The sequence below is a fragment of the Halorubrum vacuolatum genome (genome assembly GCF_900188065.1).
GTDB lineage: Archaea > Halobacteriota > Halobacteria > Halobacteriales > Haloferacaceae > Halorubrum > Halorubrum vacuolatum.
Map to the genome: position 1 here is coordinate 54,941 of NZ_FZNQ01000009.1, position 57,671 is coordinate 112,611.

Annotated in this window: 53 protein-coding genes and 2 pseudogenes (2 of these 55 running past the window's edge); 25 read left to right on the forward strand and 30 right to left on the reverse strand. The window is 64.1% G+C overall.

Going from position 1 to position 57,671, the window contains the following annotated elements:
- The 4 genes and pseudogenes from CHB65_RS09805 to CHB65_RS09820 form a co-directional block, all read right to left on the reverse strand.
- On the reverse strand, positions 1–141 hold the 5' portion of the coding sequence (locus CHB65_RS09805) for a hypothetical protein (RefSeq protein WP_179213637.1). It extends 495 nt beyond the left edge of the window; only the first 141 of its 636 coding nucleotides appear in the window; it begins with the start codon at positions 139–141; the stop codon falls past the left edge of the window.
- On the reverse strand, positions 138–827 hold the full coding sequence (locus CHB65_RS09810; protein WP_089384889.1) for a hypothetical protein: 690 nt from the start codon (positions 825–827) through the stop codon (positions 138–140). Before CHB65_RS09810 ends, CHB65_RS09805 begins: the two co-directional genes overlap by 4 nt.
- A 109-nt stretch (positions 828–936) precedes the next feature.
- Positions 937–1,539 carry a hypothetical protein gene (locus CHB65_RS09815; RefSeq protein WP_089384890.1) on the reverse strand — a complete coding sequence of 201 codons (603 nt, stop codon included), beginning with the start codon at positions 1,537–1,539 and terminating at the stop codon, positions 937–939.
- Between the two features lie 156 nt (positions 1,540–1,695).
- Positions 1,696–1,929: pseudogene (locus tag CHB65_RS09820) on the reverse strand (DUF5822 domain-containing protein); the annotation flags it as partial.
- Positions 1,930–2,077: 148 nt separating this feature from the next.
- Between CHB65_RS09820 and panB the strand changes: the two are divergent.
- Positions 2,078–2,884 carry a 3-methyl-2-oxobutanoate hydroxymethyltransferase gene (gene panB, locus CHB65_RS09825; RefSeq protein ID WP_089384891.1) on the forward strand — a complete coding sequence of 269 codons (807 nt, stop codon included), beginning with the start codon at positions 2,078–2,080 and terminating at the stop codon, positions 2,882–2,884.
- A gap of 84 nt (positions 2,885–2,968) precedes the next feature.
- Here the strand turns inward: panB and CHB65_RS09830 are convergent, their stop codons facing one another.
- From CHB65_RS09830 to CHB65_RS09845, 4 genes are all read right to left on the reverse strand, one after another.
- The gene (locus CHB65_RS09830; protein WP_089384957.1) at positions 2,969–3,160 is read right to left on the reverse strand and encodes a hypothetical protein; all 192 of its coding nucleotides are present in this window, start codon (positions 3,158–3,160) and stop codon (positions 2,969–2,971) included.
- A gap of 118 nt (positions 3,161–3,278) precedes the next feature.
- The gene (rpl12p, locus tag CHB65_RS09835; protein ID WP_089384892.1) at positions 3,279–3,605 is read right to left on the reverse strand and encodes a 50S ribosomal protein P1; all 327 of its coding nucleotides are present in this window, start codon (positions 3,603–3,605) and stop codon (positions 3,279–3,281) included.
- Positions 3,606–3,623: 18 nt separating this feature from the next.
- Complete coding sequence (locus tag CHB65_RS09840) at positions 3,624–4,652, reverse strand: 50S ribosomal protein L10 (RefSeq protein ID WP_089384893.1); 1,029 nt, start codon at positions 4,650–4,652, stop codon at positions 3,624–3,626.
- Positions 4,649–5,287: a 50S ribosomal protein L1 gene (locus CHB65_RS09845; RefSeq protein ID WP_089384894.1), complete on the reverse strand. Its 639-nt coding sequence runs from the start codon at positions 5,285–5,287 to the stop codon at positions 4,649–4,651. The genes CHB65_RS09840 and CHB65_RS09845 overlap by 4 nt, the downstream gene beginning before the upstream one ends.
- A gap of 115 nt (positions 5,288–5,402) precedes the next feature.
- On the opposite strand from CHB65_RS09845, the gene CHB65_RS17440 reads away from it, so the two are divergent.
- The 5 genes from CHB65_RS17440 (at position 5,403) to CHB65_RS09865 (ending at position 9,406) form a co-directional block, all read left to right on the forward strand.
- Positions 5,403–5,579, forward strand: coding sequence for a hypothetical protein (locus CHB65_RS17440; RefSeq protein WP_179213638.1), 177 nt, complete (start codon positions 5,403–5,405; stop codon positions 5,577–5,579).
- A gap of 2 nt (positions 5,580–5,581) precedes the next feature.
- Positions 5,582–7,126, forward strand: coding sequence for an acyl-CoA carboxylase subunit beta (locus CHB65_RS09850; RefSeq protein WP_089384895.1), 1,545 nt, complete (start codon positions 5,582–5,584; stop codon positions 7,124–7,126).
- Positions 7,126–7,416 (forward strand): acc operon protein, encoded by a 291-nt coding sequence (locus CHB65_RS09855; RefSeq protein WP_089384896.1) that lies wholly within the window; start codon positions 7,126–7,128, stop codon positions 7,414–7,416. Before CHB65_RS09850 ends, CHB65_RS09855 begins: the two co-directional genes overlap by 1 nt.
- A 205-nt stretch (positions 7,417–7,621) precedes the next feature.
- Positions 7,622–8,353: an archaeal proteasome endopeptidase complex subunit beta gene (gene psmB / locus CHB65_RS09860; protein WP_089384897.1), complete on the forward strand. Its 732-nt coding sequence runs from the start codon at positions 7,622–7,624 to the stop codon at positions 8,351–8,353.
- Positions 8,354–8,464: 111 nt separating this feature from the next.
- Entirely contained in the window at positions 8,465–9,406 is a 942-nt protein-coding gene (locus tag CHB65_RS09865; RefSeq protein WP_089384958.1) for a DNA adenine methylase, read from the forward strand.
- Positions 9,407–9,488: 82 nt separating this feature from the next.
- Here CHB65_RS09865 and CHB65_RS09870 read toward each other — a convergent pair whose 3' ends face one another.
- Entirely contained in the window at positions 9,489–10,220 is a 732-nt protein-coding gene (locus CHB65_RS09870; RefSeq protein WP_089384898.1) for a protein sorting system archaetidylserine synthase, read from the reverse strand.
- Between the two features lie 142 nt (positions 10,221–10,362).
- Here CHB65_RS09870 and CHB65_RS09875 point away from each other — a divergent pair, with 142 nt between their 5' ends.
- Positions 10,363–10,779 (forward strand): plastocyanin/azurin family copper-binding protein, encoded by a 417-nt coding sequence (locus CHB65_RS09875; protein WP_089384899.1) that lies wholly within the window; start codon positions 10,363–10,365, stop codon positions 10,777–10,779.
- A gap of 37 nt (positions 10,780–10,816) precedes the next feature.
- On the opposite strand, the gene CHB65_RS09880 is transcribed toward CHB65_RS09875, so the two are convergent.
- Entirely contained in the window at positions 10,817–11,311 is a 495-nt protein-coding gene (locus CHB65_RS09880) for a hypothetical protein (RefSeq protein WP_089384900.1), read from the reverse strand.
- A gap of 238 nt (positions 11,312–11,549) precedes the next feature.
- Between CHB65_RS09880 and CHB65_RS09885 the strand changes: the two genes are divergently transcribed.
- Positions 11,550–11,744, forward strand: a complete 195-nt coding sequence (locus tag CHB65_RS09885; RefSeq protein WP_089384901.1) for a cold-shock protein — start codon at positions 11,550–11,552, stop codon at positions 11,742–11,744.
- Positions 11,745–11,953: 209 nt separating this feature from the next.
- On the opposite strand, the gene CHB65_RS09890 is transcribed toward CHB65_RS09885, so the two are convergent.
- The gene (locus CHB65_RS09890; protein ID WP_089384902.1) at positions 11,954–12,268 is read right to left on the reverse strand and encodes a 2Fe-2S iron-sulfur cluster-binding protein; all 315 of its coding nucleotides are present in this window, start codon (positions 12,266–12,268) and stop codon (positions 11,954–11,956) included.
- Positions 12,269–12,407: 139 nt separating this feature from the next.
- Here CHB65_RS09890 and CHB65_RS09895 point away from each other — a divergent pair, with 139 nt between their 5' ends.
- Positions 12,408–13,532 (forward strand): DUF7093 family protein, encoded by a 1,125-nt coding sequence (locus CHB65_RS09895; RefSeq protein ID WP_089384903.1) that lies wholly within the window; start codon positions 12,408–12,410, stop codon positions 13,530–13,532.
- A 96-nt stretch (positions 13,533–13,628) separates the two neighbouring features.
- Entirely contained in the window at positions 13,629–14,012 is a 384-nt protein-coding gene (locus tag CHB65_RS09900) for a DUF5611 family protein (RefSeq protein WP_089384904.1), read from the forward strand.
- A gap of 50 nt (positions 14,013–14,062) precedes the next feature.
- Here the strand turns inward: CHB65_RS09900 and CHB65_RS09905 are convergent, their stop codons facing one another.
- The 11 genes from CHB65_RS09905 to thsA form a co-directional block, all read right to left on the reverse strand.
- Positions 14,063–16,114, reverse strand: a complete 2,052-nt coding sequence (locus tag CHB65_RS09905; protein ID WP_089384905.1) for a DEAD/DEAH box helicase — start codon at positions 16,112–16,114, stop codon at positions 14,063–14,065.
- 78 nt (positions 16,115–16,192) lie between these two features.
- Complete coding sequence (locus tag CHB65_RS09910) at positions 16,193–16,699, reverse strand: DedA family protein (protein WP_089384906.1); 507 nt, start codon at positions 16,697–16,699, stop codon at positions 16,193–16,195.
- A gap of 99 nt (positions 16,700–16,798) precedes the next feature.
- A complete protein-coding gene (locus CHB65_RS09915; RefSeq protein ID WP_089384907.1) occupies positions 16,799–17,329 on the reverse strand; it encodes a 50S ribosomal protein L16 in 531 nt (176 codons plus the stop codon).
- A 106-nt stretch (positions 17,330–17,435) separates the two neighbouring features.
- Positions 17,436–18,302 carry an endonuclease NucS gene (nucS, locus tag CHB65_RS09920; protein ID WP_089384908.1) on the reverse strand — a complete coding sequence of 289 codons (867 nt, stop codon included), beginning with the start codon at positions 18,300–18,302 and terminating at the stop codon, positions 17,436–17,438.
- 264 nt (positions 18,303–18,566) lie between these two features.
- On the reverse strand, positions 18,567–19,856 hold the full coding sequence (locus CHB65_RS09925; RefSeq protein WP_089384909.1) for an adenosylhomocysteinase: 1,290 nt from the start codon (positions 19,854–19,856) through the stop codon (positions 18,567–18,569).
- Between the two features lie 116 nt (positions 19,857–19,972).
- On the reverse strand, positions 19,973–20,743 hold the full coding sequence (locus tag CHB65_RS09930; RefSeq protein WP_089384910.1) for a hypothetical protein: 771 nt from the start codon (positions 20,741–20,743) through the stop codon (positions 19,973–19,975).
- A gap of 62 nt (positions 20,744–20,805) precedes the next feature.
- Positions 20,806–22,035, reverse strand: coding sequence for an RNA-guided endonuclease InsQ/TnpB family protein (locus CHB65_RS09935; protein ID WP_089384911.1), 1,230 nt, complete (start codon positions 22,033–22,035; stop codon positions 20,806–20,808).
- Between the two features lie 3 nt (positions 22,036–22,038).
- The gene (locus tag CHB65_RS16910) at positions 22,039–22,185 is read right to left on the reverse strand and encodes a DUF2080 family transposase-associated protein (protein WP_158059631.1); all 147 of its coding nucleotides are present in this window, start codon (positions 22,183–22,185) and stop codon (positions 22,039–22,041) included.
- A gap of 346 nt (positions 22,186–22,531) precedes the next feature.
- Positions 22,532–23,842, reverse strand: coding sequence for an amidohydrolase (locus CHB65_RS09940; RefSeq protein WP_089384912.1), 1,311 nt, complete (start codon positions 23,840–23,842; stop codon positions 22,532–22,534).
- Positions 23,843–23,936: 94 nt separating this feature from the next.
- Complete coding sequence (locus tag CHB65_RS09945; protein WP_089384913.1) at positions 23,937–24,593, reverse strand: lactate utilization protein; 657 nt, start codon at positions 24,591–24,593, stop codon at positions 23,937–23,939.
- Positions 24,594–24,895: 302 nt separating this feature from the next.
- A complete protein-coding gene (gene thsA, locus CHB65_RS09950; protein WP_089384914.1) occupies positions 24,896–26,542 on the reverse strand; it encodes a thermosome subunit alpha in 1,647 nt (548 codons plus the stop codon).
- 506 nt (positions 26,543–27,048) lie between these two features.
- On the opposite strand from thsA, the gene CHB65_RS09955 reads away from it, so the two are divergent.
- The 4 genes from CHB65_RS09955 to CHB65_RS09970 are packed head-to-tail and all read left to right on the forward strand — an operon-like array spanning position 27,049 to position 35,807.
- Positions 27,049–30,078, forward strand: a complete 3,030-nt coding sequence (locus tag CHB65_RS09955) for a tubulin-like doman-containing protein (protein WP_449404568.1) — start codon at positions 27,049–27,051, stop codon at positions 30,076–30,078.
- Positions 30,079–31,518, forward strand: a complete 1,440-nt coding sequence (locus CHB65_RS09960; RefSeq protein ID WP_089384916.1) for a P-loop NTPase family protein — start codon at positions 30,079–30,081, stop codon at positions 31,516–31,518.
- 6 nt (positions 31,519–31,524) lie between these two features.
- Positions 31,525–33,453 carry an MSCRAMM family protein gene (locus CHB65_RS09965; protein ID WP_089384917.1) on the forward strand — a complete coding sequence of 643 codons (1,929 nt, stop codon included), beginning with the start codon at positions 31,525–31,527 and terminating at the stop codon, positions 33,451–33,453.
- 5 nt (positions 33,454–33,458) lie between these two features.
- Entirely contained in the window at positions 33,459–35,807 is a 2,349-nt protein-coding gene (locus CHB65_RS09970; RefSeq protein WP_089384918.1) for a carboxypeptidase regulatory-like domain-containing protein, read from the forward strand.
- 71 nt (positions 35,808–35,878) lie between these two features.
- Here the strand turns inward: CHB65_RS09970 and CHB65_RS09975 are convergent, their stop codons facing one another.
- The 4 genes from CHB65_RS09975 to CHB65_RS09990 form a co-directional block, all read right to left on the reverse strand.
- A complete protein-coding gene (locus CHB65_RS09975; protein WP_089384919.1) occupies positions 35,879–36,421 on the reverse strand; it encodes a KH domain-containing protein in 543 nt (180 codons plus the stop codon).
- A gap of 65 nt (positions 36,422–36,486) precedes the next feature.
- A complete protein-coding gene (locus tag CHB65_RS09980; protein WP_089384920.1) occupies positions 36,487–37,185 on the reverse strand; it encodes a phosphoglycerol geranylgeranyltransferase in 699 nt (232 codons plus the stop codon).
- An 86-nt stretch (positions 37,186–37,271) separates the two neighbouring features.
- Positions 37,272–38,798: a PAS domain S-box protein gene (locus tag CHB65_RS09985; protein ID WP_089384921.1), complete on the reverse strand. Its 1,527-nt coding sequence runs from the start codon at positions 38,796–38,798 to the stop codon at positions 37,272–37,274.
- A gap of 155 nt (positions 38,799–38,953) precedes the next feature.
- The gene (locus CHB65_RS09990; protein ID WP_089384922.1) at positions 38,954–41,566 is read right to left on the reverse strand and encodes a DNA topoisomerase I; all 2,613 of its coding nucleotides are present in this window, start codon (positions 41,564–41,566) and stop codon (positions 38,954–38,956) included.
- A 170-nt stretch (positions 41,567–41,736) separates the two neighbouring features.
- On the opposite strand from CHB65_RS09990, the gene CHB65_RS09995 reads away from it, so the two are divergent.
- Positions 41,737–42,096, forward strand: a complete 360-nt coding sequence (locus tag CHB65_RS09995; protein WP_089384923.1) for a DUF192 domain-containing protein — start codon at positions 41,737–41,739, stop codon at positions 42,094–42,096.
- Between the two features lie 86 nt (positions 42,097–42,182).
- Positions 42,183–43,478: an MFS transporter gene (locus tag CHB65_RS10000; protein WP_089384924.1), complete on the forward strand. Its 1,296-nt coding sequence runs from the start codon at positions 42,183–42,185 to the stop codon at positions 43,476–43,478.
- A 53-nt stretch (positions 43,479–43,531) separates the two neighbouring features.
- Here CHB65_RS10000 and CHB65_RS10005 read toward each other — a convergent pair whose 3' ends face one another.
- Together CHB65_RS10005 and CHB65_RS10010 are read right to left on the reverse strand one after the other, a co-directional pair.
- Positions 43,532–43,921, reverse strand: coding sequence for a type II toxin-antitoxin system VapC family toxin (locus CHB65_RS10005; RefSeq protein WP_089384925.1), 390 nt, complete (start codon positions 43,919–43,921; stop codon positions 43,532–43,534).
- A gap of 1 nt (position 43,922) precedes the next feature.
- Positions 43,923–44,159 (reverse strand): DUF7557 family protein, encoded by a 237-nt coding sequence (locus CHB65_RS10010; RefSeq protein WP_089384926.1) that lies wholly within the window; start codon positions 44,157–44,159, stop codon positions 43,923–43,925.
- 102 nt (positions 44,160–44,261) lie between these two features.
- Here CHB65_RS10010 and CHB65_RS10015 point away from each other — a divergent pair, with 102 nt between their 5' ends.
- The 6 genes from CHB65_RS10015 (at position 44,262) to CHB65_RS10040 (ending at position 52,730) form a co-directional block, all read left to right on the forward strand.
- Positions 44,262–49,706: an LAGLIDADG family homing endonuclease gene (locus CHB65_RS10015; protein ID WP_089384927.1), complete on the forward strand. Its 5,445-nt coding sequence runs from the start codon at positions 44,262–44,264 to the stop codon at positions 49,704–49,706.
- A 3-nt stretch (positions 49,707–49,709) separates the two neighbouring features.
- Positions 49,710–50,000, forward strand: coding sequence for a DUF7854 family protein (locus CHB65_RS10020; RefSeq protein WP_089384928.1), 291 nt, complete (start codon positions 49,710–49,712; stop codon positions 49,998–50,000).
- A 114-nt stretch (positions 50,001–50,114) separates the two neighbouring features.
- Entirely contained in the window at positions 50,115–50,453 is a 339-nt protein-coding gene (locus tag CHB65_RS10025) for a DUF7855 family protein (protein WP_089384929.1), read from the forward strand.
- A complete protein-coding gene (locus CHB65_RS10030) occupies positions 50,453–51,280 on the forward strand; it encodes a DUF7856 family protein (RefSeq protein ID WP_089384930.1) in 828 nt (275 codons plus the stop codon). The genes CHB65_RS10025 and CHB65_RS10030 overlap by 1 nt, the downstream gene beginning before the upstream one ends.
- Before the next feature lie 23 nt (positions 51,281–51,303).
- Positions 51,304–52,080 (forward strand): DUF7857 domain-containing protein, encoded by a 777-nt coding sequence (locus CHB65_RS10035; protein ID WP_089384931.1) that lies wholly within the window; start codon positions 51,304–51,306, stop codon positions 52,078–52,080.
- Complete coding sequence (locus tag CHB65_RS10040; RefSeq protein WP_089384932.1) at positions 52,077–52,730, forward strand: MinD/ParA family ATP-binding protein; 654 nt, start codon at positions 52,077–52,079, stop codon at positions 52,728–52,730. Before CHB65_RS10035 ends, CHB65_RS10040 begins: the two co-directional genes overlap by 4 nt.
- 37 nt (positions 52,731–52,767) lie before the next feature.
- Here CHB65_RS10040 and CHB65_RS10045 read toward each other — a convergent pair whose 3' ends face one another.
- Positions 52,768–53,136: a hypothetical protein gene (locus CHB65_RS10045; protein ID WP_089384933.1), complete on the reverse strand. Its 369-nt coding sequence runs from the start codon at positions 53,134–53,136 to the stop codon at positions 52,768–52,770.
- A gap of 125 nt (positions 53,137–53,261) precedes the next feature.
- Complete coding sequence (gene uvrA / locus CHB65_RS10050) at positions 53,262–56,222, reverse strand: excinuclease ABC subunit UvrA (RefSeq protein WP_089384934.1); 2,961 nt, start codon at positions 56,220–56,222, stop codon at positions 53,262–53,264.
- Between the two features lie 118 nt (positions 56,223–56,340).
- Here uvrA and CHB65_RS10055 point away from each other — a divergent pair, with 118 nt between their 5' ends.
- From CHB65_RS10055 to CHB65_RS10065, 3 genes and pseudogenes are all read left to right on the forward strand, one after another.
- Complete coding sequence (locus CHB65_RS10055) at positions 56,341–56,910, forward strand: cadmium resistance transporter (RefSeq protein WP_089384935.1); 570 nt, start codon at positions 56,341–56,343, stop codon at positions 56,908–56,910.
- A 56-nt stretch (positions 56,911–56,966) separates the two neighbouring features.
- Positions 56,967–57,311 carry a dihydroneopterin aldolase family protein gene (locus tag CHB65_RS10060; RefSeq protein ID WP_089384936.1) on the forward strand — a complete coding sequence of 115 codons (345 nt, stop codon included), beginning with the start codon at positions 56,967–56,969 and terminating at the stop codon, positions 57,309–57,311.
- A gap of 111 nt (positions 57,312–57,422) precedes the next feature.
- Positions 57,423–57,671 (forward strand): annotated as a pseudogene (locus CHB65_RS10065) (DUF7533 family protein) (its annotated part continues 27 nt past the right edge of the window); the annotation flags it as partial.

Consider the following 57,671-nt stretch of genomic DNA (forward strand, 5'->3'; position numbering starts at 1 on the left):
CACCAGCGCGAGCGTCCCGTTCGTGATCGCCTTCGGCTCCGCGAAGACGATCCCGAACGTGATGATCCCGACGAGCGTGAGTTGCATCCCCCGCGTGAGCCGACGCTGGGTGCGGACGGACGGCCGTGGCAGCAGCGTCATCGGGCGATCACCCGCCGGAGATGGCGACGGAGGCGTCGACCACGACGTCTGAAGTACGCATCGAAGAGGAGGCCGGCCGCGAGCCCGGCGAGCGTGACGTAGCCGAACTCGACCATCAACGCGGCGTTCGCGGCGTCCTGTGACTGTCCCGGCTCGATGAGGAAGGTCGTGCCGAGCAGCCGGTCGGCGTTCCAGCGGACGATCGACCACGCCGCGACCGATGCGAGGGTCGTGAGCGTCACGAAGAACACCGCGAACCAGTGGGTGAGCCGGAGCTCGGTCATCATGTGCAGCTCGACGGTGATGATGAGCGCCAGCGCCGCGACCGAGAGGTAGTAGCCGAACGTCCCGAGCTCGCCGCCGAAAAGCGCCCGGACGAGGATCGGAAGCAGCGCCAGGACGAGCAGCTCCCACGGGAGCATCATCCGCCAGTCGCGGCGGCTTATGGGCGGTGCGAGAACGACGAGCCCGACGCAGGCCACAAAGAGCGTCCAGAGCCAGTCGGCATCAAGCACGCTCTCGATGAACACGCCGACGAGGACGGCGACGAGGAGCCAGGAGATCAGCGCGTTGTATCGACCGTTTCGAAACAACCGCGCGAGGGTGTCATCACGCTCGCCGGAGCCGGCCGTGGAGTCGTCTGCAGCCTTCTCGCTAACATCACCCGCCGCGCTCCTATCGCCCATCGTAGTCACCGCAGACCGTCGTGCGTAATAAGAATGGCTCACCACGCTCGCGGCGACAGCATACGTTCGCGTGGCCGCGTCACCGCGGCAGCCACGAGCGTCCCGACCGTCAGGGCCGATATCGCTCGGGGACGTATCGAGCCAGCCGGTCCGGAACGTATGCGAAGACCGTGGGGGCGATCGCGGCGAGGCGGCGGCGCAGAACGACATAGATCGTTCCGACGGCGAGACAGACGACGACGACGAGCCGGAAGGGGCCCTCGAGGACGAACAAAAGCGGAACGCCGAGCGAGGCGAGCAGCAGGAGGTCGCCGGGCGAGCCGTCGTATTCGATCCAGCGTTTCGGTCGTCGCCATCGCCCCCGGACGTGGTCGTACACCGCCTTCTCGGAGGTGCCCTCCCACGGACGGAGTTCGAGCCCGCCGCCGTAGCGGTCCATTCGGCAGTGGACGGCCGCGCCGACCAGAAACGCGGCGATACCGACGACGAGCGGGCTCGCGATGACGAACGCGGCGACGGCCGCGGGCACCGCCAGCGCCGTGTAGATGACTGGATAGTGGAGCGTCCGGCGATGGCCGGCGTACAGATCGAGGTCGGGAAAGACGCTACCGAGAAGCGCCCCCGTGAGCGCGGCCGTCGAGAGGTCCGGCGCGAGGACGAGAAGCGGCGCTGCGAGCGCCAGACCGACGACGGCGTGTGTTGGAAGCATCATGGACGGACCGTTCTCACCGGTGGAAGAGGCCGCCCGCTTTTATAAGGATCGAGGATGCTCGGCCGCCGATGCGACGGATAACCGGCCGTATCCGGTAACGGTCGGCTACGGGTTGTCAACGGGCGGCTACGGGTTGTCAACGGGCGGCTACGGGTCGTCGCCGGCGTCTGTTCGCTTCGCATAGAGCGCGACGGCGATGGCCGTGAGGAACCAGATCGGCGCGCCGACGCGGATCGCGAATCCCGCGCGGGCGCCCCACGTATCGAGCGTCACGAACGTCGAGAGGACCGCGACGATCGGCGCGCCGACGACGATCGTCACCACGAACGTCGTCTGCATCACCCAGCCGTAGTCGATCCCCTCGACCTCGGTTCGCTCGACGGGTTGCACGGGTCGCCCTCGGCGGGCGAGCGACAAATCGGTGCCGGTCCGGTGTCGGCGGCGGTCCAGCGCCGCGGGCGACGGTCCGCCCACCCGGACGCCATGGACGCCGCCGATCCCATCGAGTTTAACCGAGTGCGGCGGCGACCTGTCGCGCATGACCACGACGCGCGGACTGCGGGACCGCGACGAGCCGTTCACCATGCTGACCGCCTACGACGCGCCCACCGCGGCCATCGTCGACGAGGCCGGGATCGACGTGATCCTCGTCGGCGACAGCATGGGGAACGCGACGCTCGGCTACGAGTCGACGCTCCCGGTGACGATGGCCGACGTGAAGAGCCGGACCGCGGCGGTCGCCCGGGCGGTCGAGGACGCGCTCGTCGTCGCCGACCTCCCGTTCCTCGCGTTCGGCGTCGACGAGGCCGAATCGATCCACAACGCCGGGACGTTGTTGAAGGAAGCCGACGCCGACGCGGTGAAGATCGAAAGCGGCCCGCACACCGTCGAGACCACCCGCCGGATGACGGAACTCGGCATTCCGGTGATGGCACATCTGGGGCTCACCCCGCAGCACCTCAACCGGCTTGGCGGCTACACGCGGCAGGGAACCGATCGGGAGGCCGCCGAGGAGATCCGCGAGCTCGCACGCGCCCACGAGGAGGCGGGCGCGTTCGCGCTCGTGCTGGAACACGTCCCCGCAAATCTGGCGGCGGCCGTCACCGACGACCTCGAGATCCCGACGGTCGGGATCGGTGCCGGCGGCGACTGCGACGGCCAAGTGCTCGTGATCACCGACGTGGTCGGCCTCGGCGACTGGTCGCCGCCGTTCGCGGAGCGGTTCGGCGACGTCCGCGGGGAGATGCGCCGGGCGGTCGATGAGTATAAAAAGGCCGTCGAGAGTGGCGCCTTTCCGGCCGAGGAACACCAACACGTCGAGGAGGACTTGGAAGAACGGTACTGAACCCGCCGGAAGCGACGGTCGAGCGGTTCGCCCGCGGTCGGTTCGGCCGTGATCGATTCGGCCGTGATCGGTTACCCGCCCGGCCTACCGCGAAAGATAGGTGATGTCCCGGCGCAGTTTGTAGCCACGCGGGACGCCGACGGCGCCGAGACACTCCCCGCAGAGCACCTTCTCGTACGCCCTGTTCGTGTGTTTTTCTAAAAGCGAGACGTCCTCCAGCGCGAATATCTCCTCACATCGGTCGCACTCGGCCTTGTCGCCATCGACGATCTTCATCTCGGTCACCCGAGATTGCTCGGCACCCTATATAATCCTCCGCACAGCGTTATCACTCGGGATAGTTGGAATAAAAATCAGAGTTCAGTCCGCTGGTCGTGAAGGGGACGCGCCGGGATTACCCGAACAGCTCGCCGAGGCCCTCGCCACCGGCGCTGTCGTCCTCGTCGTCCTCCTCCTCTTCGGCGGCCTCTTCCTCCTCGTCGTCGTCATCGTCGTCGTCGTCGTCGGCCGCGGCGGCGCCGGCGGCGGCACCCGCGGCGGGCGCGGCGGCGGCGGTCTCGATGGCTTCCTCGATGTCGACGTCCTCCAGCGCGGCGACGAGCGCCTTCACGCGGGATTCCTCGACATCGACGCCGGCGGCCTCGAGCACGGCCGTGACGTTGTCTTCGTTGATCTCTTCGCCAGTCTCGTTCAGGATGAGCGCAGCGTAAACGTATTCCATTGGTGTATCCTCGTTGTATTATCCGAACATCGCGCCGAGGCCTGCCCCACCGTCGTCATCGTCATCGTCGTCATCGTCGTCGGCGGCCTCCGCGGCTTCGTCTTCAGTTGCCTGTTCCTCCTCGTCCTCGGTCGACGCCTCCGGTGCCGCGGGGGCTTCGACCCCACGCAGCTCCTCGGGCAGCGCCTCGTCGTCGTCGATCGCGGCGGCGAGCGCGCGAAGCTGGGCGTCGGCCCGACCGATGAGGTCGGGGATGACGTCCGGGCTCTCGATCTCCGCGTGTAACGCGACGGATTTGGCCTCGCCGGACGCCTTCGCGAGAAGGGTGCCGGCGGTGCGGGCCGTCGGGTACGCGGCGTTGACCGAGAGGTTGCGCGCGGCGGCGGCGGCGGACCGGACGTCCGCCGCGTACTCGTCGACGTCGATGGCGAGTTCGTCGGGCTCGAAGAGGATGCCCTCGGAGTGGACACCCTTCAGGTCGAGACCGACCTCCTTCGGCTCGATGCCGAGTTCGGAGAGCACGCCGGCGAGGTCGTCGTCGACGACGCCACCCTCCTCGAGCACGGTCGAGTCCTCGGTGACCTTGATCGACCCGTCCATGATCCGCGCGGACGCGCCGACGGTCTGGAGTTCGCCGACGAACGGGCCGGGATCGACGCCGGTGTCACCCTCGGGGATGACGATGTCGTTCGGGGCGACCTCGCCCGCGTTGATCGGGGCGGGGGTCTTCGAGGCTTCGAGCTGTTTGTACAGGCCGAACGGGTTGTCGTTCGTCCCGATGAGCGCGACCTGTCCGTCGACGTAGTCGACGAGCTCCTCCAAGCCGTCGTCGACCGACTCCAACGCCCGGGTCGTGAGCGTGTTGCGGCTCATCCGGACCTCCGCGGAGCCGTGCAGCTCGCGGCGCATGGCCTGCAGCTGGCGGCTCGGGATGCCGGTGACGCCGACGATCCCGACCGAAGTGTACGACTCGAGGAAGTCGACGAGTTCGTCGACCTCCTCGCGTTTCCACTGCGGGATCGTCTCGGTCTTTCGGACGGAGCTCATACGGGCACCTCCTGTGCGGGACCCATCGTGGTCTTCACGTAGATCCCGTCGATGTTGAGCGGGCCCTTCTCGAGGTCGGCCTCGAGTCGGCGGATGATAACGTCGATGTTGTCCGCGATCTCCTCGGCGGACATATCGTCCGCGCCGACGCGCGTGTGGAACGTGCGGCGGTCACGGGAGCGGAGTTGCACCGTGTTTTTCATCCGGTTGACGGTCTCGACGACGTCGTCGTCCGGCTGGAGTGGGGTAGGCATCTTCCCGCGCGGACCGAGGACGGTACCGAGGTACCGACCGATGTCCTGCATGAGGTTGGCCTCGGCGACGAAGAAATCGGTCTCGCCGGCGAGGTCCTTTGCGCGGTCGTTGTCGTCTCCTAAGTCCTCGAGGTCGTCGCTGTCGAACACTTCGTCAGCGACGTCCCGGGCGCGGACGGCGGTTTCACCCTCCGCGAAGACGACGATTCGGGTATCCTGCCCCGTTCCAGCCGGCAGCACGACGGACTCGTCGACACGATTCGACGGATCGTTGAGGTCGAGGTCTCGCAGGTTGATCGCGAGGTCCACCGTCTCACGGAAATTCCGTTCGGGGGCCTCATCGAGCGCGAGCGTCACGGCCTCTTCTATTGTGTCTGCCATTTTTCACCTCCGTAGTACGCAGGTATGCTCCTACGGGTCAGTGAAACAGGCGAAGCCTGTCTCACCGGAGAGTGGCCCATGAACCGTTTAAACCCGTCGAAGGACGCTTGCGCGTGTGAACGGCCGACAGGGCGGCACCGGGTTTCGCCGCGGTGAGGGAGAAACCGCGCTCGTGGCGACCGATCCGACCCCGGAGTACGACGTTCGTCGAACCGCGTATCGTCGGATAGGGGAACCCTTTTGCCGTCGCTTGCCGACCCACGAGATAATGATGCAGGGTGGTCCGGCGTGACGATGGAGGATCGCATCGAGGACCTCCGGAACCGGCGCGAACGAGCCGCGAAGGGCGGCGGCGAGGACCGTATCGAGTCACAACACGAGAAGGGGAAGATGACCGCACGCGAGCGGATCGACTACTTCCTCGATGACGGGACGTTCCACGAGTTCGACCGGTTCCGGACCCACCGAAACCATCGGTTCGGGATGGAGGAGCGGCAGATCCCGGGCGACGGCGTGGTGACGGGATACGGCGAGGTGAATGGGAGAAAAACGTTCGTCTTCGCACACGACTTCACCGTCTTCGGCGGCTCGCTCGGGGAGGTGTTCGCCGAGAAGGTCTGTAAGATGATGGATAAAGCGATGGACGTCGGCGCGCCGGTCGTCGGGCTCAACGACTCGGCGGGCGCGCGCATCCAGGAGGGGGTCGCCTCCCTCGGCGGCTTCGCGGAGATCTTCCGGCGCAACACCGAGGCCTCCGGCGTGATCCCACAGATCTCGGCGATCATGGGCCCGTGTGCCGGCGGCGCGGTCTACTCGCCGGCCATCACGGACTTCACGTTCATGGTGAAAGATACCTCCCACATGTTCATCACCGGCCCGGACGTCATCGAGACGGTGACGGGCGAGCAGGTGAGCTTCGAGGAACTCGGCGGCGCGGTAACGCACTCGGCGACCTCCGGGGTCGCCCACTTCGCCGCTGATTCCGAGGAGCAAGCCCTCGATGACATCGCGCGGCTGCTCTCGTATCTGCCAGCGAACAACGTCGAGGACCCGCCGCGGGTCGATCCGTGGGACGACCCCGAACGCGAAGCCGACGAGCTGGAGGAGATCGTCCCCAACGCGCCGCGAAAGCCCTACGACATGCACGACGTCATCGGCGGCGTCGTCGACGAGGGCTCCTTTTTCGAGGTCCACGAGCGCTTCGCGAAGAACGTGATCGTCGGCTTCGCGCGACTCGACGGCCACGCGATCGGCGTCGTCGCCAACAACCCCCGGGTGAACGCCGGCACCCTCGACATCGAGGCGAGCCAGAAAGGGGCCCGATTCGTGCGGTTCTGTGATGCGTTCAACATCCCGATCCTCACCTTCGAGGACGTGCCCGGGTTCATGCCCGGCACCGATCAGGAACACGGCGGGATCATCCGCCACGGCGCGAAGCTACTCTACGCCTTCTCGGAGGCGACCGTGCCGCTTCTCACCGTCATCACCCGAAAGGCGTACGGCGGGGCCTACTGCGTGATGTCCTCGAAACATATCGGCGGCGACGTGAACTACGCGTGGCCGACCGCCGAGATCGCCGTCATGGGTCCGAAGGGGGCGGTCAACGTCCTCTATCGCGAGGAGCTGTCCGAGGCGGAGGATCCGGACGCCCGCAGACAGGAGCTCATCGACGAGTACCGCGAGGAGTTCGCGAACCCGTACATCGCCGCCGACCGCGGCTTCGTCGACGACGTGATCGAACCGGCCGAGACCCGCGCCCGGCTCGTCGACGACCTCCACATGCTGAAGGGGAAACGGACGGACCAGCCGCCGAAGAAACACGGCAACATCCCGATCTGATGGCCGAGAACACGGAGACCGAAGGGGGTGCGCATCGGCTCCCCACCGGACTCGTCATCCCCGACGACGCCGACGACGCGGAGGCCGCCGCCATCGCGGTCGCGGTCGCCGCACACCTCCGGGATCGGGAGGCTGCAGCGGCCGCCGCGCGCGACACGGAGCCCACGTGGAACGGGAAGCGGTGGGCGTTCGCGGGGCGGGTGGAGTCGCTCACGCGCCGTCGCGTTCGCGTGTCCGAGGGAACGCCGACGGACGCGTGGGCGGCGGCTGGCAGGACCGATCGGTTATAATCGACCCCCCGCTTGGTCCTGCGACCTCACCCTTCGGGTCCGAGGCGTCGCCTGGAAGCCGTCGACTTTTTCGATCGCTCGTTCGTGCTCGCAGCGATCGCGTCCTCGCACGTCCGAGGGACGATGGAGCGAGTGGCGCCTGAAGACAGCGACGATCGGCACGTGAAGGGTTGCCTTTATCAACGCGCCGGGCCACTATTCGGTAATGCGAACACCGACAGGCGATCTCTCGGGAGGGCTGGCCGGCGAACTGGGTCACGACCGACCCATCTTCGGGCCCGAACTCGGCGAGTTCGATGCCGCCGAACGTCGAAACGCGGCCGCGGACGATGACAAAGGCGTCAAGACGGGAACGACGACCGTCGGGCTCAAGACCGACGACGGCGTCGTGCTCGCGACCGACATGCGCGCCTCGCTCGGCCGGATGGTCTCCTCGAAGGACGTCCAGAAGGTCGAACAGATCCACCCGACCGGCGCGTTGACCATCGCCGGCGGCGTCTCGGCCGCACAGAACCTCATCTCGACGCTGCGTGCGGAGACGAACCTCTACGAGGCCCGCCGCGGTAAGGACATGTCGATGCAGGCGCTCTCGACGCTCACGGGCAACCTGCTTCGGACCGGCGCGTTCTTCATCGTCCAGCCGATCCTCGGCGGCGTCGACGAGACGGGCGCGTACATCTACTCCATCGACCCGCTCGGCTCCGTCATCGAGGAGGAGTACACCGTCACCGGCTCCGGAAGCCAGTACGCACTCGGTGTGCTCGAACAGGAGTACCGCGACGACCTCACCGTCGAGGAGGCGAAGACGGCCGCCGCGAGGGCGATCAAATCCGCCGTCGAGCGCGACGTCGCCTCCGGGAACGGGATCAACGTCGCCGTCGTCACCGAAGACGGCGTCGAGATCACCCGTCACAAGGAGTTCGACGACCTCCTCTGAGGGGTCCGGAAACGCGCCGGACCGATCGGGCAGCCGCCGGGAGCGGTCTGCCGGCCCGCCGGGAGCGACCCTTTTTAAGTCCCGCCACGCTCGTGAATGACGTACCGACCGATGGCGACGCCGATACTCAAATGGGCGGGCGGAAAGCGACAGCTCCTCGATGAGCTGTACGCGCGGTTTCCAGCCGCCTACGACCCCGGTGAACACGCCTATCACGAACCGTTTCTCGGCAGCGGCGCGCTCTGTTTCGACCACGAACCACGGCGGGGGACGGTCAACGACCGAAACCCGCGGCTCGTCAACTTCTATCGGCAGGTCCGCGACCGTCCCGAGGAGCTGATCGAGCGCTGCCGGACGTTTCCGGACCCGAACGACGAGCCCGATCCGGCACTGGCGTTCACGGAGACGGACCGGAAGGGCCGATCGATCGACGCCGCCTACTACCAGCAACGCGCGCTGTTCAACCGCCGGCCGAACGGCGAGTCCTTCGACCCCCTCGATGAGGCCGCCCGGCTGCTGTATTTAAACCGGACGGGGTTCAACGGCCTCTATCGCGAGAACGCCGACGGCGAGTTCAACGTCCCGATCGGCCGCTACGTCGACCCCGACTGGGTCCGTGCCGAACAGGTCCGCGGGGTGAGTCGGGTGCTCCGCGGGCTCGGCGAGGGCGCGGTTCACCACGGCGAGTACGACTACGTTCTCGACGTCGCGGAACCGGGCGACCTCGTCTATTTCGATCCGCCATACGAGCCGATGAGCCCGACGGCGGACTTCGCGGAGTACAGCGCGGGCGGGTTCGACCGCGAGGACCAACTCGCGCTGCTTTCGGTCGTCGAGACGCTGGCCGATCGCGACATCCACGTGGTCCTCTCGAACTCCGGGGTGATGTACGACCCCTACGTCGATGCCGGACTCTTCGTTGATCGCGTGGGGGCGACCCGGGCGATCAACAGCGACCCCGACGCCCGCGGGGAGGTAAACGAGGTGATCGCGACGACGGTGCCGCCCGAGCAGCGTCGTGGGGAGGATCAGCGATCGCTTACGGATTTTTAAGTGTCCACAGGAGTCGCCCTCGGGGTGTCCCTCCTAAGTCGCCCTCGGAGTGCTTCCCAAGTCGCTTTCGGAGTGCTCCCGTTCACTTGGGGACCCCGAGGCCATCCTCGCCCCAGTAGAACCGTGGACCGAGCAGGAGATAGCCGCAGGCCAAAAACAGCAGCGCGAACGCGAACCCCTCCCCGATCCACGCGGGCAACGCCGGAACGGCGGCGCGGGCGAGCGGGGCGAGGATCACCGCGGCCTGCACGATCCCCATCACGACCGCGTCCTGTGCGTGGAGGTCGGGATAGGTGATCGTCGTCCCCATAAGCACCGCGAACGCGACCGTCGCCGCCGTGAGGACGACCGGATCCGTATAGCCAGCCAGCACCGCGGCCGCGAGGACCGTCGCCGCGAGCGTCGTGGGGACGCCCACCGTCTCACGGCTGCCGGTGTCATAGGCCGTGTAGAGTCCGAGCCTGGCGACCGCCATCGCGACGAAGAGCGCGCCCGCGAGGACGCCGACGGCGGCGAGGCCGGGGTCGGTCGCGAACGAATGCGTATCGAGGACGACGGCGGCGACGATGGCGGCGGGCGCGACCCCGAAGGAGGCGACGTCGGCGAGCGAGTCGAGATACGGGCCCGCGGGCGTCGAACCACGGTGACGGGCGACGACGCCGTCGAGCCCGTCGGCGATGGCGGCGAGCAGGATCAGCCGGGCGGCAAGCTCGACATCGATCGTCGCCGCGACGACCGCGAGGAAGCCGACGGCGGCGTTCGCCACCGTCACCGCGTCGGCGAGCCCGAGTCGGCCGATCACCCGCAGGTGCATACCGATCGGTCGCCGAGCCCGGTTTTAGGGTTTATCATCGGGCGACCGGGATGGCGTTCGTTGTCGGCGGGCTTGGCCATCGTCGTTCCCACCCGACGGAATCGATCGCGACGTTCAAACGACCGCGGCCCCGAGGGAAGATATGAAGCGGAGACGGTTCCTCGGGCGGCTCGGTGCCGCGAGCGTCGCGGTCGGAGCGCCCGCCGCGCTCGCCGGCTGTCTAACCGACGATCACGACATCGCGATGACGGCAGACGGGTTCGTCCCCGAGGAGCTGACCGTCACGCCGGGGACGACGGTGGTTTGGGAGAACACCTCCAGCCGGCGCCACACCGTCACGGCCTACGAGGGCGGCATCCCGGAGGACGCCGAGTATTTCGCCTCGGGCGGCTTCGAGGACGAGGGGACCGCGCGCGCCGCGTTCTGGGACGATTTCGGCGGGGAGATCGACAACGGGGAGCGATATTCACACACCTTCGAGGTCCCCGGACGATACGACTACGTCTGTATCCCCCACGAGGACGGTGGGATGTACGCGACCGTATTCGTCGAGGAGTGAACGACGCGGAGTGACCGACCCGTCTCGCGCCTCGCCGCTAATATCGAAGCGTCGCATCGAGGATCCCCGCCGTCTGTCCGACGCCGATGAGCGCGATCCCGGCGACCACCACGGTCGTCGACGGCGCGAGCGCGACAACGAGCGCGCCGACCGGGCAACAGGCCGCGCCGGCGAGATAGATCCACCGGCCGACATCGACGCGGCCGGCGGTGTATATAAAGCCGGCCGCGGGCAGCAGCGCCCACCCGTAGAGCGCGACCGCGAGCAACGCGTCCGTCGTGAGCGACAGCCCGGCGACGCCGGCGAGCGTGATCGGCACCCCGGCGAGGATCACCGCCCGCCAGCCCGCGAGGACACCCGTCGACATCTCGCGCCAGCCCGTGAGGACGAACGCGACGAGAAAGAGACTCATCACCACGTGCATGATGAACAGGGCCTGCGTGGAGACGAGGCCGGCGACCGCGGCGGCGGCGACCGTCCAGGCGGCGGGAACGAGCAGGGCGGGGCCGTGTTCGCGGATCGATCGAAACACGACACCCGTTCACACCGCACAAACTTAAACGTCAACCAAGCCGCGGTCGGCGGATCGACGATTCGACCGAAACCGGCCATGAAACCGACCGATCCGTCGGTTCCGACGGCGAATGGATGCCTACGTGTCGAAGGATCGTGGTTTGCGTACCCGATCCGGCTGACGAACGTCCACACAAATCCGTGGTAACTGTACACTCGCAAGTCTTATCTTATAACCACCCGTGTGTCTATTTGCAATGGCAGAAGGGAAGGTTGATTTCTTCAACGACACTGGCGGCTACGGTTTCATTTCGACGGACGATGCGGACGATGACGTGTTCTTCCACATGGAAGACGTCGGCGGCCCGGACCTTGAGGAGGGACAGGAGCTCGAGTTCGAGATCCAGTCCTCGCCCAAGGGCCCGCGCGCAGCGAACGTCGTTCGGCAGTAAACCCGTACCGGTACCGGGTCGGACCCGAACACGGTCTGCGGCCCACACACACTACTACAACTTCTTCTTCCGCGTCGGGGCGACCCGTGCGGCGGGAATTTTTATCCTCGTGAGCGACGGCGATGGGTCGTCGAACGACGTATAGCGACGACGCTCACGCAGTGGGATAGGAGGGACGCCGCTCGATCCGAGTCACCGATCCGCTTCGTTCACACGTGCTGTCCCCAGAGCCCGCGGCCTTTCGTCACCTCGACGTCGCCCATCACGCGCGTTTGACACGAGAGGCGGACGTCGTGGCTCGGATGGTGCGGTGGGAACCAGAGCCGTGCCTTCTCCTTTTTGCCCGGCTCGCTCACCTCGCCTTCAACCTTGACCGCACAGGTCCCACAGGACCCCATTCCGCGGCAGTTGAGCTGTTCCGATCGGCCATTATAAACAGAGAGCCCCGCCTTCCGGAGCACATCGCGCAGCACGGCACCCTCCTCACACTCGATCTCCTCGCCCTCGTAGTAGACGGTCGGCATGTAACGACCGATCATATGTGACCGAGCATTATAGCTACTGGTGTCGGGACGATCCCACCGCGCCGACGTCGGTAACCGTACGCCGAGCGTCCGACGCCGACGGGTCGTTTTTTACGTCAGGACGCCGGAGGTGGTGATAATGGGACTCAGGTGTCTGCTCGGGCACGATTTCAACGAACCCGAGGTGGAACGTGAACGCGAGGAGGACGGCAACGAGGTCGTCACCACCGTCCGGGAGGTGAAGACCTGCACACGATGCGGCGAGACACAGATCGTGAGCGAGAACACGGAGGTGACAACCATGGAGCGGCTCACCGAGGCGGCGACGTCCGCGCCGACCCCGGAGGAACCGGCCGAGCCCGAAGGTGGCGTCCATCCGGGCGGCGTCGGAGCCGCGGAGATCGACGAGGAGCCATATGAGCCGCCCGTCGACGGCGACGATGCGGTGATCATCGACGCGGAGGACGACGGCCCGGAATCGACCACGGCAGGGGCGTCGACCGACAGCGTGGAGCCGGCAGCCGACATGGAGGGAACCGCCGTGGACGGCGAGGAGGTCGCCGAAAAGACGGACGACGTGGACGTCGACGCCGAGGAACCGGACGGCGTGGTCGACGACGATGCGGAGTTCATCGAGTCGGGCCCGGGTGAGGCGGAGTTGGGACCGGACACGGCGGAGGGGCCGGCGGACTGGCCGGATCCCGGCACCGATCCGGACGGGAGCGAGGACGTGCCCGACGACGGCGAGATACTCGATGACGACGCCGGCGGCTCCTCGCCGGACCGCGAGCGGGGCGCCTGGCCGGAGCTGGATCAGGAGGAGAAAGCCGATCACGAACCGACACCGTGGCCCGACCAGCGGGGGGAAGACGAGGGGTGGAGCGCGACGGTCGACGACGGGGACGACGCGGGGCCGGGCGTCGAGTTCGGGGGCGGGCTCACGCCGGAAGCCACCGTGGACGGCGCGGACGTGGACGAGGACGTCGAGTTCATCGACGCCCCCGAAACGTCGGCGTCGGCCGGGGACAAGGCGACGAGTGGGGGGATCGGAACGGAGACCGACGATGCCGCCGATGGCGACGTGGTGGGAAGCGGGATCGCCCGTGAGGATCCCCCAAGCCTTCAAACGTCGGCCGATGACATCGACATGGAGTACTACTGTCCGGCGTGTGAGATGACATGGGACGCCGCCGGCAACTCGATGCGCGCCGGCGACATCTGTCCGGAGTGTAAACGCGGCTACGTCAACGAGCGACCGCGCTAGATCGGGCCGATCGACGCCGGCCGGATAGCCGCCGATCGATCCGTGTGGACGGCCGTGACGAAAGGGGTTTACCCCACCCTGTCAAACGGACCCGACATGAAGGAGTACAAGATGCGCCGCGGCGAGCATCTGGAGGACCGAATGCCGGACCTGAAAGGCTCGATAGAGGAGTACTTCGGCGAGGTGACCGGCACCGAGGAGTGGAACGGTCATGAGCTCTACGTCGTCGAGGAGCCGAAAAACCCCGTCTTCGAGCGCATCGTCGCGGGCGCGGCGAGCTATAGCGGCAAGAAGGACAAACTCGCCGTCCACTTCGAGGAGCGACCCGCCGAGGAGCTCATCGCCGAGGGCAAGGTCGACGCGGCCGCCGACGCCGTCGACGTCAAGAACGCCTTCCTGTTGGAGGCGACCGGCCGCGATGCGAAGTCGCGCCGCGATTCGCTGAAACGCGAAGTCGAGGACGACGCGCCCGATTACTGATCCGGCTCGTCTCGTCATCGACCGAGTATCGGCGTATCGACGGCGACGGATCAGTCTTGCTCACGCAACTCGAGGTCGGCGACGATCCCGTACGGATCACGGCCCTGTCGGACCAACTCGAGGATCCGGAACGCCTCATCGGGTGCGAGAAAGTGTCGACAGATCGCCCGCCCGAGCGGCGTCGGCGAGAGCCCATCGATGAACGACCACTCCAGGAGCTTGCCGACCGCGTGGGTGGTCGGCACCTCCCCGACCATCCGGTCGTTGAGCCGCTTGGCGCCCGACCCGGCGACGACGACGTTCGCGAGCGTCTCCTCGACCGCCGCCGTCTCGTCATACCGCGGGGTGACGTCCTCCATCTCGCCTTTGAGGAGCGTGAACGCGACCTCGTCTTCGGTACGATCCATCGAGTTGTGATAGACCCCGTCGGGCTCGACGAGGAGATAGACCCGTCCGCGGTCGTGATAGTCGGGGCGACCCGCTCGTCCGAGCATCTGGGAGAACTCCTGGACCGACAGCCACTCGATCCCCATCGCCAGCGAGTCGAAGATCACCTGTGAGGCGGGGAAGTCGACCCCGGCGGCGAGCGCGGCCGTCGTGACCACCGCCGAGAGATCCTGGTTGCCGAAGCGTCGTTCGACCTGCTTGCGGCGGCCATAATCGAGGCCAGCGTGATACGGCGCGGAGTCGTATCGGAGCTTCCGGCTGATCTCGTGGCATCGCCGCCGGGAGTTCGTGAAGATGATCGTCTGGCCGCGGTAGCCCTTCGAGGATTTCGTGTCGAACTCGCGTTTCACGAGGGTATCGGCGATCCGCGCCTTCTCACGGCCGTCCGCGAAGGTTACGTGTCGCTCGATGGGAACGGGTCGCTCCTCGAATTCGATGAGCGTCGCTCGAAGCCTCTCGGCAAGCCATTCGGGATTGCCGACGGTCGCCGAGAGGTAGACGAACTGGATCCCGCCGTGTTCCCCGCGGTCGGCAAAGTGCTCCTCGCCGTAGTGTTTCAGCCGGGAGATGAGCCCGTCGAGACGATGGCCCCGCTCGCCCTCTTTGAGCGTATGCACCTCGTCGATAACGACCGTCCCGATCTCGCCGAGGTCCTTGCCCGTCCGGAGGGCGTGGTCGATTCCCTCATACGTGCCGACGATGACGTCCGCGCTCGGGTCGAACCGGTTCCCGTCGTCGGTGATCCGCGAGGAGCCGACGCGAATGGAGACGTCGAGGAGGTCGCCGTAGCGGTCCTCGAAATCCTCGTGTTTCTGGTTGGCGAGCGCGACGAGCGGCACCAAAAAGAGCAGTTTGCCCTCCCCACGGAGCGCGCGGTCGATCCCGGTGAGCTCGCCGACGAGCGTCTTGCCGGTCGCCGTCGCGCTCACCACGAGCTGGTCGTCGCCGTCGAGCAACCCGTTGCGGACCGCGAGGCTCTGGACGGGTAACAGCTCCTCGAAGCGGCCTTCGAGGTGGGCGGCGAGATCCGGGTGAAGGTCGAGGTCCGCGGTACGGACCGGCGTCACGTCGTCGACGTTCGCGGAGACCTCGTCATATTTCGTCAGGTCCGGGTCGAGTCCGCCCGAGAGCAGGTTGATGATCCGATCGAGGTCGCGTGAGTCGTACAACAGCTCCTCCAAGCGCTCCTCTGCGGCCCCGGTGAACGAGCCCGCATACGAGAGTTCACGCTCCAGTTCCCGACGGGCGCAATCGCGACAGATGTGTTCACCGTTGTGTTCGATCGCCGTGTCGGCCGTGATCGGCCCGTATCGGCCGGCGTTCGAGCAGCGGCGACACGTGCGGACGGTGATCGCTTCCAATTGGTAGCCGTCGAGCATCGCCGTGAGCCGCTCACGGGCGGTCGGGGAGGTCTGTTGGGAGATCCGGATCCGGTCGGCGGCCCGCGCGAGGTCGACAAACTCGTCGGGCGGACGTGGGTGTTCCTCACCATCCCGGGTAACGCGGAACTTCCCCGGTCGCGGCCCCGCCGACGTCTCCTTCAATTCGAGACGGCCCTGGAGAACACGGCTCCCTTCACGGGTGACGACGACGGTGTAGTCGCTGCGTGCCTCGTGAAGAAACAGCGTCTCGACCTCGGCCAACTGCTGTGACACTATATAAACGATAGACCCGCGAGGGTATATCAGGGATTCGGCTCTGCGATGAGATCTGCAGCCGGTGACGGTCCCCGCTTATACGATCGCCCTGAACGCACCGACTGTGACGGCGACGAGCGCGGCGTGATAGATGATCGTCGAGGTGAACGCATAGACGATGAGCGGCGGGATCGGATACCGCGCGATGCCGGCCGGAATAAAAATGAGTCCACGGAGGTAGGGGACGAAGTTCGTGATGAAGACGGCCGGGCCGCCGTATCGCTCGAAGAGCGCCTCGACCTGATCGAGCCGTTCAGCGGAGATCGAGACCCGTGGTGCCGATTCGATGGCCGACCGACCACCGCGGCGTGCCATCGAGTAGACGATCAACTGACCCGTGACGTACCCCGATGCGGAGACGGTGACGATACCCGCCATCTCGATCCGGTCCGCGCCGATGGCGAGGATGTAGCCGGGAAGGAAAATGGACGTCGGCAGCGGCTTCCCGATGAGTGCGCCTTTAAGAATGAAGAAGATGAAAAGTGCCGGGAGCCCGACGTATAATAACAGGGCAAACGCGGCGTCGATGGTCGCATCGAGCATCCGTGGGGTCGCTTCGGGGGCGACACCGATAAAGCACCGATATCGACGACGGAAAAAGCGGGGAGCGCCGACCGATCGAGAGCGGCCGTGTGGCCCCGATCAGGCGACGAGCAGGTCCTCGCCGCGCTCGACGGTGATCCGGCACGGCGGCGAGAGCTTGTTGTACGCGCGACGGAACGCCTCCTTCACGACGGGCGCCTGATCGACATCACAGTAGGCCGTGAAGATGACGTCGTTCGCTTGGATCCGGGCGGCCGTACCGACGGGCTTGCCGAACGCCTGTCGCATCCCGTCGGAGACACGGTCCGCACCCGCGCCGGTCGCCTGTTTGTTCTCGCGGAGGACCTGATGGGGGAACTTCCGGAGGACCATCTTGTAGTTGCCCTCGCCGAGCGTTTTGATCAGGTGGCGGTTGGCCGACAGCCGTGCGCTCTCCAGCGACCCGTGGCGGATCTGCAGCTCCTCTTCGACACGGAGGCTGATCTCGACCGGGTAGTCGTCCGGCTCCGCGGCGAGATCCCCCATGTTGTACTGGGCGATCTTCGAGCCCGGGATCCCCGTGATGTACTCTCGTCGTGTATACGACGGCTTATCGATCGTCCGATACATTGAGGCCGGTTTTTCAGACATGGTTACTTGTGCGAAGTAGCCCGTGCTGCGGCCATAAGCCCTTCGATACGGTGACGTCTCGGGCGTGTGCATCGATCACTTGTCACCCGAATCGCACGAGCCGTGTTCACGCCGATTCATCGGGGCGGGAACCGGACCCAGCGGTCGTGTTCGAGTCGTCCAAGTCGTCCGAGTCGTCCGAGTCGTCTGCGAGGGCGTCAACGCTCTCCCCGGCGTCGGCTGGAGGTCCGAGCGCGACATGGTCGAATCCACGGTCCGCGAGCAGGTCGGCCGCCCGATCGGTGAGGGAGGGTGCAACGAGGACGCCACGAACCGAGTCGTCCGCCGTTGCCGCCTCGTGGTCCGCGAGGAATTCCCCGTCGCCGGTCAATTCGTCACGGACCGCCGCGACGTAGCGGGCGAGCTGGCCGACCGCATCCGGCCCGACGCGCCGCCGTTTCAACTCCACGACGACCGGGTCGCCCGCGTCATCGACCCCGAAGACGTCCACGGGCCCCGCGGCGGTCTCCCGCTCGGTCGATACGGGCTCGAAGCCGGGAGCGATCAGTTCGGGTCGTTCGAGCACCCGCGTGCGGAGGTCCTCCTCGCTGCCGTGAAGCTCCAGGTCACGCCCGCCGGTGACGGACATCGCCGAGAGCTGATGGACCCGTTCGAACCGAACGAGGAGCGTCTCGGCCGGATTCGTTCGCTTCGAGCGGACCCGAAGGCGTCCCTCGCGTACCGCGGCGTGATGTGTCGACCCCGGTGGCTGCCAGTTGACGGGCGTCCGTCCCTCATCGGTGTGGACGAGCGCCGCCCCGTCCGGCTTCAGGATGAGCAGCCGATCACCCACCCCGAGTTCCGAGGCCGCACGGCCCGCGTACGAGACCGTACATCGGCCGAAGACGGTGATGAGGTCCCCACGCTCGAAGGCCGACTCCAGCTCCCAGAGCGCCTCGCGATGGCTCGGAGCGTGGACGCTGATGACGGTCACAGCCGTGGTAGGGCACAGATAGCAAAAAAGGCGCTGACGGACGCATCGAGCGTATATTCCATCCGGAGGAGGATGTGGGTGCCCCGATCCCGACCCTTATATCCGAAGACGCGGCCAGACCGCCCGTGACGTGACGATCAGTCCACGTCGGTCGAGGCGGGTGTGCGGCGCGCCGTCGTGGGAGGGAGGAGCCGCCTGTTCGCCAAACGTCGGATCACACCGCAAGCACGAGCGGGGCCGCTCGAACGGGGCCCGCTGGCCGCCCTACGTCCCGTGTTCCCAGCTGTCCATGTACTCGCGCTGCGTGTCACTCAGCGTGTCGTGTGCGACGCCCTCCGCGGCGAGTTTGATCTCGGCGACCTCGCGATCGAGGTCGTCCGGGACGTCGTGGACGCCGGGTCCGTAGGTCGCCCCGTTCGTCGCGAGTTCGCGGACACAAACTGCCTGCACGCCGAAGCTCTGGTCCATCACCTCAACTGGATGGCCGAGCGAGATGGGTGCCGCGAGGTTGACGAGCCGACCCTCGGCGAGGACGTTGAGCACACGGCCGTCCGGCAGTTCGAATCCCTCGACGCCATCACGGGCTTCGAACCGGTCGACCGCGAGGTCCACGAGGTCATCCAAGTTGACCTCGACGTCGAAGTGGCCGGCGTTCGCCAGCAGGACGCCGTCTTTCATCACCTCGAAGTGCTCGCGGGTGATCACGTCGCGGTTGCCCGTCGTCGTGATGAAAACGTCGCCCTTCTCGGCCGCCTCGATCATCGGGAGCACCTCGTAGCCCTCCATGTGTGCCTCGAGCGCACGTCGAGGGTCGACCTCACAGACGATCACGTTCGCGTTCTGCCCGGCGGCTTTCTTCGCGACGCCCTTGCCGCACTTGCCGTAGCCGCCGACGACGACGTTCTTGCCGGCCCACGAGAGGTTCGTCGTCATCGCGATGGTCGCGAGCGAGGACTCACCGGTCCCGTGGACGTTGTCGAAGAGCTGTTTCATCGGGGTGTCGTTGACGGCGAACACCGGATATTTCAACTCGCCGTCGGCGTCCATCGCCCGCAGCCGATGCACGCCGGTCGTCGTCTCCTCGGCCCCGCCGACGATGGAGTCGAGCAGTTCCGGGTACTCCTCGTGGACGAGTTTCACCATGTCCATCCCGTCGTCGACGGTGATCGTCGGGTCGTGGGCGATAACGGCATGCATCGCGTCGTAATAGCCCGCGTCGTCGACCCCGCGCACCGCATAGGAGGTGATCGAGTCGTGAGCGTCCAGCGCCGCGGAGACGTCATCATGTGTCGAGAGCGGGTTACAGCCCGTGATCGCCACCTCAGCGCCGCCGTCAGCGAGGAGTTCGACGAGGTTCGCGGTCTTCGCTTCGACGTGCATCGCCATCGCGATCGTCTCCCCCTCAAGCGGCCGCTCCGCCGTGAACTCCTCGCGGAGCGCCTCCAGGATGGGCATGTGCTGGAGCGCCCAGTCCATCTTTCGGCGGCCCTCCTCGCGGGCCGTCTCCGGGTCGGAGAGATGCTGTGTCACCGGTGGGTACGCGGCTTCGCTCATGGACAGTCGTTCGCCGACCGGCCACAAAACGCTGCCGACACTGGGCGTGGGAAGCGGAACGGGGAAACCGCGATCAACAGGCGGTCACGGGCCAACCAAAGGGGAATTGCGGTCCGTTAGTTCCCGGAGCCGCCGCTGTTTCCGGGTGCGCCATCACTATTGCCCGGCCCGTCGTCGCTACTGTTTCCGTCGTCGGAGTCGTCCGCATCGGTGTCGTTCGAGTCGGCGTTGTCAGCGTGAGCGTGGCCGTTCGAACCGCTACCGGCGTGCTCTTGCGGGCCGACGTCGCTATGATTGCCCGCATGGCTCGGCGGACCGGTGCGGTCGTCGGAGGCGTTCGCGGAGTCGTTGCCGGTAGCATCGCTCACGTTGTGGGGTCCGCCCGCATGGTCGGGAGCGTTACCGGGGTTGTTGTCCGTCGCGAAGTCCGAGACGGCAGGGCCGATCCCGCCACTGCGGTCTCGGAGTCCGCTGATGAACTCACGAAGCTCCTGACCGAACGGATCGGAGGCCATCTCCGAGTCGTCCGCGTCCTCAACGGCGACGAGGTCTTCGGTCGTCGATGTCGTCCGATTGTCCGCGGACGCCGTCACGTTGACCGTGACGTTCTCCTCGGCCGCCGGAAGCGTCACCGTACCGTTCGTATCGGTTTCATACTCGTCCTCACCGACGTAGGTGACGTTCTGGTCCGTCGCCGTCGTGACGTTCACCGACGCGTTCTCGACGTCGGTTTCGTTCGCCGTCACCGTCACCACCGGCTCCGCATCCGTCTCCGTCACGTTGATCGCGAGATCGCTCTCCTCGGCGGCGACATCGGCCGCGCCGGCCGCGGCGAGCCCGATAGTCACCACGGCGAGGAGGAGGATCGTTTTCGTCGTTGTGTGCATGCTACGTTCGACCGCTGGCGGGGCATCCATCTAAAAAGGGAACTCCGGTGAACTACCCCACCCTACTCGCTCACGGCTTTCGCCGTTCGCTCCTTGAGGGTGGGGCTTCCTGTTTCCACGACGCGCTTTGCAGATACCGAGGTATCCACAGGGAGCGCAGTCTCCACAGGCGTTGATTCGGAGTATCCCACTCCTAGTTTCGAGAGTCCGCGAGAAAGAATATTCCACGCCGCATTTGCATCCCTGTCCGCCTCAAACCCACACGAACGACACGAGTGTTCGCGCACCCACAGCGGTTTGTCCGTCGAAACGCCGCACGCCGCGCACTCTTTGGTCGTCCCTCTCGGGTTGACCGCGACGAAGTGCGTCCCTTCTCGCTCACACTTGTATTCGAGCAACGAGAGGAACGTTCCCCACGCTGCTCCTGCGCGGTTCCGCGAGTTCCCCGGGAGCTCGACCAACCCCTTCGCGTCGAGGTCTTCGACTGCTACGAGGTCGTACTCCCGAGCGTAGTAGTTCGAGAGCTTGTGGAGGAAGTCGCGGCGCTTTCGCTTGAGGTCAGCATGACGCTCGGCCACGACGCGGCGCTGTTTCTCCCAATTCGCGGAACCGTGTTCTTTCCGCGAGAGATCGCGTTGTGCGCGTTCGAGCCGTTCTCGTTCGTCGCTGAAGTCGGGGCTTTCGATGGCGTACCCACCGGTGTCGTGAGCGTACTTGAGAATCCCTACGTCGATACCAACGACCTTCTCGGGCGTGTCTGGTTTTTCCGGCGTGTCTTCCTCCACGTCGACCCCAAACGTGGCGAACCACTCGCCCGTGGATTCCCGTTTGACCGTGACCTGTTTGATCGTCGCGTTCTCGGGAATGTCTCGGTGGAGGTGGATCGAGATTTCACCGATCTTGCTCAACCACAGGACAGGCCGACCACTCGTATTCTTGAGTTTGAAGCCGGACTGGTTGTAGGTGAGCGACCGATACTCCCGAGGCGGTTTCCACTTGAGCATCCCCACGGCGCGTCCGTTCTCCTTCTGTGCTTTGAGTGTAGAGAGGTTGTCGTAGACGCGCTTGACGACCATCTGCAACACTTTCGAGTGAACATCTCCGAGGTCATCCCACCACGTCTTGAGATCGGGGAGTTGGCCCTGCACCTCGTAGCGGGCGGGAATGTCGTCTGCCTCGTTGAGCAGGTAGAGGACGTGGTTGTAGAGTTGCCTACAAGTATCGACGTGGTGCAGAAGCGTCTCGGTGAGGGCTTCTGGCGGGTCGAGTCGATACTTGTAGTTGTATTGCATGGGCTATTCGTCTGGGTCGGGTTCGGAAACCCGGACGACTTTCACATCAGCTCCACGCCACCGTTTCGGAACGATAACGTGGGCGCTATTACCTGACGGTTTTGCGGTTCCGTCGAGGACTTCTTCGCCTTCGATTTCAAATCTATCCATCATTTGTGTATATACCATGGATAGACATAAAAGTATCGGTGGGCCTGCGGGCCGAGCGGTGGACATGTTTGAGAACCGTGCGGCGTTGACGAGACTCCGCGTCTCGTTCGCACACCAGAACGCGGAGCGTTCTGGGGACGCTGTATCCCCCCTACTGCACTACTCGGTCGCTTCGCTCCCAGCGTTATCGTCCGAAAATCGGAGATTTTCGGGATCACGAGAATCTTCTATTCTCGAACGACTCCTTGAGGAAGGGGACTTAGCGCCTAACCACAGTTAAACCGAGTTCGGCCCGAATTGTGCCCGACTTTGGGGCCGTTTGTGCCGATCGCCGCGACGGTCGGAATCAGGTGTCGCCCTCGGCGCGCGCGATGAGGTCGGCGGCGGCCGCGGAGGCGCGTTCCATCACACGATCGGGGTCCAGCGTGGTAAGTTCGCGATCGCGCATGAGCACCCGACCGTTACAGATCGTGTCCCGGACGTCGCTCCCGCGGACCGCGTAGACGAGATGGGAGATCACGTCGTGGGCGGGGGTGAGGTGTGGCGCATCGAGGTCGACGACGGCGAGGTCCGCCGCCTCCCCTTCGGCGATCCGACCACCGGGGAGCCCAAGCGCGTCCGCGCCGGCGGCGGTCGCCATCCGGAGGACCGACTCGGCGGGAACCGCGGCGGCGTCGCCAGCGGCGATCTTGCCGACCATCGCCGCATCGCGCATCTCATCGAAGAGGTCGAGGTCGTTGTTCGAAGCGGCCCCGTCGGTCCCGAGCGCGACCGTGACGCCCACATCGAGTAAGTCCTGGACGGGCGCCATGCCGCTCGCGAGCTTCATGTTCGAGGCCGGACAGTGGACGATCGACGTGCCGGACTCCGCGAGCAGGTCGATCTCCGTGGCATCGAGGTGGACACCGTGTGCGAAGAAGTTCCCCTCAGCGAGCGCGCCGATCCCCTCGGCGTACTCCATGGGACGGATCCCGCGCTCCTCGACGATCGGATCGACCTCATCGACCGTCTCGTTGGCGTGGAGGTGGATCGGCACGTCGATATCGGCGGCCCCCTCAACCGCCTCGCGGAGATACCGCTCGCCGACGGTCGTCAGTGAGTGGGGCATCACCGCCGTCCGGATCCGACCGTCCGCGGCACCGTCGAGTTCGGCCGCGACTGTGACGCTCTCCTCGATATCGGCGCGGGCTGCGGCTTCGTCTTTGCCGATCGTGACGGCCCCATGGCCGAGCAGGGCGCGCATGCCGGCGCGGTCGACGACGCTCGCGACACGGTCCTCCGAGAAGTACATGTCCGCGAACGTGGTGGTCCCCGAGCGGATCATCTCGACGGCCCCGAGTTCGGCACCGATCTCGATATCGTCGGGGGTCAACGCCGCCTCGACCGGCCAGATCTCCTCACGAAGCCACGTCTCAAGCGGCGTGTCATCGGCATACCCACGAAGCAGCGTCATCGAGACGTGAGTGTGTGCGTTGACCAGTCCGGGGATCACGACACACCCGGTCGTATCGATCGTCTCCGTGGCCTCGTTTACGCCGTCGATATCGCCCCCGACGGCGGCGATCGTGCCCCCCTCGCGGTCGACGAGGACGTCGGCCGTCTCAACCGTCCCGTCGGGAAGGAGCGCCTTCCCACCGGTAAGCGCGAGCGTGTCCATACCCGAGCCAACCGGCGTGGGCACCTAACGGCTTCCGTTTCGGACGCGAAAGAAGGGTGGGGAAACGGTCCGTTCGGGGTCGAACGCTCGACGATCAGTAGCCGAGCTGTTCGCGGATCAAAACGACCGTCGTCCGGTCCTCCTCGGTCTCCATCCGGTAAATGAGCTGTTTGGCGATCGCCGACTCGACGCCATAGGCGTCCTGTGCGCGCTCGTTTTCGAGCGGATACGCGACGGATTCGAGCCGATCGAGTGCGTCCTCAAGCGTCCCAACGATCTTGTTCACGCCGCTGACGATCACGACGTTGCCGGCGGCGAACGGATACGCACCGATCCGGCTGCCCGAGAGGTCGGCGGCGACGAGCTCGCCGGTGCTCGCGATGGCGTTGATCCCGCCGAGGAAGTAGTCCGCCGTCTGTGAGCGGCGTCGTGCAGCCTGCCGCTCGGCGTCATCGTCGATCGACCAGATCTCATCGGGGAGGCTCTCCCAATCGTGATCGCCCTCGCTGAGGAGTTCGTCGAAGCCGATCTCCTCGAGGGTCGTGGAGTGACCGTTCATTACGGATGCGCCCGCGGGGATGAGCGATTCGACGGTTTCCAACGCCTCCGAAGCCGAATCGACGACGACCACCGAAAATCCGTTTTCCTCCAGATTCGAGACGGCCTCATCGATCGTCTCATCGTCCGGCAGCCGGTCGAGTGTGGTTTCGATAGCGACGTCGTCGATGTAATCTCCCTTTTGTTGTGACATGATGGTGGATCGAGGGTCCCCCGTGGGGGTACGGGCCAAACGAAGTGGCGGAATGACGGGGGAGCCCCGGTGAAAGGATGGACGGCAGACGATCACTTAACCGCTCGCGAACCGACGCGTCAGGGGGTGACAGCGGTGTTACCGCCGGATCCGGATGAAAAGGATCAGACGGTCGCCGGGTAGCCTCCGGACGATCGGATCGACGAGCCGCCGGCTCGAAGCGGTGGTGAATATAAAAGAGCGAACGTGGTGAGGTGGCGATACCGCGGCAGGTGGTGGATGGATCTCGTGTGTCCCGACGCTTACATCGCGCCGCCCATGCCACCCATACCGCCCATGCCGCCCATGCCACCGGCGCCGCCGGCGGGCATGTCCTCGCCGTCGTCATCGTCGCCGCTGCTGCGGAGGTCGCCGGCCGCGATGACGTCGTCGATGCGGAGGATCATGACGGCCGCCTCGGTGGCCGACTCGATCGCCTGCGTCTTGACGCGGAGCGGCTCGACGACGCCCTCGGCCTCCATGTCGATCACGTCGCCGGTGTAGGCGTCGAGGCCCGCACCGAGCTCACCGCCGTCGTGGCGGGCACGGAGGTCGACGAGCGAGTCGATGGGGTCGAGCCCGGCGTTCTCGGCGAGGGTGCGCGGGATGACCTCGAGGGCGTCGGCGAACGCCTCGACCGCGAGCTGCTCGCGCCCACCGACGGAGTCGGCGAAGTCGCGGAGCTGCAGCGCGAGCTCTGCCTCCGGGGCACCGCCGCCGGGGAGGACCTGTCCGTCCAGCAGCGTCGTGCGGACGACGCCGAGGGAGTCCTCGACGGCGCGTTCGACCTCGTCGACGACGTGCTCGGTGCCGCCGCGCAGGATGAGCGTGACCGACTTGGCCTCCTCGACGTCCTCGACGAAGATGCGCTCGTCGCCGCCGATGTCCTTCTGGGCGACGGAGCCGGCGAATCCGAGGTCGTCGCTGTCGAGATCATCGAGGTTCGAGACGACGCGGCCGCCCGTCGCGCGGGCGAGCCGCTTGAGGTCGCCGGACTTCGCACGCCGGACGGCGAGGATGCCCTCCTGTGCGAGGTAGTGCTGGGCCATGTCGTCGATGCCGTCGCCGACGAAGACGACGTCCGCGCCGACGTCGACGAGGTGGTCGACCATCTCGCGGAGCTGCTGTTCCTCTTGATCGAGGAACTGCTGGAGCTGTTCGGGGTCGGTGACGTTGACCTCGGCATCGATCTCCGTCTCTTTCACCTCGATGTCGCCGTCGAAGAGCGCGACGTTTGCGTCCTCGACCATGTAGGGCATGTTCTCGTCGACGCGCTCTTTGTCGACGATGACGCCCTCGACGAGCTCTGACTCGTCGATTGAGCCGCCGACGACCTTCTCGACGGAGACGTTCTCGGTGTCGATGTCATCCTCGTCGGCGACGGCGAGCACGGCGTCGACGACGAGTTCGGCGAGGCGGTCCTTCGCGGACTCCGCGCCCTTGCCCGTCATCGCCGTGGAGGCGATCTGCGTCAGGGTCGCGCGGTCGTCCGTGGAGACCTCGATGGCCTGCTCGTCGAGGATCTCCTTGGCCTTCTCGGCGGCCTGGCGGTACCCCTGTGCGAGCGTCGTCGCGTGGATGTCCTGATCGAGCAGCTCCTCGGCCTGATCGAGGAGTTCGCCCGCCACGACGACCGCGCTCGTCGTCCCATCGCCGACCTCCTCCTCCTGGGTCTCGGAGACCTCGACGATCATGTTCGCCGCGGGGTGGTCGATGTCCATCTCCTTGAGGATGGTGACGCCGTCGTTGGTGACGACGACGGAGCCGCCGGAGTCGACGAGCATCTTGTCCATCCCTTTCGGTCCGAGCGTGGTGCGGACGGACTCGGCGACGGCCTTGCCAGCCGTGATGTTCATCGTCTGTGCGTCCTTTCCGGACGTTCGCTGCGATTCCTCGGAAAGTACGATCATGGGCTGGTTGCCCATACGCTGTCGCTGAGCCATAATCACTCACCGATTGATTGTGATTCTATATAAATGTTCTGTATATGGTTCAACGATCGGCCTACCGGGACCCGATCATACTGGTCCATGTAGACAAATACCAACCATTTAAATATCCAAACTGAACAACCGGAGTCGCGGGATCTCGATCCGGTATGAGAGTTTCTCCAAGTGAGAATTAGGCGGCTAAGCAAACAAAATCCCCCGGCTATCACTCAAAGGCCACAGCGCTCCTGCCGCCGCGTATCCATCGGCTACCTATTAGTGTTGCTGTCACATATATTATCAGCTGAAAATGCTTTTGGCGAATGTTTATACTCCAGTATTATAATAGATTGCTTGTCAAGATGAATCTTCCAGGTAGAATATTCGCGGTCGGGGGCGCAGGAAAGGCGATAACGTATGAACTTCTCGCGGCCGAGTGGGTTCAAGAGGCCGTCCTTCGTCCACGTCCAAATCCTGAATCTCTCGAAGTGAGAATTATCGACACTGCAGAAGAGGAGGAGAACCGAGACCTCGAGCGGATACAGGAACTCAGACAGCAGATACAGCAAACAAAAGACCGTCTTCGACAAGAATACGACGGGCGGCCGGGGGAAATAAATATTAAATATTTGCCACTAACGAAGAACGTCCAGTTGCACGATCAGAACGACCTCATCGGTGAGTCAGTCGTTCCACGGATCGCTTCCGGAATCGGAATGGATGAGGAGAATTGGTGGCTTCAGCCGGAATTTATCAATGAAAATCTCGATTTCGCTACCGGCGTCGTCCGGAAACGAGGACTCGGAAAGGGGTTGTATTACAAGGCGTACGCGGAGGACGATGATGTCCGAACGGAGATCGACCTTCCTGATAGCGGAAAAGTCGCCGTAATAGCTGGCCTCGGGGGCGGTTCGGGATCTGGAATCTTTATTGACCTCGTTAGCCATTTAAAACGCACACAGCGAACAGCGGAAATAACGCTTTTTGCCGTATTGCCGAACGACGACGAGGGTGACGCTGAGAACGCGAACGCACACGCAGCGCTTTCAGAATTGGAGTATCTCAGCCTACAAAACGAGAACTTGTTCAAAGACCGGGTGTTAATTCCGATTGATCCAACCGGATTCGGTGGGAAAAAAGCTAATATTCTACAGAGTTCGGATGCGCTCATTGAGTTCGATCGGGCGGCGATCTATCTGATCGCGACGTACTACAACATGATGGATATGGAGGACCCCTTCGCGGATACGCCCTCCTATGCGCCATTCGTTATCGGGATCCCGCAAGTCCTCCGGTACAACGTTGATGCGATCCAAGACGCCAAAGCCGTCACTAAGGAGATCCTCAACGCGAAACAGGACGCACTGGAAGCTGAAGAAGATGTGTACTCAGGCGTAGATCGGTTTCTTTCGAGGGAGTGGGGTCCCGATGACATGAGTGGGGAACTACATGATTCCGACCGAACCGATCTCGAAACACGGCTCAGGAATGTCAAATCACTTCTCGAGCTCGATCTATTCACCGAGTTGGAGTATGAATCCGTCTCGATCTACCGGGAGATCATCTCGGAGGCTGAAGCCGAAAGCGAGGAGATAACCGAACAGATAGAGGTGATCGGTGGATCAATCCGAGCGGGGACGGCGGAAGTGAGTACGGACGGTGAACAGTTCGTCGATAGCATCGATAAACAGTTGGGGGACGTGATCAGCGAGGAACTCAGCCGGCTCGCGCATCGCAAGGACCTACTTATTCGCCTTCGAGCGATCGAGGACAACCGGGTCGAAAGCACGATCAGCTACCTTCTCGCGCTGGAAGACGAGGGGATTAACGCGGGGGTCCGTCTTAATCAGTTGGAAGCGAAATTGGATGAGGCTGCGGACCGCCGCGACCGGCTCCAGTCGGATTACGACGAGATTGTCGACGAACTCGAACGACGGCGGCGCGAACAACAGGATGAGGTCAATCGACGTGTACAGACGTGGGAACGAACGGTCCGCCCGCTGTATGAGCGATACGACGAGTGCCGATCGATCCCGATCGACGGAATGGTCGGGGATCTCGAGGTCGCCATAGAGAACTTCTCACGGGAGGTTGAAAACGCCGAGACGGTGGATCAACTCGAGGCCACGGACGAGATGCAGGTCCGTGATGCGCTGACGGCGCTTTCGGAGGAGCTCGATGCCGTCGGGATCAGCATCAACGAGACCGAGCGGGCGATAAACGCCTCGCTCGTGGATCTCACGGACGCAAAGAAGGCATTCCTCCAGATGAACGAGGACGAAAGCACCCTAGAGTCGCTGTTGCCATGGGAGACGTCGAGCGAGGAGGATCGAAAGCAGGCGCAACGAACCTACAAAATGAAACAGAGCCAGCTCGACGACAACGAGGTGTTCAGCCTCTCCCGGCTGGGCGATACGTTGTCCATCGAGCCGCAGTTCTCGACAGGCAGTCTGCGACGAACCGTCGATGACGAGGCCGATCGAAAACGGCGGGAGATCGTCGAGCAGACCCGCGAGGAACTCGAGGAGGACCACGGAACGGCCGTGGACGATCTCGGCCGTGACCTCGATGCCGGCGTGGACTTTACCGAGTTGAAAAGACGGTTCGAGGACCTCGTCATGGAGGAAGCCGTCGAGACCGACGACGTTGAAAGACGTCGTGAGGAGCTGGAATCGGAGCTTGCAGACGCCGAGCGAAAGACCGCTCTATATGAGACGACTGTCGGGATGTTCGAAGAGCTCAACCGACCGCGAGACCTCTTCACCTCCGCACAGGATCGATATCGACAGCTCAGGGAAAGCCATAACGAAAACAGAGAGACAACCGTCTCAACGGAGACCGAAGAATACAGTTACGTCAAGACGATCAAACCACATGACATCCTTCAACTCCGTGACGACGCGGACATCGCCGAAAGCAAGCTCTTCGACGATCAGACTGAACGACAACGGCTTCGGGGATCCCTCGAGGAGTTAGCGAAGAACGCACACAATCCGAAATATACAGGGATCCGAAAACGACGGATCAGCAACGATCGTGCCCGATACAACGAGATGAACGTGGTCGTCGGCGTGATGAGCCGGGCGATAGACCAGATCGGTGATGTGGCCGATCTGAAGCCCGTGTTCCAGGGCGCATATAACCTCGGGGCGGGGAGCGAGAACTTCGCCTCGTTCCCGGTCGAGGCCGGAAACAGTTGGGACATCGGACTCGGAATCTTCATCGACGGCATCTTCCTCGACAATCTCCGTGCAGAGGTGGAGCCGGACGGCTACCAAACGGGATACCGCTCCCGCGAGCAGTCGGACGACATGGATATCCTCGTTCATCACACCTACGGCCTCGAAAATGGTGAGTACGTCCGGCGAAACGAGGTATTAAACCTTGAGAACCCGAACGACATCGAGTTCTTTTTGCGGGATGAAGCGGAGATACGTGAGGACTTGCTCAACGACTACTGTGAGGTAGTCACGTTTAATTCGGCAAGCGTAGAGGCCGACGGAGGGGGCGATCAGTAGATGTCGATAGGGACGTTCCTCGAGGAGAACGGCGAGAAGGTGCTTCTCGTCGTGTATTTTGTGGTGATGATCGTCGTCGCCGGACCCCTGTTTTTGGTGCTCGGTGAAGCATGGGAAGCATCCGATGTGTTTCGACCGTTAATTTTGTCTTTGAACCCGCTCATCGGGGTGAACCTGGAGCAGTTCTCCTCAGCAATGTTCGGCGGATATCTCGGACTACTGGTACTGTTAACGCTTGATCCGAAAAAGCGTATACAGGGATTGCTGTTGTGGTTGGGGACTGTTTCCGCACTGATCGGCCTCCTTTCTATCGGGCTGTTCATCCCGAACATCGACTTTACTGCCAACGTTCTCTGGATCCTGTCTGGCTTCGTGGTTGGGGCGATCGTCGGAGGGGGGCGGCAGTTATTGGAGGTCCGAACGGCAAGCGCGCTCGAATTCCGGCGGTCGGCGACGCTATTGTTTTATCTGATAAGCGTAGTCGTCGCTGTCGGATTGATCGAGTACCATGTGAACCTTCCGCAGGTTATCGAGGTCGCCAGCAACGAGGTCCACGTACAGGCCGAAAATCCGAGCGTGGATGTCGACTGGAACGGCATCGGGAGAAACACACTCATGGCAGGGGTGTTCGTCGTGACGCTTCGTCGGTTCGTGACGTACGACGCCTCCGAGAGTTTCTTTATCCTTGGTCCACCGGGATCCGGCAAGTCGCTGTTCCTCGTGGGAAAGTACCTCGAAGCGCTCGATGACGCCGTCGGTCGGGACACCGACACGCCGTTGAACCCCAGCGGCGATCTTATGGAGTTGGTGAGTGCGCTCGATGCGGCCTCGAAGGACACCGGCTGGAAGTTGGATTCAACGGGTGCAACCGACATCGAGGACCTCCGGTTTCGGTTTATAAGCGGTCGGGTGTTCCCGAAGAACATCGAACTCTCAAGTCTCGATTATGCCGGTGAATACCTCGAGGAACTGCCGACCGCACTGATGAGCGCCGACGAGGAGATCGACAACTCGACGGTTCGGCTCCTCGCACAACGGGTGCGAGACGCGAACACGCTGGTTCTGGTTATCGATGTCGAACGGTTCCACAACAACGAGCCGTTGGATATCGAACCCTACTTCGACATCCTCAACGCGGCCTCGAACAAGGACGTGCTGCTCGTGGCGACGAAGTGTGACATCCTCGCCGAGGGGTTCCGCGACAAGCAGGCGCTCGAAGCGTACCAGTACTTTGATGAGTTCAAGGAGTTCGTCAACGATACCCTCATTCAAAACAGCCAAGCCGTTCGAACCCTCGTCCAGGACACCTCAGGCTCGGAGATTCATCCGGTATACTATCAAACCACGACGAACGAGAACGGTGAGCGGGTACCGATGCGGAACCAGAATGGGAACGTCCAGACCGTCGGGTTCGACGAACTCCTGCAGAAGATGGGGTGAACACGGATGTCAGCATTACGGATATACGATACGAAAGGAAACGAGTATGCGCCGAGCGGTGGGACTGAACGAACGAACGAGCGAATAAAGGAGCTGTTTTACGCCGGCGTGCGTTTTTCGGTGGAGTCCGTCGGGGAGACGCGGATAATTGCGTTCTTTCGCGCACGCGAGACGCGAGACGCGAGAAGCGAGCAGTTCTACGCGGAGTACACCGCGGGAAGCGTCTCGAACTTACTCAGCGAGTTCGAGTCAGCCCTACGCCAGCGCGTGGAGTCCAGATGGGGATACACCATCGATGAACGTTCAAAAGAGATGGAGGTGTTCCGTGCGGTCATCCGTAACGAAAAGACGGTCCCTGGAAGCAAGCAGGAACGCCGGATACTGCGTGAAATCATCAAATCAGGGCCGATCGCAAACATCGGGGTTCGTGATGCAAACGCCGCGGTAGGGCTCATGCAGGAGGTGCTTGACACCGGTTCGCGGTTCGCGATCACCGACTCCGAGAATACGGACGCCCTCTCGGATTACGACGTCGCGTTTGTGACGGGGAGCCGGAAAGAGATAGAACCGCTCGGGGAGACGGCGGATCGGTGGGAACAGACCGAAGAATCGTTACGTGAGCGGTTTATCAAGGAGGAGATCGACGAGATCGAAAGGGCGGTACAGTCGTTATCGCGCGATTACGGGCTCTCAAGCGGAGAGATACGAAATCGGGTAACGAGGCGTGTGCCGGCGCTGAAACAACCGACTGTGAGCGGATCCTCCTCGTCGCTCGGAAGTTCCTCAAGCCTCAAAAAAAAGGACGGTCTCCTCCCGTCCGGGAAGGTCGGAATGTACGTCGCCATCGTTGCGCTCGCTTTAGCCGTAATCATCGGCGGGGTGTACGCCGCAGGGATGCTCGGAATGGGTCCGCTCGCCGATGGCGGTGGTGATACCATCGAGGGAACCGTATTTGACGATGAGGGCGAAGCGATATCCGATGCCGAAATACAGCTGTTGCATCAGAACAACAGCATACGCAACTCGACGGAGACTGATAACGACGGTGAGTTCGCCTTCGTCGATCTCGAATCCGGCGGCGAATACAGATTGAGCGTTACCGCCGACGATCACAATTTCGCGGAGAAGAGCGTTACGGCCGGTGAGACCGTCGAGCTCACGCCGATCGGGGACGATGAGAGCGTGACGGGTACCGTCGTCGACGCTGTCGAGGGCGAGGCGATCAGCGAGGCAACCGTCGACCTGTCCGACGAGGAGGGGGAGCATCTCGACAACGCGACGACCGATGAGGAAGGTGCGTTCTCCTTCCCCATCGAGGACCAAGATGCCACCTACACCCTAGAAGCGAGCGCCGACGGCTACGACCCCGGAGGCGTCGAGGAGGTCACCACCGATGAATCAGAGACGATCGAACTCGAGGAGAGCACGACCGCGTTGGAGGGAACTGTTCGGGACAGTGACGACGGTGAGCCGATCGATGGAGCGACCATTACCGCCGAGGACGACGCGGGCGATACCCAAACCACGGAAACGGATGCTAATGGCAACTACGAACTCGAACTCGAACGCGGGCAGTACGAGGTAACCACCGACGCCGACGGCTTCATGACCGATGAGGAGTCCGTGGTGGCCGATGAGGATGTCGTCGAACAGGACTTCGAACTCGACGCACAGGCGTCATGGAGGGGGACAGTAGTTGAGGAAGGAGATGAAAGTCAGACACTGAACGGTGCGGAGATCACCTTACTAGTCAACGGTGAGACTGTCGCAGAGGAAACATCCGATGGCGACGGTGAATTCGAGTTCACAAACCTTGATCCTGTAGAGCACACGGTTGAAGTTAGAGAAAGAGCCGGTCACGAAGACAAAGACACCACGATCGAATTCGAACCCGGCCAGGAGCGTGAGGACAACATCGAGCTAACGCCGGATTAAATCGGATGGACATTTCAGGCGAAACGCTCGACGGCACCGGGGCGACCGTCACAGTCCGTGAGGAGGTCGGGACCGGAGTCCACTGGCGAACTCATCGCGGGGTCACCGCCGCTGGCGACCCCGTCGCCGTCAGAACGCTCCTGGGGACCGTCCCGGAGTCGGCGTATGACCGTTTTGATTCGCTCTGTCGACAGTGGCGGACGATCGCGGGACGCCAATCGGTCAGATCGATCGTCGGTTGGGGCGTCGAACCAGAGCCGTGGGTCGCCGTCGAATATGCCGGCGACGAGATCGAACGCCTCGCGAACGGCGAGACCGTCACCTCAGCCCAAGCTTGCGACGCTGCAACCAAACTCAGCTTAGGGGACGGTATCTGTGAGGCGATACGTACGTACGGACGCTACGGATCGACGAGGACGCACCTCGCGGTGCACCCCGAATCGGTGACGTTTCGACGGGACGGTGACGAACCCATCCCGGTGGTCGGCGACTGGGGTGTGAGTCGGCTCGTCGAGGAGCCACCGGTGACCCCGTACACGGCCCCGGAACAGATCGACGGAAGCGACGCCGCGGTCACCGAACGGACGGACGTCTACCGGATCGGCGCGCTCATGTACACCCTCATAGCCGACGAGGAGCCCTTCGCCGACGTACGCGATGCCGCGCTTCCCGAGGCGATCGGCGACGGGATCCGCTCCACCTCGGACGGACTCGACACGCTCCCCGAACGCGTTCGGGATCCGATCGCCCGGGCGATGGCCCCGGACCCGGGTGACCGTCACGCGTCGGTATACGAGCTACAGGCGGCGCTTTCGGCGAGCGCGCCACGAACACCGGCCGATGAGCGACGGGTGCAGACGTTGGGAACGATCGATGAACCGCCGCAGGAGGGCCCGGACGGAATCGATGACCGTGATACCGCTGCCCAAGCGGCCATGACGACGACATCGGACGGCTCGGAAGCGGCGGACGAGACGACGGCAGCAAACCACGACGACGGCGAGACGGTCGAAGGGAGCGAGGATACGGAAGCGTCGGAGGAGGTATGGGAGGATACCGACGGAGCGTCACCGGAGGAGACGAGGGAGGACACTGCGGGCTCAGACGGCGAATCGATGGCCTCGGATAGTGACACCACCGACGCTGGTGGGGGGAGGTCAGCGTCGGACGACGAACCGACCGGGTCGTCATCGGAAGGGATGACGAACACGCGGCGATGGGCACCGGCGGTGACCTTCCTGCTGATGATGACCGTTCTCGTGTCGGTCGTCGCGTACGGCGCGGTCGCGCTCGGGATGCTCCCGCCGGTCGGCGATATCATGGGCACGGGTGAGACCGCCGACAGCATCGATGGGGTCGTCCTCGATGCGGAGGGTGAGGATGCGGAAGCGATATCCGATGCCGAAATACAGCTGTTGGATCAGAACAACAGCATACGCAACTCGACGGAGACTAATAACGACGGTGAGTTCGCCTTCGTCGATCTCGAATCCGGCGGCGAATACAGATTGAGCGTTACCGCCGACGATCACAATTTCGCGGAGAAGAGCGTTACGGCCGGTGAGACCGGCCTCGAACTCACGCCGATCGCCGATGATGAGGGCGTAACCGGTACCGTCGTCGACGCTGCCGATGGCGAGGTTATCAGCGAGGCGACCGTCGATCTGTTCGACGAGGAGGGGGAGCATCTCGATAGCACGACGACCGATGAGGAGGGTGCGTTCTCCTTCCTCGTCGAGAACCGGGAAGCCATGTATATATTGGAGGCGGACGCCGACGGCTACGACCCCGGAACCGTCGAGGAGGTCATCACCGATGAATCAGTGACGATTGAACTCGAGGAGAGCACCACGGTCGTTGAAGGGACTGTTCGGGACAATAGCGACGGTGAGCCGATCGGTGGGGCGACCATCACCGCTGAGGACGACGCGGGCAACATCCAAACCACGGAGACGGATGTCGACGGGAACTACCAACTCGAACTCGTACATGGTCAGTACGAGTTCACCGTCGATGCCGACGGCTTCGCCACACGGACCGAATCCGTACCCGTCGAGGGCGACACCGTAGTCCAAGACTTCGAACTCGACGCACAGGCGTCGTGGTCGGGGTCGGTATTTGAGGCAGGAAATGAGGATCAGATACTGAACGGTGCAGAGATCACTTTGTCAGTTGACGACGACGTTGTAGATGAGGAAATATCAGATACCAACGGTGAGTTCACATTCACGAATCTCGACCCGGTCGAGCACACGGCTGAAGTCAGAAGAGCCGGTTCCGTAGACAAAGTCAAGATGATCGAATTCGAACCCGGCGAGGAGCGTCATGAGGATATTAGATTAACACCGGAATAGCATTCAAAAGGGCGTACATTCGTCTGGCGCAGTCGACGTGAAACAAGATAGGCCCACGCCGACAACGACGACTACCGCGGCGCGCTGAAGGAGACGTCGTCGTTCAGCTCGTTCGATTTCCGTTCGAGATATGAGTAGACCGCCCCGTGAGGCGCACCGTCGAGTAACATCCCGACGGCCCGGCGGACGACCTGCAGCTCCTCGGGGCCGCCGATCGCGCCGACGGTCGTGCCATAAATAACGACGTTCGCGCCGGAGAGCTCCTCGATCAGCTCGCGGGTGCGTCCGTTCTCGCCGATGATCCGACCCTTCTTTCGCTGGAGGTCGTTGTCGTTGCGGGTGTGTTCGGTCAGATCGATCAGATCGAGCGTCCGGAGGTCATGATCGAGGATGGACAGGGCGGTCTCGGGGGTGAACCCGCGGCCGATCGCCCGGACGATATCGGGGGCGACGAGCGCGGCGACGGGGTCGTCAAGCTCCTCGATCGCGACGCTTCCGGACTCGGAGTCGATGTCGAGCCGCACGTTCGCCCGCGATTCGATCTCCCGCATCGTCTCGCCACCGGCACCGATGACCACGCCGATCCGGTCCTGCGGAACCGTCACGTGTTGCATAGAAGCGGATACCCGTCGGAGCCTTTTAAACGTGTTCCGCGGCGGGCGACGCGTGAGCGCCGCAGTCAGGCGTCTTTCGCGCCTTCAACCGTTTCACGAACCGCGTCGACACCCTCGTCGTGCAGGAGGTTTCCGACGACGATCACGTCGGCGTGTTCGGCCATCGTCCGCGCGCTTTCGTAGTCGCAGATCCCGCCGCCATAAAAGAGACAGGCGTCGGTGAGCCCGTCGGCCGCGGCGGCGACGGTCTCGGGGTCGCCGAAGGCGCCGGAGTACTCGACGTAGACGATCTCCTGACCGAACATCCGTTCGGCGACCGTCGCGTACGCCTCCACGTCATCGGCGTTGAGGTCGCAGTTCGCGTTCGTGAGCTGGGCGACGGAGGCGTCGGGGTTCATCACGATGTACGCCTCCGTGTGAGTTCGCTCCCAATCGAGGTCGTCGATCCGGACCCACTCTTTGTGTGCGCCGGTGATCCAGAAGGGACCGCCCGCGTTGAAGACGGTCGGAATGAGGTAGCCGTCAAGCGCCGGAGAGTCGATAACGACGCCCGGGTTCGATGGCTCCTGATACAGGGGAACGTCGTACTCGGCGGCGGCCTCGACGACACGGGCCATCTTCTCGGGCGTGATGTCGAGCGTCCCGCCGATCTCGATCGCGTCCGTTCCGGTCCGGCAGACGTCCTCGAAGGTCTCCCCCGCGAGCAGGTCCTTGTCGGGGTCGACCTTCAGTACGTGGTCCCAATCGTCCCACGGGTTGCTCATTGGGCATCTCTCCTCCGGGGGTCACTAAAAAGGTGCGGAAGCGCCGGTACCGCCCACGGACGGCTACCGATCCGGGGGATGAGCCGTCAGCGGTCGTCATCGGTGGCGGAGGACATATCGGTCGTGGTCCGCCCGTCCGCAAGCCGAAGCGTGAGTTCCACCCGGCTGCCGCCGGCTTTGCTCTCGGAGATGTCGAGCGACCCGTGCCCGGCGGCGACGATCCAGTTGACGTACCAGAGGCCGAGTCCGCTCGCATGTTCGAGTTGCGTCTCCTCGCCGGTGAGCACGGCCCGCTCGGCGGCAGGGATCCCCGGCCCGTTGTCGGTGATAAAAAGCGAAACCCACGACTCGCTCGGCAGCTCGGCCGCCCGAACGGTGACACACGGCTCCGAGGAGTCGTTGTGTCGGATGGCGTTATCGACGAGTTCGGCGATCGCCTCCGGGAACCGCTCGATGACCTCCACGGTCACCGACTCCGGAACGTCGACGTCGATGGTCGCCCGCGATACCAGGGTGTCGGGGAGCGAATCGATCGCGTCCGCGACCGCCGTCGAAAGCGAAATCGAGATCGGCGTGGGGCGCTCATCGAGCAGCCGTTCGACCTTCCGGGAAGTCTCGCCGACCCGAAGCAGGCGGCCGGCCGTCGCCGCGACGCGTTCGAGCCGCGAGACCGTCGTCGGGTCGTCGATATCGGCGATCGCCTGCTCGGTGAACCCCGAGATGACGTTGAGTTCGTTCCGGAAGTTGTGCCGTAACACCCGCGTCAACACCGCGAGCCGCTCCTCACGGAGCGACGATTCCGTCAGGTCGTGTCCGATGCCGATCGCGCCGATCACGTCGCCGTCGACGGTATAAATCGGGCCAGCGGTGAGACGGTAGGGGATCCGCTCGCCGGAGCGCGTGATCAGAAGCACCTCACGTTCGACCGTGTCGCCGGCATCGTACGTATTGGTGAGTACGTCGGAGACCGGATCCTCACCGTCGATAAAGAGGTCGTGCAAGGAGCGATCCGAGAGCGTCGCGGCATCGTAACCGCTCACCGTCTCCAAACGGCGGTTCCACCGCGTGAGCGTCCCGTTTTCGCCACACTGGAACAACACGGCAGGGATGGTGGCGGCGATGGCGTCGACGAGGCGGCGCTGTGTCCGGAGGTCCCGTTCGGCACGACGCCGCTCCGTCGCGTCGCGGAAGCAGACGACGAGTCGATCCGCACCCCCTATCGACGCGACCCGTGCGCTGACCTCGACGTGACGGCGAACCTGCTCCGTCGGGGCGATAACCCACTCGAATCGGGTCCGATCCCCGTCGACGCCCGTCGAGGTCAATCGGTCCGCCACCGGCGTCCCGTCGACCGTTCGATCGAGCTGGCCGAGGTCGATCACGCCCATCAGGGTGAGCGTGCCACGGTCGAGACCGAACAGCTCGGTTGCCGGTTCGTTGACCGCCACGATGGCGAGCGACTGCGGGTCACACACGACCGTCGGACACGGGACCGCCTCCAGGAAGGATCGAACGACTCGAGGAGGGTCGTCCGGGAGATCCGTGGGTCCAGCGATCGTCCCGTCAGCGTGTTCGATTTCATCGGACCGATCGTCCGTGTGTTCTTCCGACATGTATTGGTTCCGCAGGTCGGCCGCGAGCGAGGGGTGACCCCGATTCCCGGTCGATAGCTAGAATCAATTGTCCACGAGTAGATAAGTATGCATCGGTCATCCACAAGCGTTTCCGGTCGGAGCGTGGCGGGTCCTGTCAGGCGGATGCGGGGGCGTCAGTCCGCATTCGCCTGCCAGTCACGAACCGTGTCGGGGCCGACGCCGTCCACGTTCGCCGCGAGATCGTCCGGGTCGGCCGATTTGAGGTCCTCGACGCCGTCGATCCCGGCACGCTGGAGCTTCTCGGCGGTTCGCTCGCCGATCCCCTCGACCGTCCGGAGTTCGGAACCATCCTCACGCGCCCGATACTCGCGGTAGTTACAGATCGGACAGCCCAATTCCCACGGGTCGTCACCGGCGTGGACGAGCAGGTGGGGGAGGTCGTGTTCGTCACAGATCGCATCGGTGACCTCGATCTCGCCGCGACGGGGGAGCGGCAGCGAGTACTCGCAGTCCGGATAGCGGGTACAGCCGACGAGCCGTGACCCGGAGCGGAGCGTCTTGATCGCCAACTCGCCGCCCGCGTCTGTCTCCGTGCCGTCGCCGCAGTCGGGACAGTCCCCGATCACCTCGTCCGCTGCCGCATCCGCCTCGTCGGCTTTGCACTGCGGACAGCCGTGGACGAACGTCTTGCGTCCGGCGAGCATCTTGACCTGATGGAGGTCGTGTTCGGCGCAGGTCTCGTCCAAGATGAGCGGTTTGCCGGTCGAGGGAAGCGGGAGGGTGTACTCACAGTCCGGATACCCGTCACAGCCGACGAACGAGGAGCCGTATCGCGACTTTCTGACGAGCAGGTCGGACCCGCAGTCCGGACAGGGCCCGAGCGTCCGATCGGCTTTCAGCGATCGGCGGAGGTGATCGCCGACCTCCTCGCGGGAGGCGGTGAGGTCCTCGAAGACGCGGTCAAGCAGTTCACGGGAGGCTTCCGTCACCTCCTCGTACTCCCGCTCCCCGGACGCGATGGCACCCATGTCGCGTTCGAGCTGGGCGGTCATCTCCTCGCTCACGATCCGATCGGCGAACTCCTCGGCGGCCTCGACGACCGCCTCCGCGAGCCGAGTCGGCCGTGGTGGATCGTTCTCGATGTAGCCGCGGTCATAGAGCTTCTCAAGCGTTCGGTGGCGGGTCGCCTTCGTCCCGACACCTCGGGACTCCATCTCCTCGATGAGCCGCGACTGGCCGTACCGTCTCGGGGGCTGGGTCTCCTTCGCCGCCGTGTTCCGCTCGCCGATCGAGAGGGTCTCGCCGACCTCGACATCGGGGACGATCCGCTCGTCGCTCGAGAGGTAGGGGTAGACGTCGTGATAGCCCGCTTCGAGCAGTCGCTTCCCGTTCGCCTTGAGCCGGAGCCCGCCGTCGGCCGCGAGCGACGGGGCTCCTTCGGCCGAGTCGGGCGCTCTGAGGGCGGCGAACGGGTCGACGTTGGACCCACCGAGAACCTCGGTCGCCCCGCCGTTCGCGAGCGCGACTACCTTCAGTCGCTCCCATGTCGCCGGCGGCGCGCAGGTCGCGAGGAAGCGACGGACGATCAGCTCGTAGACCCGCCACTCGTCATCGGAGAGGTCCGACGCCGACGGTAACTCGCCGGTCGGATGGATCGGCGGGTGGTCCGTCGTCTCCTCGTCGCCCTCGGTCGGGGCTAGCTCCTGTAACGCGAGCAACGAGGCGACGTCCTCGGCGAACGTGTTCGACTGCCCCAACTGCTTGAGAAGCTCCCGGGGATCGAGGTCGTCCGGATAGACGGTGTTGTCCGTCCGCGGATAGGTGACGTAGCCGGCGGTGTAGAGGTCCTCGGCGATGGACATCGCCCGCTGGGCGGAGTAGCCGAGCGATCCCGCCGCCCGGATGTACTGGGTGGTGTTGAACGGCGCGGGTGGCTCATCCACCTGCGTCCGTCGATTCACGTCGTCGACGATCGCCTCGTCCGTCGCCGCGAGGGCGTCGGTGAGCGCCTCGGCGACCGACTCGTCCCAGACACGCTCAGCTTCGTTGCCCGCGTCATTTAAATAGAAGTAGCTGGCCTCGAACGGGTCGCCGGAGGACTTCGAGAGCGCCGCGGACAGCTCCCAGTAGGCCTCCGGGTCGAACGCCTGTATCTCGCGTTCGCGGTCGACGATCAGCTTCAGGGTCGGCCCCTGCACCCGGCCGACGGAGATGAAGTCGTCGCCGAGTTGGCGGGCCGAAAGCGAGAGGAACCGGGTGAGCGCCGCCCCCCACATCAAATCGATCACCTGCCGGGCCTCGCCCGCCGCCGCGAGGTCGAAATCGAGCTCGTCGGGCGCGGCGAACGCCTCCTGCACCTCGTTTTCGGTGATCGAGGAGAACCGCACGCGCTCGATGGGGACGTCCTCGTTGACCTCGCGGACGAGTTCGTAGGCCTCCTTGCCGATGAGTTCGCCCTCCCGGTCGTAGTCGGTCGCGATGACGACACGGGAGGCGTTGCGTGCGAGTCGCCGGAGAGCGGCGACGATCCCCTCCTGTGTCGGCTGTTTCGTCACCGGGGCGTGGATCAGTTCGACCGGCTCGACGTCGCGCCAGTCGTTGTACTCGGCGGGGAAGTCCACGCCGACGACGTGGCCCGAGAGGCCGATACAGCGCTTGCCGCCCCACTTATAAACGTTGACGTCGTTCACCCGCTCCGTGCTCGCGGAGCCGCCGCTGAGGATCTCGGCGATCCGCCGCGCGGCGTTGTCCTTCTCGGTGATGATAAGCTCCGGGCCCCGACTCATTGCGCCGGGGTACGCCGCTGGCTCGCGTAAACCTTTCGCGATGATGGCTGGGAGAAAAACGGCCGACTCGGTCGCTTCGGATAAAAATCACGGCGAGTGACTTCGGGTCGTGAAGTGACGCGCCACCCCGTTCGCGAAGTATTTTAGCGCCCGTCCGTGACCACCAGCACGTGCGACTCGTCCACCGACCTCGATCGGCCGACGGAGACGAGGAGCGAACCCTCGCGAGCGACGTCGACCTCGCGGAGACGACGTTCGAGCAGGGACGCGGCCTCATGTTCCGACGATCGATCCCCGACGACTACGCGCTCGTCTTTCCATTTAAAAATGCAAAAGCACGGACCCTCCATATGATCGGCGTCCCGTTCGCCATCGACGCGGTCTGGATCGTTGACGAGGAGGTGAGTCACGTCAAACGCCTCGCGCCGATGATCGGCCTTGGGCGCGGGACTGCCGACTGCATCGTCGAGCTTCCCGCGGGTGCCGCCGAGGGGGTAGCCGTGGGCGACGCGGTTCGGCTGGTCGAGTAGGTCGGTTGGTCGTCGAAGAGGCCGATCGAGGCCGCGGAACCGATCTGAGAGGCTTCTTATGATCCCGTTCACAACCCACGGATAGCGTGGTTTCAACCGTGGTTGGGGGGTGGCGTGACCTGTTCGGCGGGCGTTCGGGGTCGCTACTCCTGATCATCTCCGCGATGTGGATGCTCACGATCGGAGCACGGATCGTCTACCCAGCGGTCATTCCCGGGATACAGGATGAGTTCGGCTTCGGCTACTCGACCGTCGGGATCCTCGTCGGCTTGGTATGGGGTGCGTACGGCCTCATCCAGTTCCCGGGCGGCCTGTTGGCCGATCTCCGAAGCCATCGGCTGGCCATCCTCGTCGGGATGGGCGTCACGATGATCGGACTGTCCGCGCTGCTTTTGGGCAACTCGTTCGTGCTGCTCGTCCTCGCGACGGCCGTGCTGGGTACAGGAACGGGTATTCTCGGTCCCTCCCGTGTCATCGTGCTCGCCAACGCCTTTCCCGAGGCCAGAACGACGGCCGTCTCGGTGAGCCAGGCGGCGGGAGCGCTCGGAAACAGCGTCTTTCCGGTCGTCGCCGGCGTGGTGATGGGCGTGTTGGGCTGGCGTGCGGGGATCGGGTTCCTGCTCCCGCTCTGTGTGATCGTGACCGTCGGCCTCTGGCTGCTCGTTCCGCGCCGCATCAACGGTAGATCGGTAGCCTCGGCCGACGGTGGCTCGTCGGAACCCGCCGACGGTAACTCGACGAGGTCGCCCATCGACACGCTCGTCGCGAGCGCTCGCGCGCTCACCGGACGGTCGGCCGTCCTGGGGACGATCACGATGTTGGGCGTGATGGTGGCCTTTCAGAGCGTGACGGGCTTCCTGCCGACATACTTCAGGGACGTCGCGGCGGTCTCGCCACGGCAGGCGACGGTCCTGTTCGGGCTGTTCTTCGCGACGGGACTCGTGATGCAGCTCTCGGCGGGCGTCGTGGGCGACCGACTCGATCCGGGCCGTACCGTCGGCCTCTTCGCCGCGGTGGCGATTCCGGGACTGCTCATCGTGCTGAGTGCCGAGAGCCTGTGGCTGCTCACCGTCGGCGTCGTGTTATCGAGCGGGCTGCTCGGCTGTTTCCCACCCGGACTGACCTACCTCGCCTCGGCGTTCCCCGCGAGCATCCAAGGGACGGGGTTCGGCGTCATCCGAACGGTCTACATCGGCGGAGGCGCACTCGGGCCGGTCGCCGTCGGGGCCATCGCGGATCAGTACTCGCTGTGGATCGGCTTCCTCGCGCTGGTCGTCGTCCTCGGCGGTGTCGTGCTCGTCACGGGGCTGCTTCCGCCACTGAGCGACACACAAACCGGTGAGGACCCAACACGAGCCATGGAATCATCTCCCGCGAGATGATCGGCGTCGCCCACCTATTGGGCCAGCAAGAGGAATCGCTTCAGGGCCCTCTCTCAGTACGTTTCCACGTCGACGTCAAGCCGCTCGAAGTCATCGACGTTTCGGGTGAGAACGGGCTCTTCAATGATGTCAGCGGTTGCACCGATGATCACGTCACCGTCACCGACTGGGTTTCCGTCGTTCATCAGTTCCCCGGAGAGACGGCCGGCTTTTCGCATCACGGCGGTGTCGGCAGGATGAATCGGTTTTGAAGCGAGAACGTTCGCCACCTTCTCGTGTTCCGCATCCGACTGTTCCGAACGGGCGACGCCATAGGACAACTCGAACAGCGTCATCGCCGACAGCCGCTGCTGGACGAGGTCGGTTTCTAACTTCCGCGCTTTCTCCACCGCCTCAGCGTCGCCGTTCATGAGATCGATGAGAAACGACGTATCCAGCAACACGCTATCGGTCCTCCATCTCCGTTGCAATCCCCTCTAATTCCGCGCTCCGTCGGTCGCGTCGCTCAGCGATCGCGTCGCGGACGTCCGCAGCGTCGTCATCGCTGAGGATGCCTGCGATCTCCAGTAGTGAACGCTCACCGGCAAGCCGAAGGACGACGTCCGAAAACGTCTCGTCCGTCCGTTTGTGCGCTTCGAGCCGCTCGTAGGCATCGTCGGAGAGACGGATACTTTTCGACATGTGCATACAGTTGTATGCAGACATGCAAAGGGATTTCCCCGCGACCGGTCGTTTCCCAAGGGAGAAAGAGGTTATACGTGATGACGCCGAAGGCCTGTCGTAATGGCTCAGGCCGGGAATCAGGACCTCACGGAGCGGTTCATTCAGTTCTATCGGAACTACTACCGCGACGAGATCGGCGCGCTCGCCCAGCGCTACCCGAACGAGCAGCGCTCGCTGTACGTCGATTACGACGACCTCTATCAGTTCGACCGGGACCTCGCGGAGGACTTTCAGTCCCAACCCGACCAGCTGCGCGAGTACGCCGAGGAGGCGCTTCGGCTCTACGACCTCCCCGCCGACGTCAGCCTCGGCCGCGCACACGTCCGCATCGAGAACCTTCCCGAAAGCATCGATATCCGCGGCATCCGCGTCCACGACGACCATATCGGTAAGCTCGTCTCCATCAGAGGGATCGTCCGCAAGGCGACCGACGTCCGCCCGAAGGTGACCGAGGCCGCCTTCGAGTGTCAACGCTGCGGGACGATGACCTACATCCCGCAAGCCGACGGTGGCTTTCAGGAGCCCCACGAGTGTCAAGGCTGTGAGCGACAGGGCCCCTTCCGGGTGAACTTCGATCAGTCGGAGTTCATCGACTCACAAAAGCTCCGCATTCAGGAGTCGCCGGAGGGGCTCCGCGGCGGCGAGACCCCCCAATCGATCGACGTCGACATCGAGGACGACATCACCGGCCACGTGAGCCCCGGCGACCACGTCACGGCCGTCGGCGTCCTCCACATCGAACAGCTCGAACAGGGCAACGAGAAGTCGGCCATCTTCGACCTCTACATGGACGGCGTCTCCATCGCCATCGAGGACGAGGAGTTCGAGGACATGGACATCACAGCCGAGGACCAGCGCGAGATCATCGAACTCTCCGAGCGCGACGACATCTACGAGGCCATGATCGGCTCCATCGCGCCCGCCATCTACGGCTACGAGGAGGAGAAGCTCGCGATGATCCTCCAGCTCTTCTCGGGCGTCACCAAACACCTCCCGGACGGCTCACGGATCCGCGGGGATCTGCATATGCTCCTGATCGGGGATCCGGGAACCGGAAAATGTGTCGATGGAGACACCAGCGTTGTTCTCGGGGATGGACGAGCAGTCGAGATACGGGAGCTGGTCGAAGCAAACCTCGACGATCCTAAACCGATCGACGACGGCGTGTGGGATACGGTTGATTTCGAGGTTCCCGCCCTGCAGAAGGACGGAACGGTCGGGATGTCGCGTGCGACGAAAGTCTGGAAGCGAGAAGCACCCGAGACGATGTATCGGATCGAGACGGCATCCGGGAGCGAGCTTACTGTGACGCCGTCACATCCGCTGTTCGTCCAGCACGACGGGCGTTTTGAGCCGACCGTCGCGGAGCAGTTAGCTGAAGGCGAATTTATCGCGACACCAGACCGACTTGAAACAGCGGTGGACGATACGTTGGATGTGGATTTCCGCCGATCGCAGTCGTGGAACGCTGCCCGGCTTGATCTCCCCGAAGAGTGGACACCGGAGCTTGCGCGACTTCTCGGGTATATCGTCGCTGAGGGCTATGCCGAGGCGCGTGATGATGGAACGGGGTTCGTCTCGATAACCGACAATGACGAGGCCGTGTTATCCGATGCTCGGTCTGCATTTGAGACGCTTGGGCTCCGAACATCGACCCGTAAATCACGCGAGAAGAAGACGGCCCGTGAGCTATTGTGCTCCGCCAGCGAGTTTGTTAGATTCCTTGAAAACCTCGATGAAGCGCTTTTAAAGGGCTCCGCAAAGCAACGAATTCCGACCGAAATTTGCCGTGCATCACCACCGATCACGCGAGCATTTATCAAAGGATACGTCGAGGGTGAAGGTCACGTCTCGGCGACACAGCGGGAGATTACCGTTGCATCGATGAGCGAGCAGTTACTGAGGGACCTCCGTACGCTACTGCTTCAACATAGGATCACGACACAACTCCACGAACGGAAAAACGGAAGTCATAGGCTGCGCATCAGTGGTGCACAGTTCGATCGCTATGTGACTGAGATCGGATTCGTAACCGGTCGCAAACAACAGGCAGCTGAAGCGCATCTATCGACAGACCGGAATACGAATGTGGATGTCGTTCCCAACGTGGCACCGATCATTCGGCGGGTACGGGAGTCGCTTGGATTGACGCAATATGACTGCGGGGTACCACGGAACACCTACCGGCACTACGAGTCAGGGACCAGAAATCCGAGCGTCGGGGCGCTTAAACGGATCGTAGAGGCATTCGAGAACGCGGCTACGAAGCGAACTGAGGATGCGAAAATAGGGAAGGCACGACCCGATGGTGGGAGGGTTGCAACCGACATCGCTGCACTCCGTCAATTAGCGGAAGGGGACGTTAGATGGGATCGGATCGACACCATCGAACCTATCGCTCCCGAAGACGATTGGGTGTACGATCTTGAGGTTGAGGAAACGCACAACTACGTCTCGAATGGCATCATCTCACACAACTCGCAAATGTTGTCATATATCAGACAAATAGCCCCTCGTTCCGTCTACACCTCCGGGAAGGGAAGTAGTTCCGCGGGGCTTACGGCTGCGGCGGTACGCGATGACTTCGGCGACGGCCAACAGTGGACCCTGGAGGCCGGCGCGCTCGTGCTCGCTGATAAAGGGATCGCCGCTGTCGACGAGCTGGATAAGATGCGGTGTGTAACCGGCGAGACGCTTGTTCATCTCGGGGACGGACGAATCAGTCGCATTCGCGAGATCGCACGGGAGGCCGAGGAGGACGGCCAGATCGAATCGCTTCCCAACGGACGAACCATCCGTGACGTCGACCTCGACGTGTGGTCTATGGCTCCGGACGGATCCCTCACGAGACGCTCTGTGACCGCCGTCCACGAATACGCGTCTCCGGAGGAACTGACCGAGGTATCGCTTGAATCGGGAGAATCCGTGACTGCCACGGAGGATCACCCGTTCTTTGTCTTGGAGAACGGGACACGAAAGACAAAACCAGCAGGTGATCTCGAACCCGGAGATTGGACGTTCGTCCCCGATACGATCCCACGTCCGGCGAGAGACGGGGGCGTCGAGGCAGCGGCGAGGCCCATCGAGACGTATCGTGAGACCGCAACCGCACTTGGTGCGGTGCTCGGATATTTATCGGGAGATGGAAACGTGCACCACGATCGGGAGCACGGGAGCTACGCGTTACGGTTCACGAACACCGAGGAAGAACTCTTAGAGGACTTCGAGCGGGCGTGTCGTACTGTGTTCGATGCGGAATCCGTTCGTCCACCGAGCGAGCAGCACGAAGACGGAAAGGAGACGGTCAGAATCCACGGAAAGGCGTGCGTCGATCGGGTACTCAACGCCGGAATGAACCTCGAGACGTACGAGAACAAAGCGTTCCCCGCGGCCGTGTCAGAAGGGGACAGCCGGATGAAAGCCGCATTTATTCGTGCGATGGCCGACAGCGAGGGGACCGTCGACGAGAACGCGGGATTCGTCCGGATCAGCTCCGCTAGTTATGAACTGTTGATGGGTATCAAGAGTCTGTTACTCGAGTTTGGAATCACGACGCAAATACGGGAACGGAACCGTGACCCGCCCCGGCAGACCCTTTATACATTGGCCATCACGTCAGCACCGTCGCTCGATGCGTTCAGAAAACATATCGGGTTTACCCTTTCGAGAAAGCAGACCTCCCTAGAGACGGTATGCCGGAACAAATCCGGCGAGAGAACGATCCTCGACATCGTACCCGACTGTGGGGACATCCTGTACCGGTTACGGCAGTCCCTTCGGCTTCACCAATCGGAATGTGGCATAAACGCCACGACGTACTGTAATTTCGAGAACGGCGACGCGAACCTCTCGTTCCTCAAAGGGCGACCGATTCTGGAAACGTTCGAAGAGCGGGTTCGAACGGCGGAAGTCGATCATCGAAGGGTCAGCACGCCGTGTTCTTGGGAGACGCTCAAGCAGATCAAAGATCGATACCACGTCTCACAGACCGAACTCGCTAATGGAACGGAATACACACAACAGGCCGTCTCACGGCTGTGGGGGAACGATGACGATCTCCAGTCGGCGATCAGAGAGAAGCTGTCGACGGTGGTTGATAGGGTTCGTTCCACCGATCTTGAGGAACTGGCATGCCTCGTACGTGGCAACATCAAGTGGCGACGGATCGAGTCGGTGGATTCCGTTCAACCGTCGATCGCTGATGATCAGATCCCGTTACTAAAACAGCAATTAACCGAACTGCTTGGTGGACCGATCTCGACGGTTGAAGAACGTGCGAAGGAGCTGCTGAACGATGAGACGGATCCGAGCACGTGGACTGAACTTCGGAAGATGATCGAGCGGTACGACATCTCCCAGCGCTCGATCGCTACCGATGTCGACGTGGATCAATCCACCATCTCACGTTGGTTCGACGGAACCGTCACGACCGACCGATTTGATGACGTCGTCGACGTCGCGCTCAAACACATACGCGCTCGTCGTAGGGCGATTCGATCGCTTCTCGAAGAGATCGAGGATCGGAGACAACCGAAGGTGTACGACTTGACGGTTGAGGGAACACACAATTTCGTCGCCAACGGAATGGTAGTCCACAACTCGGAGGATCGCTCGGCGATGCACCAGGCACTTGAACAACAACAGATCAGCGTGAACAAGGCCGGGATCAACGCGACGCTTAAATCGCGGTGTTCCTTGCTCGGCGCGGCAAATCCGAAGTACGGCCGCTTCGACCAGTACGAGCCGATCGGTGAGCAGATCGATTTAGAGCCCGCGCTCATCTCACGGTTCGACCTCATTTTCACCGTGACCGACCAGCCGGACCCCGAACACGACTCCCGGCTGGCCCGCCACATCCTCAAGACGAACTACGCCGGCGAACTCAACACTCAGCGGGCGAACGTCCCGAGTTCGGAGTTCACCGCCGAGGAGGTCGATGCGGTCACCCAAGAGGTCGCCCCCGAGATCGACGCCGACCTCCTCCGGAAGTACATCGCACACGCGAAGCGGGACTGCTATCCGACGATGACCGAGGAGGCGATAGGGATCATCGAGGAGTTCTACGTGAACCTTCGCTCGAAGGGTGCCGACGAGGACGCCCCCGTCCCGGTGACGGCCCGGAAGTTGGAGGCGATGGTGCGGCTCTCGGAGGCGAGCGCACGGGTTCGGCTCTCCGATGTCGTTACCCCCGAGGACGCGGAGCGGGCGACTGGGATCGTCGAGTCGTGTCTCCGGGATATCGGGGTCGACCCCGAGACCGGGCAGTTCGATGCCGACGTGGTGGAGACGGGTACCTCGAAGAGCCATCGTGACCGGATCAAAAACATCAAAGGGCTCATCGAGGAGATCGAACGCGAGTACGAGGAGGGTGCGCCGGTCGAGGAGGTACTCGACCGCGCCGACGAGATCGGAATGGATCGGAGCAAGGCAGAAAACGAGATCGAAAAGCTCCGGACCAAAGGCGAGGTGTACGAGCCGAGCCAAGGCCACCTCCGGTTGACCTGAACGATGGATCGGATCTCAGCACTGCGGAACATCGAGGAGGCCCTCAGAGCTTTCGAGGAGGGGGAGGTCGATCTGGCGGCGACGGAACGGCAGGTTGCGACGGTGTTGCGCACGTACGCCACCGATTTCGAGGGCGACGACGACGTGTTTCGGGCGGTCGGCGATCCACCCGCGGACGGCCTCGTCGTCATCGCCCCGTCGGCACCGGCCGCACGCGAGCGCGTGCAAGGATTGATCGGCGAAGAAACCGGCGAGAGAGGGACAGAAATGACGTTTGATCTCGAGCGGCTTTGAACCGATGTCGCTCCACCGGGGTCGCCGGAGGTCACCGTCCGCGACGGATCGTTTCAGCGACGCGAAACTGCGGGGTTCGTAAGTGCTTTTATTAGGGATCGATGACCGCGTAGCGTGTTGCTGGTGGTGACGTATTCGACGTCGGCACGGACCGGGCTCCGAAACACCTGCCGGGCCCACGAGGATCACGTCGTCCGCCGCTTTGGGCGGGCGGCGCTGTTCGAGGCGACGGCGTTCGGCGCGTTCCTCGCGCTGCGGTTGCAGGAGACGTACGGCGCCGACGTGCAGATCGAGCGCACCGAGCCGTTCAACGAGTTCACCGACGTCGACGAGGCGGTAGTGGACGCTGCACGAGCGTACGCGAATCGAGAGACGAAGGCGACGCCATATGCCGCGTTCGCCGCGGGAACGGAGTACCCGGACCCGGACGAGTTGAAGGGACGGAAGTTGTGATGACGAGCGAGGCGATCTCGAAATCCAGAAGCGGCCCGATTCCGGATCCGCAGGAGGTGCTCGGACGGGTCCCGACCGGACGGTCGTTGTACCACGAGTTGGCCGCGGCGGCGCGCTCGCGTGGGTGCCGATCGACGGTTGCCGATGCGATCGCGGAGACACACGCCGCGCTCTCGGAGATCGACGTGCCGGCGACCGAGATGGAGCACGCCAGACGGCGTCTCGCCGAGGCAACTGGCGAGGAGGAGCGGCTGAAAGAGCGCGTCGCGGCCGCACGGGGTGACCTTCGCGGGCGACGGGCGGTCGACGCGCCGACCGAGGAGGCGCGTTTGGAGCTTCGGGCAGCCGCCGCGGCGCTCTCGGAAGCCCAAACGGAACGGATAGCAGCCGAACAGGCGTTCGAGCACGAACGACGACGCGCCATGGCCGCCCGCGACGCGAGGGAGCGTCGACTCCGATTGCGTGATCGCCTCGACAACCGGCGACGGGCGGCACGGGTGCAGCTCGCACGCGAGGTGTATCCGACGTTTCGGATGGCGCTTGCGGCCGTGCCGGCGGGCGACCCGGACGAGGCGGGCACGGAGGCGGGCGAGTACGCGGGATCGGAACTCGCCGCGTCGCTGGCGGCGGTTCGGATCGCCGAGTTGGAGGGACCGGTGACCCTCTCCGAACGTGCCGTTGCCGCCTTCGCGACGGCGTCCCCGGCTGAAGCGAGATCCGTGGTCCCCCCACAGCGATCGGGAGATGACGCGAGGATGGACGACGAGCCGATCGTGCGGGCTGAGCGGATACTCGGCGTGTCAGTCGAGATGGACGACACTTTATAAACAAAGGGGAGGCCAACCGGCACATGGAGCGGTCTTGGAGCGTCGACCGGGTGGACGGTATCACGCTGGTCCGCTGTCGAGTGCGCAACGACCGGAGCGTCCCCCGTCGAGTGCGGATCGAGAGCCGTCTCGACGGGCCCGTGCTTCCGCCCCGGCGTCGCGGCGTCCCGGAGAACGGATGGGACGAGTCGGGCGTGACGCTGCGGCTTGAACCCGGGGAGCGACGAGCGCTGGGGTTCGCCTCGCCCGCCGAGCCGACCGATCCGCCGGTGACGGTGAGCGAAACCGAACCGACGACGGAAGACCGGGAAGCCGATGCATGCGAGGCCGTCAGGCGCCTCGAGACACACCGGCCGCCCGCCGACGTCGTCGAACGGATCGGCGGCGCGTTCGGGATGGATGACGACGATGAGGGCGATGACTCCGGCGATAGCGACGATGAGAGCGATGACTCCGGCGATGACGACGATGAGAGCGACGGCACAACCGGCAGTGAGGGTGGGACCACGTCCGAAGAACCACACGGGCCGGAGGGATCCTGCGGACCTGAGCGAGTCAACGAGTGGCTCGGTCGGATCGAAAAGCGGATCGAGCGGGGTGAGCGGCTCACGAACCCGGACCTCGAAACGGCGACGGAGGCACTCGTGGAGACGGGAGGACTCACGGCGCTTGCCGACCTCAACGATCGGTTGGAGGTCGATGCCGAGCAGCTCCAGCAGATAAGCGACCGCGCAGCGACGCTCGCCGAGCGCGCGGACGCGGTCGACGTACCCATCGACGCCATGGAGGAGCTTGCGTGATACTGGCCGTCGCGGGCGGAAAGGGTGGGGTCGGCAAGACCACCATGGCGTACAACGTCGCCGCCGCGCTCGGTGCCATCGTCGTGGACGCCGACCTCGGGATGGCCGATCTCCCGGGACGGCGAGGGCCGGACCTCCACGACGTCCTCGCCGGCCGGGCCGACATCAGCGAAACCGTCCGGTGTGGGCCGGTCGATATCGTTCCCTGCGGTCGAACCCTCGCCGGGGCGAGAGCGTGCGACCTCACCGCCCTCGACGGGGCGCTTCGGCGGCTCGAACGCGAGCGTGGGACCGTTGTCGTCGACTGTCCAGCCGGTCGGCGGGCCGACGCCGGCGTTCCGCTCGCCGTGGCGGACGCCTGCCTGATCGTCGTCTCCCCGCAGGCCTTCGCGCTCGCCGACGCGATACGGACCCGCGAACTCGCCCGGGAGCTTGACGCCGGGCTGGTCGCCGGTGTGATCAACCGAACCGTCGAAAGGGCGCCGACAGAAACCATCGCGGACGCGCTCGGCGGCCCGGTGGAGGTGGTTCCCGCGGATCCGCGGGTCGGCCGCTCGATTGCCGAGGAACGCCCGATCGTCGAGGGTGCTCCCGACAGCGTCGCGGCAAAAGCGATTCGGGCGCTGGCGACGCGTGTCCCCAACGGATGATCCGGAAGAGGAGAGCGCCTCCGAAGTCTCGCCGTCGCTACCCGTCCGTATTGAACGCGAGCCGATCGGTTCGGTGAGCGTCATCCCCGGGGATCGAAGGAACACCGGCGGTCGGTGATGCCCACGTCATCGACGCGGACGACGACGCTGTCGACGGATCGAGCCCCGCCGCCGTAACGAGCAACTCCGCGAACCGCCACTCGTCGACCTCGGCGGCGGCTGCGGCCCGCTCGAAGGTGATCTCCCCCTCCGCAAACCGCTCGATCGCCCGGTCGAGACGCCACGACGCGAGGGCTTCGGCGAGCAGTCGCTCGGCCGCAACGTCGCGGTTGAGCTGTCGCCGACGCGCGTATCGCGAGAGCGAGCCCGCGAGGTCGTCGTCGAGGGTCACGGCAACCCGTTCCATATCACGAACGAATCAGGCGAGGGACAATCAATCTTTGTCCGTCTCGGGGCAATTTCCGGCTCGTTCTCGGGCCGACGACCGACGCCCGTCGGACAGCCGGCACACGGGAGCGGGAAGCCGACGGGTCAGTCGTCGCTCGCGGGCGTCGCGGGCGTGCGTCGATCGCTTCGGGGGCCTTCCATGTCGACATCGGCGAGCAGGTCACGGAGGTATCGACCCGTATGTGAGTCGTCGTCGCGCGCGACCGTCTCGGGCGTGCCGCTGGCGACGACGGAGCCGCCACCCTCGCCGCCCTCGGGGCCGAGGTCGATCACGTGGTCGGCGTTCTTGACGAGGTCGAGTTCGTGTTCGATGACGACGACCGTGTTGCCCCCGTCGACGAGCCGGTGAAGCACGTCGATCAGCTTGCGTTCGTCCTCCTTGTGGAGCCCCGTCGTGGGCTCGTCGAGCAGGTAGAGCGTGTCGCCGGTCGCACGCTTGCCGAGCTCCTCGGCGAGTTTGACGCGCTGGGCCTCCCCGCCCGAGAGGGTCGTGGAGGGTTGACCGAGCTCCATGTAGCCGAGCCCGACGTCGAGCAGGAGCTTGAGGCGTCGTTTGAGCCCCTGGTGGCTCTCGAAGAAGTCGTAGGCCTCCTCGACGCTCATATCGAGGACGTCGGCGATCGTCGCGCCTTTATATGTCACATCCAGGGTCTCGTCGTTGTATCGGGCCCCACCGCACTGTTCACAGGGGACGTAGACGTCCGAGAGGAAGTTCATCTCGATCTTCACGGTTCCCTGTCCGCCACAGCCCTCACAGCGACCGCCCTTCACGTTGAACGAGAACCGCCCCTTTTCGTAGCCGCGCCGCTTCGCGAGCTTCGTCTCCGCGAACAGATCACGAACGTGATCGAAGACGTCGGTGTAGGTCGCGGGGTTCGAGCGCGGCGTGCGGCCGATCGGCGACTGATCGATGAGCCGAACCGTCTCGATGTGTTCGATCCCCTCGATGGTGTCGTGCGCGCCGGGGTCGACGCTCGTGTTGTCGTTCATCTCCCGGACGAGCGCTTTATATAACACGTCGTGCATCAGCGTCGACTTCCCGGAACCGGAGACGCCGGTGATCGTCGTGAGCGTGCCGAGCGGGATGGTCACGTCGACATCTCGCAGGTTGTGCTGGCGGGCCCCCCGAACGACGAGTTCGCCCGCGTCCTCGGGGTCGCGGCGCTCCTCGGGGACGGGAATTTCCTTCCGACCGGCGAGATAATCCGCCGTGATCGAGTCGTCGCTCGCGACGATCGTCTCGAAGTCGCCCTGCGCGACGACCTCGCCACCGCGTTTGCCCGGCCCGGGGCCCATGTCGATGATGTGGTCGGCACGCCGCATCGTCTCCTCGTCGTGTTCGACGACGACGAGGGTGTTTCCGAGGTCACGGAGTCCCGCGAGGGTGTTGAGCAGACGATCGTTATCGCGCTGGTGGAGGCCGATCGACGGCTCATCCAGCACGTAAAGGACGCCGACGAGCCCGGAGCCGACCTGCGTGGCGAGTCGAATTCGCTGACTCTCACCGCCCGAGAGGGTCGAGGCCTCCCGGTCGAGGGTCAGATACTCCAAGCCGACCTCCTCCATGAAGCCGAGCCGGGCGCGGATCTCTTTTAAGATCTCCGTCGCGATCGTCCGTTCGCGCTCGGTGAGTTCGTCCTCCAACCCCTCGAAGTGTTCACGGGCGTCGGCGATCGAAAGGCGATTCACCTCGTCGATGGAGGTCCCCGCGACGCGGACGTGCCGGGACTGCTCTTTTAACCGGCTGCCCGCACACTCCGGGCAGGTCGTCACGGCCATGTACTCCTCGATGTGATCGCGGGCCCGCGAGGAGTCGGTCTCGACGTGTCGCCGCTCCAAGTTCGGGATCACCCCCTCGAAGCGCTCGGTCTTCTCCCGGGTGCCGTTGCGGGTCGTCCACTCGAAGTGAACGACGTCGTCGGTCCCGTAGAGGAACTGGCGCTGGATGGCATCGTCCAGTTGCTCGAAGGGGGTGTCGAGGTCGACGCCGAAGTGTTCGGCGACGTTGTCGAGCTGTCGGGAGTAGTAGGTCCGGTTGTAGCTCCACGGCTCGAAGACGTGTTTCAGCGGCTTCGTGGGATCGACGACGACGAGGTCCTCGTCGATCTCCTTCGTCGAGCCGATCCCCTCACACTCCGGGCAGGCGCCGTAGGGGCTGTTGAAGGAGAACGAGCGCGTCTCGATGGCCGAGAACTGGAACTCGGAGTTCGGGTTGCCGAGCGCCTCGGAGAACTCGACGACGAGCCGATCGTCGCCCTCGGCGTCCTCCGCGAGCGAGCCCGTCGAGCGGGTGTTCGACGCGAACGGGACGTCCTCGGGCGGATCCGGGACGATCAGCTTGAGGACGCCATCGGCCTCCTCCAGCGCGGTCTCGACGGAGTCGACGATCCGCGAGCGGGAATCCGATGAGACCACCACGCGGTCGACGACCACGTCGATCGTGTGGTCGTAATTCTTGTCGAGTTCGGGGTCATCGAGCGTGAGGTCGAGCGGTTCGCCGTCGACCTCCACGCGGCTGTAGCCGTCAGCGACGAGCTCCTCGAAGAGGTCCTCGAAAGCACCTTTCTGGTCGCGGACGACGGGCGCGGCGATCTTCGCGCGGGTCCCATCGGGGAGTTCGAGGATCTGTTCGACCATGTCCTGTGCGGACTGCTCGCCGACCTCCTCGCCGGTGATCGGGTCGTACTGCGTGCCGATCCGCGCATAGAGGAGCCGGAGATAATCGTGCAGTTCGGTGACGGTCCCCACCGTCGAGCGGGGGTTGTTCGCGGCGTTCTTCTGATCGATGGAGATCGCCGGCGAGAGCCCCTCGACGGCTTCGACCTGCGGTTTATCCATCTGCCCGAGGAAGTTGCGTGCGTACGCCGAGAGCGACTCGATATATCGTCGCTGGCCCTCCGCATAGACGGTGTCGAACGCGAGCGACGACTTCCCCGACCCGGAGAGGCCGGTGACGACCGTGAACTCCTCGCGCGGAATGCGGACGTCGAGGTCCTTGAGGTTGTGTTCCTCGGCGCCACGGACCTCGATGTAGTCCTTGCTCATCTTGAAAAGCCCTTGCGGGCGCGCGCGGGAATACCCGTCGGTTTCGGCGACCAGCTGGCGGGATATACGACGTCCAGGGACGCGATCGGTTTTTGATGCTGGGAGCGAACATCCGGCCGTGCGTACCGTCTTACTCCTCGCGACGTGGCTCTTCATTATCACCCACATCGACACGTTCGCCGTGCTCGTCGCCTTCGGCGTCGACGAGGCGTACACGACGGCGGAGGTCGTCGTCGGCCACTACATCGGATTTACCGCCGGGCTCGTGGGGGCGGTCATCCTCGCGACGGTCGCCGGCGCGGCGTTCCGCGGGTGGACGTTCCTGCTCGGTGTCGTCCCGCTCGCGCTCGGGGTGTGGGGGCTGCTCCGCCGGCGTGACGACGAGGCGCCACCGGTCGTCAACGACGAGGAGACCCCCGGCGGGGTCGCCGTCGTCGCCGGCGCGGGCGTGGGTTTGAGCGGGGAGAACCTCGCGGTCTTTATCCCCTTTTTTAGCGGGCTCGACGCGGTGACGCTCGCAGCGATCGTTGGGTTCTACCTCGTCGCTGCCGGCGTGCTCGTCGTCGTCGCGCTCGCGATCGCCCGTCGGACGGCCGCCGACCTACCGCCGTGGGTCGACCGCTGGCTCGTGCCGGCGATGCTCGCGCTCGTCGGCCTCTACGTCCTCGGGGCAGGGCTGGCTTTCTGAGCGAAACGAGTGGGTCGGATCGACGGACCTTATCCGTCGGTCCCCGAAGACGGGACATGGTAACCGACGCCCAGCAGGCGTGTTTCGAGGCCGGGATCAAGTTCGGCTCGTTGTACCACCAGTTCGCGGGGACGCCGGTGAGCCCGTCAAGCACGCGAAGTTTGGAGACGGCGATGGCCGAAGCGATCGAGAACCAGCCGCACTGTGAGTCGGTGACGGTGACGATCCACGACGACCGGGTCGCCGACGCGATCGACCACGAGAACGGCTACACCGAGTTGACCGGCTCGCTCATGGACGTGGAGATGGCGATCCGGTACGCCGACGTCGCCGTGTCGACCCGGATGCGGATGGTCGACGGGTATCCGCTGATGGAACTCGTCGACGTCGACGAGAGGTGAAGTTACTGCGGGCAGGCGGCGGCATGAAGGGATGTGAGGCGGATAGGGTGCGAACAGGATGATCCGATCCCGTCGCGCCCCTTTTAAGCGACGATGAGGTAGGGGGTGACGATGAAGCTCGGGCTGTTCGATCTGATCGGGTTGGCGGCGACGCTCGTGTTCGCGATCCCGCTCGCGAACTACGCCGTGATCCAGCTGCTCGCCGGCGAGACGGCGCTCGGGGCGGGATTGCTCGTCGTCGCCGTCGCGATGGTCGTGCTCCCGCAGTATTTCCTCGATCCGGGTCGGATCCTTCGTGGGCTTTTAAGAGGACTCCTGCCGCGTCGGTTGCGGGGTGGTGCCACCGGATCGGAAACGGAC

Bases quoted from the DNA above. Each gene is read 5' to 3' on its own strand.
- CHB65_RS10020 (WP_089384928.1), top strand. From the start codon at position 49,710: ATGGATCGGATCTCAGCACTGCGGAACATCGAGGAGGCCCTCAGAGCT.
- CHB65_RS09980 (WP_089384920.1), bottom strand. From the start codon at position 37,185: ATGAGCAACCCGTGGGACGATTGGGACCACGTACTGAAGGTCGACCCC.
- CHB65_RS09960 (WP_089384916.1), top strand. From the start codon at position 30,079: ATGTCGATAGGGACGTTCCTCGAGGAGAACGGCGAGAAGGTGCTTCTC.
- CHB65_RS09985 (WP_089384921.1), bottom strand. From the start codon at position 38,798: ATGTCGGAAGAACACACGGACGATCGGTCCGATGAAATCGAACACGCT.
- CHB65_RS09900 (WP_089384904.1), top strand. From the start codon at position 13,629: ATGAAGGAGTACAAGATGCGCCGCGGCGAGCATCTGGAGGACCGAATG.
- CHB65_RS09940 (WP_089384912.1), bottom strand. From the start codon at position 23,842: ATGGACACGCTCGCGCTTACCGGTGGGAAGGCGCTCCTTCCCGACGGG.
- CHB65_RS09945 (WP_089384913.1), bottom strand. From the start codon at position 24,593: ATGTCACAACAAAAGGGAGATTACATCGACGACGTCGCTATCGAAACC.
- uvrA (WP_089384934.1), bottom strand. From the start codon at position 56,222: ATGAGCAAGGACTACATCGAGGTCCGTGGCGCCGAGGAACACAACCTC.
- CHB65_RS09870 (WP_089384898.1), bottom strand. From the start codon at position 10,220: ATGCACCTGCGGGTGATCGGCCGACTCGGGCTCGCCGACGCGGTGACG.
- CHB65_RS09935 (WP_089384911.1), bottom strand. From the start codon at position 22,035: ATGCAATACAACTACAAGTATCGACTCGACCCGCCAGAAGCCCTCACC.
- CHB65_RS09845 (WP_089384894.1), bottom strand. From the start codon at position 5,287: ATGGCAGACACAATAGAAGAGGCCGTGACGCTCGCGCTCGATGAGGCC.
- CHB65_RS09840 (WP_089384893.1), bottom strand. From the start codon at position 4,652: ATGAGCTCCGTCCGAAAGACCGAGACGATCCCGCAGTGGAAACGCGAG.
- CHB65_RS16910 (WP_158059631.1), bottom strand. From the start codon at position 22,185: ATGGATAGATTTGAAATCGAAGGCGAAGAAGTCCTCGACGGAACCGCA.
- CHB65_RS09875 (WP_089384899.1), top strand. From the start codon at position 10,363: ATGAAGCGGAGACGGTTCCTCGGGCGGCTCGGTGCCGCGAGCGTCGCG.
- CHB65_RS09865 (WP_089384958.1), top strand. From the start codon at position 8,465: ATGGCGACGCCGATACTCAAATGGGCGGGCGGAAAGCGACAGCTCCTC.
- CHB65_RS09885 (WP_089384901.1), top strand. From the start codon at position 11,550: ATGGCAGAAGGGAAGGTTGATTTCTTCAACGACACTGGCGGCTACGGT.
- CHB65_RS10045 (WP_089384933.1), bottom strand. From the start codon at position 53,136: ATGGAACGGGTTGCCGTGACCCTCGACGACGACCTCGCGGGCTCGCTC.
- CHB65_RS10010 (WP_089384926.1), bottom strand. From the start codon at position 44,159: ATGTCGAAAAGTATCCGTCTCTCCGACGATGCCTACGAGCGGCTCGAA.
- psmB (WP_089384897.1), top strand. From the start codon at position 7,622: ATGCGAACACCGACAGGCGATCTCTCGGGAGGGCTGGCCGGCGAACTG.
- CHB65_RS10035 (WP_089384931.1), top strand. From the start codon at position 51,304: ATGGAGCGGTCTTGGAGCGTCGACCGGGTGGACGGTATCACGCTGGTC.
- rpl12p (WP_089384892.1), bottom strand. From the start codon at position 3,605: ATGGAATACGTTTACGCTGCGCTCATCCTGAACGAGACTGGCGAAGAG.
- CHB65_RS10060 (WP_089384936.1), top strand. From the start codon at position 56,967: ATGGTAACCGACGCCCAGCAGGCGTGTTTCGAGGCCGGGATCAAGTTC.
- CHB65_RS09965 (WP_089384917.1), top strand. From the start codon at position 31,525: ATGTCAGCATTACGGATATACGATACGAAAGGAAACGAGTATGCGCCG.
- CHB65_RS10030 (WP_089384930.1), top strand. From the start codon at position 50,453: ATGACGAGCGAGGCGATCTCGAAATCCAGAAGCGGCCCGATTCCGGAT.
- CHB65_RS09970 (WP_089384918.1), top strand. From the start codon at position 33,459: ATGGACATTTCAGGCGAAACGCTCGACGGCACCGGGGCGACCGTCACA.
- CHB65_RS09850 (WP_089384895.1), top strand. From the start codon at position 5,582: ATGGAGGATCGCATCGAGGACCTCCGGAACCGGCGCGAACGAGCCGCG.
- CHB65_RS09990 (WP_089384922.1), bottom strand. From the start codon at position 41,566: ATGAGTCGGGGCCCGGAGCTTATCATCACCGAGAAGGACAACGCCGCG.
- panB (WP_089384891.1), top strand. From the start codon at position 2,078: ATGACCACGACGCGCGGACTGCGGGACCGCGACGAGCCGTTCACCATG.
- CHB65_RS09925 (WP_089384909.1), bottom strand. From the start codon at position 19,856: ATGAGCGAAGCCGCGTACCCACCGGTGACACAGCATCTCTCCGACCCG.
- CHB65_RS09930 (WP_089384910.1), bottom strand. From the start codon at position 20,743: ATGCACACAACGACGAAAACGATCCTCCTCCTCGCCGTGGTGACTATC.
- CHB65_RS10015 (WP_089384927.1), top strand. From the start codon at position 44,262: ATGGCTCAGGCCGGGAATCAGGACCTCACGGAGCGGTTCATTCAGTTC.
- CHB65_RS09975 (WP_089384919.1), bottom strand. From the start codon at position 36,421: ATGCAACACGTGACGGTTCCGCAGGACCGGATCGGCGTGGTCATCGGT.
- CHB65_RS09890 (WP_089384902.1), bottom strand. From the start codon at position 12,268: ATGCCGACCGTCTACTACGAGGGCGAGGAGATCGAGTGTGAGGAGGGT.
- thsA (WP_089384914.1), bottom strand. From the start codon at position 26,542: ATGATCGTACTTTCCGAGGAATCGCAGCGAACGTCCGGAAAGGACGCA.
- CHB65_RS09815 (WP_089384890.1), bottom strand. From the start codon at position 1,539: ATGATGCTTCCAACACACGCCGTCGTCGGTCTGGCGCTCGCAGCGCCG.
- CHB65_RS09855 (WP_089384896.1), top strand. From the start codon at position 7,126: ATGGCCGAGAACACGGAGACCGAAGGGGGTGCGCATCGGCTCCCCACC.
- CHB65_RS09915 (WP_089384907.1), bottom strand. From the start codon at position 17,329: ATGTCTGAAAAACCGGCCTCAATGTATCGGACGATCGATAAGCCGTCG.
- CHB65_RS09810 (WP_089384889.1), bottom strand. From the start codon at position 827: ATGGGCGATAGGAGCGCGGCGGGTGATGTTAGCGAGAAGGCTGCAGAC.
- CHB65_RS09895 (WP_089384903.1), top strand. From the start codon at position 12,408: ATGGGACTCAGGTGTCTGCTCGGGCACGATTTCAACGAACCCGAGGTG.
- CHB65_RS09910 (WP_089384906.1), bottom strand. From the start codon at position 16,699: ATGCTCGATGCGACCATCGACGCCGCGTTTGCCCTGTTATTATACGTC.
- CHB65_RS09830 (WP_089384957.1), bottom strand. From the start codon at position 3,160: ATGAAGATCGTCGATGGCGACAAGGCCGAGTGCGACCGATGTGAGGAG.